Source organism: Parasulfitobacter algicola (assembly GCF_013315265.1).
Classification (GTDB): domain Bacteria; phylum Pseudomonadota; class Alphaproteobacteria; order Rhodobacterales; family Rhodobacteraceae; genus Parasulfitobacter; species Parasulfitobacter algicola.
Window position 1 is genome coordinate 395,471 of the sequence record NZ_JABUFE010000002.1, and the last position, 52,803, is coordinate 448,273.

Below are 52,803 nucleotides of genomic sequence, written 5' to 3' on the forward strand. Positions count from 1 at the left end.
GATAAAAAGCAAAGCGCTTCGGCGCTTTGCCCGTCCCTGCGGGAGCATAATTTATGGACATTCGCCTGCAAAGTGTCAGCCATTCCTATGGCGAAACCGAAGTGATGCGCGATATCACCCTGGATATCCCATCGGGCAAAATCGTTTGCATCGTCGGGCCGTCAGGCTGTGGCAAATCCACTTTGCTGCGCTTTATTGGTGGGCTGGAAAAGCCTGATCAGGGCGACATTCTACAAATGGGTGAACCGCCTAGGAATTGCCTGAACCCGCTGACCTACATCTTTCAGGATTTCGCCCTTTTGCCATGGCGCACTGTGTGGGGGAATATCTCGTTGGTGTTGGAAGATCACGACATTCGCGGCACCCGGGCCAAAACCATTATTCAAGATGTTTTAACCCGCACCAAACTTAGCGATTTTGCCCATGCTCTGCCGAAACAACTGTCCGGCGGCATGAAGCAGCGCGTTGCCATCGCACGTGCCTTGGCGGTAAACCCCGCCGTGATGCTGATGGACGAACCGTTATCTGCGCTTGACAGCCAGACCCGCGAATTGCTGATGGATGATCTGATCGCCCTTTGGACCCGCACCCCATTCACAGCCGTTTATGTGACCCATAACCTGGCCGAGGCCGTGCGCCTGGGCCATTCGATCGTCGTTCTGTCACGTCGTCCCGGCCAAATCCGCGAGATCGTGACAATCGACAAACCATTAGCCGACCGCAGCTATGCCGATGCCGATCTTGAGGCCCAGCAAAAACATCTGTGGGATCTGATGCGCGATGAAGCCCGCGCTGCCGATGCGGAGTTGATCAATGTCTGATTTCACCAAAGCCAAATCCGTCAGGTTTCGCGGCGGCGGGTTTGCCCCAAAATCGCATAAAGGGATCGGACTGGTCGCGTTTATCGTACTGATTACCTTGGCTGAAATCGGTACACGGTACGGATACATCAGCGCGCTGACCCTGCCCCGTCCGTCCGACGTTCTGGCGACGTTTCAGCAACTTTACGAAACAGGGCTGTTATGGAAGCACCTGTTGCCATCCCTGTCGCGCTTGATTGTCGGCGCGGCTTTAGGCGTCACTGTCGGGATCGGCGTTGGCGTTCTGATTGGGCTTTTTTCCTATATCCGCGCGGGATTAGTGCCGTTGGTTGCAGCGATCTTTCCCATTCCGAAAATCGCGCTTTTGCCGCTGTTCATCATCTGGTTCGGCATCGATGAAGGTTCCAAATACGCGCTAATCGCCTTTGGCACGTTCACCCCAACAGTCGTGGCGACCTATGGGGCGGTCGATAACGTGGACCGCACTTTGATCCGCATGGGTCAAAGTTTTGGCCTGTCGTGGTTTTCGATTGTCCGTAAAATCGTTCTGCCCGGTGCCATGCCCGGTATCCTGTCCGGTCTGCGCATCAGCCTGGCCATCGCCATCATCCTGCTGGTCGCCGCCGAGATGTTGGGAGCAGAATACGGCATCGGCGCCTATATCCTTGAGGCCGGATCGCTTTACGACCTGGAACGCCTGTTTGCGGGTGTCGTGATCCTGTCCGTTCTTGGGGTCATCGTGAGCGCCGTTATTGGGTTGATTGAGCGGGTGTTGTTAAGGTGGCGGACCTAAATCTTGACCAAAGTTAGAACTGTATGATTTGTGTCTCTAACATTATGATTAGACAAAAATCGTATAGCTCTGACTTATTTTTTCGGTTTAACAATGCTACCTGAATTTGGTGGCGATTTGTCACCTTCTGAAACTGATGGTTTATATCCAGTCTGTGGAGAATTAGGCTTGTATCCTCTGTCTTCATTGGGCTGATAACCATCGTTGATTATCTTTCTGCCATTTTCATCTTTGGACATTTAACATTTTCCTATTTAGCCAACGATTTTCATTTAATAATTTCAACTGACAGAATTTCGTCTTCGTGTATCCATATTCCTCTCTGGTAATCATCTGTTCCTATGACATTCCATTTATCATCAAGCACTTTTTCAATATATATATCGCGCTTTTCCAAATCCGATGAAGCAAAAGATTCTGTACCAAAATATCCAAAAATTGGTTCGGAACTCTTTAGAGTTACAATAATCCAACAGCCTTTTCGCGTTGAGCCAAATAAATAATCCCACGCAGTAGGTGCAGGATGATGAATTGGGTGAATATGCGTAAAGTTGTAAACATATTTCATAAAGCCTTTCTGATAGATTACTCCAAACACAAGGCCCACAATAATGGGCCCTAAGAATACTAACAAAAATAATGTCAGAGGGTTATATTCTCCAACATAAATAAAGGTTGGTACAGTTAACGAGTAATAAAGTGATGTTATAATTACATATTCCATCGAAGCACTTGCTATATTAGGAATACGGCCAGTTATAAATTGACTACGTAACAACATAATCAGAAAACCTGGTGCGCATAGAGAGATAGGTAAAATCGCAGTTTGGAGATTATCCCAATTTAATATCTTGAAGTACTGTTCCACCTTTATTTACCTCACAATACCCTCAAACTCCCGCCATTCGCCCTTGCTCATGCCCGACGTTTCCTGCGTGACGTCTTCCCCCGCCAGCATGCGTTTCAGGCAGTCGATTGCTTTGCCTGACAAGTTAGCGCCGCCCATGCGGTAATCTTCGAATGCGGCATAGGCGAAAGGGACCCAGTCTTTGACAACTTCGCAAATCGCATCGGCATAGACGCGGATTTCGTATTGCGCGTGGGCATCGGCGCGCAGGCGCAGAAAGTGGAACAAGTTGTGCAGATCGACCTTCCAATACCACTGCGTATAGATATTCGCGGGCAGGTTCATGCGGGCCAGTTCGCGGGCCAGGCCCTGTTGATCATCCTGGCTGATCATCTGTTGATAATGATCATAGGCGCGGTTGCTGTCAGATTTCAGAAATTCCAGCACGCGGGCGGCCTCTTCGCCCTGCAGCGCCTCGCCCCGACCCTGATTGTTCACCACCGATTGCGCAGCAAGATGTTCTGGGGCAGGGATATAAAATTCGCGATCCAGGATCGAATAGCGGGCCGAATATTCGTTTACATTTGCCGTGCGATGGCGAATCCATTGGCGGGCCACGAAGACAGGAAGTTTGACATGCAGCTTGATCTCGCACATCTCGAACGGGGTCGAATGCCAGTGGCGCATCAGATATCGGATCAGCCCTTCGTCATTGCTGACCGATTTGGTGCCCTTGCCGTAACTGACGCGCGCAGCCTGGGTGATCGCATTGTCGTCGCCCATATAATCGATTACCCGGATAAAACCGTGATCCAGCACATCGTGCGCCTTATACAGATGCTGTTCCATACCGGGGCTGACCGCCCGCAAAGTGGGCTGCGGATTAGCCCGCAGGTCATCGATTTCGGCTTGTTGGTCTGGGCTAAGGGGCATTGGGCCCTCCGTCTGATCAGGAATGAGTCGCCCGCCACTATATATGGGCTTTTGCCGCATCGGAACTTCTATATGCAGTGGCGATGGAATTATTAGCCCATGGGGTCGCAGTTTGCGATTTCGATGCTAAATTAGAACAAACAAGCAGGGGGTTTTCCATGACATTGAAGTATTTGCACACCATGGTCCGCGTGAAGGATCTTGAAAAGTCGATGGCGTTTTATGAATTGCTGGGGCTGAAAGAAACGCGGCGGATGGATAATGACGGCGGGCGGTTCACGTTGGTGTTCATGGCCCCCCCCGGTCAGGAAGAATGCCCGGTTGAGCTGACTTATAATTGGGATGGCGACGACGCACTGCCGGATGACAGCCGCCATTTTGGGCATCTGGCGTATCGCGTCGGCAATATTTATGAGATGTGCCAAAAGCTTATGGATAATGGGGTCACGATCAACCGCCCACCGCGTGATGGACATATGGCGTTTGTAAGATCGCCCGACAATATCTCGATCGAGCTTTTACAAGAAGGTGATGCACTGGCATCGGCTGAGCCGTGGGCCAGCATGGAAAATACAGGGCACTGGTAAGATGCATCGACGTTCTGTTTTGTTCGGTCTGTCCGCACTGGTGGCAACACCGCTTTGGGCGACACCTGATGCGGCAGCGACACAATTAGTCGCCGCCGCGCAGGATCAGGTTGGTGTTACGTTGATTTACGATGGCTCTTATCGTGCGCTGGATTTTCCCGGCGGTGATATTTCACGATTGCGCGGTGTCTGCACCGATGTAATCATCCGTGCCATGCGTGATGCTTGGGATATTGATCTGCAATTGGCAATCAATCGGGACATGCATGCAAATTTCGCATCATATCCTGCGAATTGGGGACTGACACGTCCGGACCGAAATATCGATCACAGACGGGTACCAAACCTTGAAACACTACTGACACGGTTTGGTGCGGCTTTACCAATCACATCAAATCCCACCGCATATACGCCGGCCGACATCGTCAGCTGGCGCCTGTCAGGCAGCAATGTACCGCATATCGGAATTGTCAGCGACAGAATGACCCGCGATGGCGAACGGCCATTGATCACACATAATATTGGTTTTGGGACCCGTACCAATGACATGCTGTTTGATCATCGGATCAATGGTCATTTCAGAATAACAGACGCCACCCGTGAAAAGTTGCGCCGCCTGTCAGCCTGATCAATAGATATAGCGGATCTGATCAGTCCAATATCGTTCAATACGGCGCAAGGACGCGCTGATATCGTCGATACCTTCGACGTCAATGACGTTTTTGCCAATCAATCCATCCGCATGGCGTTCAAAAAGCTCGCTGACCACTTTATGAATCTCACGCCCTTTGTCTGTCAGGCGCACCCTTACGGACCGGCGATCAATCTCGGATCTTTGATGGTGCATATAGCCCATTTCAACCAGTTTTTTCAGGTTATAACTGACGTTTGAGCCCTGGTAATATCCACGGGTTTTCAATTCGCCCGCAGTAACTTCATTATCGCCAATGTTGAATAAAAGTAGTGCCTGTACTGCATTAATCTCCAGAATACCCAAACGTTCAAATTCATCTTTTATCACGTCCAGCAACAATCTGTGCAAACGTTCGACCAACGCCAATGCGTCCAGATAGCTGGTGATAAAACTTTGTTTTGGACCTGCTTCGATAATCGAATGCATGCTCATTATTGCTCTCCGCCTTTTTGTCGGAATCAGCAATAAAGGCCAAGTCGCTACTATCCGGTTAAAATGCAGAGATTTTTATCGACTTTGCATCACCCGGCCATTTTCCATATGCGCCGAGATATCCGTGATCAGGTCAGGATAAGGTTCGGGCGCTTGCTGCTGACCTGTGACCCATTGATAAAGATCGTGATCATTTTCCGATAAAAGGGCATCGTAAAGATCAAGTTGGTCAACTGTCAGATGCGGCAATCGCGTATCGGCATAACTGCTCAGGATGATATCCATCTCTTTTATACCACGCCGCATGCTGCGCATTTTAAGGCGTTTTAGACGATGTTCGGGATCTTCTGTCATTGATTGGCCCTAAAGGACATTCGTAATCGTTTTTCAATCAGACCCAGACGATCAGCAGAATTTGCGATTTGTGTTTTCAGTTGTCTGATCTCAATCAGTAATGCATTCAGATCATCAGGCAACGCTACTTCATCGACGGGCGCATCGACACCGTCACCTTCACCGTTCAAAAGCCACATCAGTGAAACATTCAACACGCCTGACAGCATTTGTAACTTATTGGCGCGGGGTTCTGACAGGTCTTCTTCCCATCCGCGCAAGGTCGTCAACTTGACGCCAAGCCGTTTTGACAGCTGCGCCTGCGTCATGCCTGCGCTTTCACGCGCACCGGCAACGCGGTCGCCAAAGGTTGATGTTTCAGGGCTAAACCAATCGTCTGCAGTATGGGACATGGAATCCTTTCCGGGTCATCTTGCTTGATCGCTTGCGGCTTGCACCCTAAGACAAGCACATCTGACTTACAAACCGGAGACGACCATGCCCTTCCTATCTGCGACATTGGACCGCGTTAAACCATCGCCGACCATCGCGGTAAGCACCAAAGCGCGCGAATTAAAGGCAGCAGGGCATGACATAATCGGGCTTGGCGCGGGCGAACCTGATTTTGACACACCGCAAAACATCAAAGACGCAGGTATTGCGGCCATTGCTGCAGGGAAAACGAAATATACCGCCCCTGATGGTATTCCGGAATTGAAAGACGCAATTTGCGCCAAATTCAAGCGTGACAATAATCTGGATTATGCCCCATCGCAGGTCAGTGTTGCGACAGGTGGTAAACAGATTTTATATAACGCGCTGATGGCGACCCTTAATCCAAGGGATGAGGTAATTATCCCAGCCCCCTATTGGGTCAGCTATCCCGATATGGTTTTGCTGGCTGGCGGTGAACCTGTAATTGTCGAAGCGTCACTGGACACCAGTTTCAAAATCACCGCCGATCAGCTTGAAGCGGCGATAACACCCAAGACCAAGTGGTTCATTTTCAACTCGCCTTCGAACCCGACGGGTGCAGGCTATACTTGGGGTGAATTGAAGGCGTTGACCGACGTGCTGATGCGGCACCCGCAGGTTTGGGTGATGACCGATGATATGTACGAACATCTGGTTTATGGCGGCTTTGAGTTTTGCACCCCGGCACAGATTGAACCGGGGCTTTATGATCGCACTCTGACCTGCAATGGCGTCAGCAAAGCCTATGCCATGACAGGTTGGCGGATCGGCTATGCCGCAGGTCCTGAACCCTTGATCGCAGCAATGCGCAAAGTGCAGTCGCAAAGTACATCGAACCCCTGTTCGGTCAGCCAATGGGCCGCGGTCGAAGCATTGAACGGCCCGCAGGATTATATCGCCACCAACAACGAGGTCTTTAAAAGACGCCGGGACATGGTTGTCGATATGCTGAACCAAGCCGATGGGGTCACATGCCCGATGCCAGACGGGGCGTTTTACGTCTATCCCTCAATCGCTGGCTGTATGGGCAAAACCAGTCCGGGCGGCAATGTCATAAAGGATGATGAAGCCTTTGCCACCGCTCTGCTGGAAGAAAAAGGTGTGGCCGTCGTCTTTGGATCAGCCTTTGGTTTGTCCCCCAATTTTCGCGTTAGCTATGCGACATCGGATGATGCGTTATCAGATGCCTGCACACGCATTCAGGATTTCTGCGCATCCCTGCAATAGAGGTCATTTAATGAGCGAGACTATTCCGCAACTTTACTTTCGCGTCCGCGAAAACGGTGCCGCTGTGTTCAAAGTGGATACGGAAAACAAACAACGCCGAATGGAGCTGGATCAGATCGCGGTGATCAACATCAGAAACGGCGAAATTAAGCCACATGGTAAAACGGACCTGACACAGGATCAGATCGCGATTATCCGTGACTGGATTGCACATCGAGATGCACTTTTAAAACATCGTGAGGTCGATGATATCCTGCGTACGGTTGATCACCTTAATCTGACCGCACAATGGGTTCAATCCAAGGCTACGGCTGACCAGCTTGAAGATGTCACAGATGCGCTTTTGATGGCCATGTATGATTTGCGCGGTGTTCTGGTACGCAAGAAAGCGGACCGTATGTTGAAGGATAAATCTCAAAACCCGTAAGCAGTCTGTTCATTCAAACTGCGACGGCCTTTGAAATATGTCTTGACCAGAAGCGAATGATCAACAATACCGCCGCAACGCCCAGTCCGATGACAAGGCCTAACCAGACACCTGCGCCGTCAAGCCCAATAACAAACGCCAATACATAACTGCAAGGCGCACCAACCAGCCAATAACTGATCGCAGCCATCACCATGGGTTGCCGTGTATCCTGTACCCCGCGCAACAAGCCAAGCGCCAGAACCTGCACCCCATCGGCCAGCTGGAAAACAGCAGCCACTGCCAACAAACCCACCCCTACCGCCAGTATCGCGATACGGTCCGGGTCGTCGGCATCCAGAAACAAACTGATCAGAAGTTCGGGCACACCAAGAAAAATAATAATGGTGAATACTGAAAATAAAATGGACATCATGATGATGACCTGTGCGCCGATCTTTAGCCCGGTTTGATCCTTTCGGCCCATTGCTCGCCCTGCACGAACAGTCGCCGCCTGGCTAAGCCCCAAATGCACCATGAACATCGCACCGGCAAACTGTAGTGCAATCCCATGCGCCGCCAGTTCAATCGTACCAATCCACCCCATCATCACAGAGGCGGCTGAAAACAGCCCGCTTTCCGCCAGATTGGTCAACCCGATTGGCCAGCCCAAACGAAAAACACCGCTGAACGCATCCATATCAAGCCGCCATATTCGCTGAAACAACGCGTGCTGCGGCATAACAAAGGCTGCATAAAGCCCAAGCACACCGAATGAGAAAATTTGTAATATAACAGATGCCGTCGCTGCCCCGTGTATCCCCATTTCAGGTGCACCGAAGTTTCCGAAAATCAGTGCGTAATTCAAACCCGCATTCAAAAAGGCCGCTCCGATCGTAGCGATCAGCATGAAACCGATGCGCTCTAGTGCAGACAGATAGCTTTTCAGAACCATCACTAGAAGGGCAGGCAAAATGCCCCAACCAGCGATGCGCAGATAATCCTGAGCCAGTTGTGCAATTTCAGGGTCCTGACCGATAAGCAGAAAAAGCTGCCCTGAAAACCACATTGGCATAATCATCACCGCGCCATAGATCAACGACAACCACATTGCCATGCGCGTGGTTCGCCGGATCTGCGCGTCATCTTCCATTTCCGATGCTTGCGCCACCATGGGCATCACCGCCCAGGCAAAGCCACTGCCCACGATAAACAGCACAAAGAACAGCGCGCCCGCTAGTGTGACCGCCGCCAAAGCCTCAACCGCGTACCAGCCCAGCATAATGCTGTCCGTCATATGAATCGCAAATTGCGCCAGATTGCTGCCGATCAGCGGCAGCCCTAAAATCAGGATTGCACGTGCGTGTTCAGGATATGTCTTTGCAATCGCCATATCTGCCATTTGACCGAATGCGCTGTGTGCGGCAACCCGGATTTATCCGACAGCGCGCAAAAACATAATCAAAGACAACACAGCCACAGTGCTGCCAACAATAAGCTCAATCACGGGAACAGCGCGTCTGACCATGGATGTCTGGCCAATCGAAAAAAGCGTGCCATTGCGCAGTGTGACCGAGGCGACAGCAACAGCAACAGTCACGCTTGCCGTTCCAAGCCCCATCGCAAATGTTCCTGCAATTCCTGCAAATTCTATCCCCATGCGCCATGTCAAAATCAAAAGAAACAATGCGCCAGTACAGGGGCGCAACGCAATTGCCCCGATTAAAAGAATGGCATCCCGAACCGAACGTACCTGCTCTGCCTGATCAACCGACGGTCCATGGGCATGCCCGCATGTGCCGCAAACCTCTGAGCTTGCGGGTTTTTGCAAAAGTCCGCGTAGGCCCCGCCAAAGCAGCCAAAGTCCGATGGCACCAATTGCAGCATAACTGACCGGGGCCATAATAGTTTCGGCGATGTTTTCCATCTGTGCCCTGCCCCACCCAAGTAGCAGAACGCCAGTATAAACCAACAACACTGCAGTGGCCGCTTGTGCAAGGCTGGACAGTACGGCCAAAACAGACAATCGGATCGCACTAACCTTGCGCGCAGCCCCATAACCGCCGATTGCAATTTTTCCGTGCCCGGGTCCAACTGCATGAAAAAAGCCATAAGCGAAACACAAAGCCATCAACCCAGCTAATGCGCCCGGTTCGCCTGCCCGCAGTTGTCGCAAGACACCTGCCATTGTGTTTTGAACATCACGCTGCTGACTTGCCGCCCAAACAGCAACTTGATCAAAAGCGCCACTGGACCAGAAAAGGAAAAGAGCCCCCGCAGCCAGGACAAAACCAACACTCAGGAAGAGGCGCATTTGATAATCACACGATCTGAAAAGGCGCGCCCCACTTCGGGAAAATACTCTTCTGCATCAGATGCGGGCATCGCAAACAACATTTCCTCTAAAAGATCAGTGGCGGCTGCAATATCGGCTTTTTCAAGTTGGACACTACAATCCTGCGTGCCTTCAATCACAATATCAGCGTTAATTTCGTAAGCAGTATAATACGTGGGGTCATAGGCGCTTATAACAGCGGGTTTCGTGTTATCAAAAGATCCAATAATTGGGCGAATATGCGATGTCACAATGCGATTGGCTTCTATTTTTATCCCATCTGGCACTGGTGACCCAAGTTTCGCGCCATCCAAATATAAATCTCCCTCAAAACCGTCGACCCAGTTCAGATCAAATCCATCCAAAACCGCCAGCTCTTCGCTCGTCAATTCGCCATTGTAATCCGGATCCAATTGCCTGTCTTCGAAAATCAAAAGCGAATAAAACTCGTCATAGGTCCAACTGACGCGAATAGCATTCAGACTACCGTCTTTTGCATAGATCAGCCCCAGTTTGGTTTCCACAAAGATATGAGGATGCGCGAAAGCAGGCGCAGCGAATAGAAAGCATGAAGTAAGAAAACCTAAGCGGAACATTTTGCAAAGATAGGCCCGCAAATCAGCTTTCACAAGAAACCAACTGAATAACCTGCCAGTTTTTGCCACACCCGTCAGTCGAAGACCCCAGCGACGTCATAAAGCACTGGCTCGAACCTTGAACACAAAGCCGAGATACGGCGATTTCGCGCCCGCATTTCATCCGATCTTAGCATCGCCTGGAAATCCTCACGCCGCTGCCATTGGGAATAATTTGCAATGCGGGTCTGCGCATCATTCACATGCAAACCCGCCCCGATAAACCCCGGCTGCTTTGAAATAAACATATCATAGGCCTCGGTCAGTTCGTCCAGCAAATCCTGACAAGTCCCAGGCGACATTTCAAAGGTTGTGATAACAGTCTGAACATCATTTTGCTTCGATATCTTGGGCATTTCATCACCTTAGAGGTCAGCTGAATATTTTACCGGACCACATGAACTGAACATTTCGCATGGCGCACCACCTTTGACGCAGTGCTGCCCAGCAAATAATCCTGCATTCCAGGAGTATGAGATGTTATAACTATGCAGTCATTCTTCTTCTCGTCGGCATATTCCAAAATTGTACGTCCAGAATGCCCATTCACCACATCGGCATGGCCATTTTCGACGTCAGAGACCATCTTTTCCATCTCAGTGACGATCGCAAGACGGGCATTGGTCAAATATTCATCCGACAGATATGACAATGCATAGGATGGAATTTCGTCCATAACATGCAACAAGGTTATACTTGCTCCATCCGCTGAAATAGCTTTGGCAATTTCAATCGCGTCAGATGCATCATGATCATCATCGAACACAATTGGAACCAGAACATTCTTATACATGATATTCCCCCAGTTAAGTTATTTAGAAGTATAGCGAAAAACGCTCGCCACTGAATTGACTTATGTCAGATGCTTAAACAACTTTAACCACAATTTAAGCAGTGGCGGGTGAATTAACACCTATGAGAAGAATCATTTTGATATCCTGTACCTGCTGTTTGTCCATTACAGCCCAATCGTCGGCAGACATGACGGGTTTTTATGATGCTGACATCAAGACAAATGCAAATTCTGACTTCGTTATCGGGGGTCTCGTCAGCTTATCGACTAAAAAGAATATGGCGACCGACCTATCATCCTCAGATATCATTGTAATCAAGGCTGGTGATCAAAACATGCTTTCGCTGAATATCGGTTTTGATACGTCAAATTCTTCTCTTGATGAAACGACCATTACTCCATCCATTGCATGGTCACCTGATGCAAAAATCACGTTGAAAATTGGCAGTGAACAAAAGCTTAATGCGCTTGGTGATATGTCTTTAACTATCGGTACAGCTTTTGCCTTTTAGGGTATGATTTGAAAAAAGGGGCGCTTGCCGCGCCCCCCTCTTATTTGATCACTGTGGATTATCAACGCGCGCGGTAATCATAACATTACCCCGACATGCCTGCGGCCAGGTCAGCCGAATTTGGTCATTGTTTGAACCTTGATTCAGATCCGCATATGGCGTTGCAAAGACTTGGTTATTACTTCCGCTGATGATCGGGCCGTCTGCAACAATACCTTCACACCATCTGGCACGTCCGCCAAAAGGCAAATATGGCGCAAACGGAATAGTCCATGATCGTTGATCCGAATTCTGCTGATGCTTAAGCGAAACAGGGTTTTGCGTTTGCTCATCAACCGAGTTAAATGTGTTCGCTTCGATCACAACATTACGCATGCGCAAATAGTTCAATTCAGCAAAGCTATCATCAACCTTTTCGACCCGCGTTATATTTCCATTAAGCGATTTAAAAACATTACAAGACAGGTTCAACCCATGAATGAAATGACCTGCGCCATAGGGCTTAACCACAAAGAAGTTAAAGTCTTTGGTGACATCGTTACATGTGAAGATATTGCCAGTTACAGTCATGCCACCAAAAGAAAACTGTGCAGCATATTCAGGGGTAGCATCGTGTTCATTCGTCCATTCGATAAAGTTATTATCGATATAATTACCAGTAATCGCAGTTTTCACGTTCGGCGTGGTAAAGATCATACCGCCAATACCTAAGCCATTGGGTTCATCATCTCCCTGAAACCAGTGATTGCCTACAATCAGGTTTCCAGTGCCGCCAAGCACGGCAAAATGTTTGAATTTCATAACACGGCTATTGCGAATTTTCACATCATTTGCATTAGCATTAAGTCCAATGGTCGTTCGGTCCTGAACGCGCACAGATGTTTCATTCGAAAGAAACTGACACCCGTCGATAATCATACCCTGACAGGCTGTTCCGGTTGATGTTATACCGCGATCCATTGGCTTGTTGATGGTGCAATTGATAATTTCAAATATGCTACCACCCTTGGCCAACATTACGCCGCTGCACCGACCGCTACATTGCAGTTCAAGACTATCTAAAACAAAACGAGACGATCTTTCGAAGCCAATAAAATCAATCAGGTATTTGAATCGTTTGAAACTATATGTTTGCGAACTCGACGCACCATATAGCGGCTTTGACAGCGTAAGTGTCCCTGCACTGATATTGCGATCAGAAACATATACCTCACGGCCAACGCCATTGCCCTCTATCAACGAACCAACTTCAATATTTGCAACGTTTGCGACATTTGACAGCGTTGTCGGGTTTTGGATCGCATAACTTGCACTCGAACTTACAACTATCGTATCCCAGTTAGAGCTAGCAGATGCTTCAATCTGACCGTTGCGTAGAACTCTGCGAATTTCATATGCGTCACGATTCTCAACAGCCGCCTGCACATCAACGGGCCGGTCGATCTGTACACGCCGACCGCCCATATCCAAGCTTTCGTGATCCACACTGTTCATCAAGGCCTGAAGCGCTTTTTCCAACGCAATCTGCTCATCCTTGAACGCTTCGATATAGGTTGGAAGATCGAAATTTTTACGCAACGACAGGCGACGATTGGTCGGCATGACAACGCGCCCCTCAAAGCGGATGCGCGAGTCAATTGTCACATTGCGATCAAGGAAATATGTCCCGGCAGGCACTAATACAACACGACCATTCGCCGCTGCATCAGCCGCTTCCAAGGCAAGTGCCGCATCTGTTAAACCATCACCAATCGCACCGTAATCGCGAATATCAACGACATCGAACATGTCACGCAAAAACGCAGATGAAATGTCTTCGATAATCAAATCATCAATACGAACAACACCGCCGGCTGGACCCGTCAAATCCAGACCAAAGTGACCATAGATTGCATCGGACCCCCAAGCCATATCAACGCCATTGCGTGTGCCGGTTCCAACAATGGCAGATACTTCAACAATGTTGCCGTAACTTTGCAATGTCACCGATGGCCCAACTTCCACTAAACCATCAATATGTGCCCCATTTGTACCTGCAGCCCATCCCGCAATACGGATACTGGGTAAATTCCCAGCGATTGCTTTAATACGGGCTGTAATGCGCAGATAGCAGCCAGGCAGCAAAGGTGTTTGTCCCATATAGCGCAGCTTTTGTACATCAAACTCAGTCTTGAGCATTTCAATACAACCGCCAAAATCCTGATCCGATGGCACAAAGGCTGCATTCGGCGCGTTGTCGTATGTATCTGATCCTGGTGTTCCATCACCGCTAGACCACTGATCCAGACCAAATTCAAAAGCAGCTGGCATAAAAACCAGCCCATCAGTAATTGCTTTATTCATCGAAACCCCTTTCAGGCCACGCAGATATTGCACACGCAGGCTTGCGACAGCCGCGCGATGCTCAATTTTCACCCGATTTCACGGAAACTTATCTTCCGAAGACGCCATGCCCCCGGTCCCGAAAAGAGATATCAACGAATGGTAAACAGGGTCTCATACCACCGTCACGGTGCCTATTCTTGGCGTGGAACAGTAAAAAAGAAATCTTTTGGCAATTCTTGTTTTATGATGTCGTCAGGAATAACAGCCGGCCCTGCTAAAAAAACATTCGATCCAAAGTGGTGATGCAACCTGGATAATGTTTGTGATCTTGGGGACGTCAGTTCCTTATAGAACTTTGCGTAATCATCCCGCAGCTTCAATTCAGAAATTTTAGCGTGATGATGTGTGATGCAAATGTTATTTAGCGCAGCAATATCAGGGTCAGCCAGAAAAGCATCGTATTCAACCTGAACTTTTGGCAAAAGGCGCAGAATGGTTCTATCAGTTTCTGCGTTATTATTCATTCGGAACCAATAGTTCATACCCTGATCACGATCTACATGGTTAACTCGCCCACGATCCCGCTTTACCAAAAAACTTTCGGCAGATCGAACGGCGTAATGGTTCAGGGTGACCAAGTCATATCCATAAGTCGAAATCGATGACCGCCATCCGTTTCGAAACATTTTATCCGGCATCGGTTTGCCAGATCCATTCACCCATTTGATCTGATCCCAAAGATCAGGTTTCAAACCCTTTGGCCGGTGCACACCCAGCTTCTTATACAAACCGTTGTTGCGAAAAAGCGTTTTAAACCCCCACGCTTGGTGCGGTTTGCGGATGACCTGCGGGGCACATTGCTGAAATTGCTTTATAACAAAACTAGGCTCAAACTTATCAACATCAGCATTACCAAACAAACGCCAGGTCATTGAAATCATATTGGCATCACCAACAGCCTGATAAAGATCGTTCAGCGTGCCATCACCCACGTGGATATTGATGAATTCATCGACATCCATGCACACGACCCAGCCTGCGTCCTGTACGACTTTTTCATTCTCCGCCGCCTGTAAAGCAGCATGCTGGGGACGCAGATCCATTGTTCGAAAAGGATTTTCACGATGCTGTACAAAACCCTTTGCATCAAGAAGTTTCAGCAGATCGTCCGTGCCATCGGTGCAATCGTTTGTATAGACCAGAAACTCTTTGACCCCTATCGCCCGATGAAACGCCAGCCATTCCAAAATGAATGGCCCTTCATTTTTCATCGTCGTTACAATCACCGTATAGCCTGCATCTGCGGCAGGACCTTCTGCGATTTGCACATCTGATTTGGGTTGACGTATAGGTTTGCGGTGAAACTTTGCGGCTGACGCCAATAGCGCGTCATCCTCAGCAAGACTGGACTTTGGAACGATATCAGATACTGCAGAACCCGGATGCCGTAACTGCATACACCTGTAAAAGGGTAAAGCACGTTTTGCTTTTACATTGGAAATTCTGACAAAACGCCAATTGTTTTCCAGCCCAACCTGTTTTGGCGCGACACACCACTTACGTGAAAAGCTCTGATCATCGAAACGTTTGCAGATATGATCAGCAAATTGTAAGTCGTCGTTCTGACGCACCCGCCACGGAAAAATGCGTGTGCCATGCAACATGACAAACCCATCCTGCATGGCAGCCTGAAACACATCGGCACCGCCCAATGGCAAATAATCATAAGGCTCAATAATCATGACGGCAGCAGCCTCTGCCAGAAATCGCAACTTTGCGATGTCATAGACCAAACCTTCCTTAAGCGGCGATCTGAAAGCGTCACCCTCAGGCACCTGCATACGATCTTTCCCAGGGGCATCGGGTGCGTTGAACGGATGCGTCTCTGCTGGCAGATCAGTGTGCCCCAAAGGCGCGGTTACCTCTAGCAGCAGAAATCTTTGCAGCCCTCCAATGTTCTGCAACTGTAATTTTAATTGATCGAAATAAGCAGCGATATCTTCATCTGGTACAACGCGATTGATCAGGCAAACAGCCTGCATATTGTGGTGTTCAACATGATACCGCACCCAATCCGCAATGATCTTGGCATCAAACCCATTATTAACAGTCAGGCCCACATTCAGACCTGCAAAAAGGTCATGCTCTAGCTCACTATAGCGCGGCAGCAAGGGTGCATCGCCCACCCTAAGCACGCCCGGCGGCCCAACAATAACCGGCCCATTCATGACACTGGCAACATCGCCACCCTGGAAAAGCTGCATTGGAACACCCGCTGCAAAATAGACGTGTGCTTGATCGCCAACTTGAACAGCATCAAGACACAGATGCCCCGCAATGCGCTGTGTCCCCAAAAGTCGATGATGAAAAATGTCAGATATATCCATGTTTTCTTTCGATATCCGCACAACCGCGGGCACTCAAGCATTCAGCAGCGCTTCGACCACGCTAATTTCTTGACCCAAAATCAATCCGCCGTCACTCTGACATCAGTTCATTAAGGAGATTTCAATGCGTTTTGCTTTTTTAGCCCTTTTTATCAGCCTGTTTACAAGCCAAGCCAGTGCATTCTGCGGATTCTATGTCGCCCGCGCAGACGGAGAGCTGTATAACGAAGCCTCAAAAGTTGTTTTTGTCCGCGATGGGCAGAACTCTGTTATCACCATGTCATCCGATTACCGTGGCCCGGTGCAGGATTTTGTGATGGTCGTGCCAACACCAAAAGTGCTACGCCGCAACCAGATCAATACCGTGCAGCCTACAACGGTCAATCAACTCGATGCGTATTCCGCGCCTCGTCTGGTAGAATATCGCGATGGCGACCCTTGTGCACCAGTGGATTATGGCATCATGTTATCACCCGTGGAAGATGCACCAACTGAAAATGTACGCCAACGCGGCGCGAATGCACTTGGCGTCACGATTGAGGCTGAATATCAGGTTGGCATTTATGACATAGTCATGTTGTAAGCCAAACAATCTGACGGTCTGACAACCTATTCTATCTGACCCAAGAAGGCTATAACATCCCCAATGGGACTGAAGCGGTACTGACGGATTATATCAAAGCGGGGATGAAATTTTTGTCGCACGTGTAAACCTGAATCGTCATACCTCTGCCGAAAAACAAGAACTTCAACCATTACAAATCTCGTTCAATTCGACTAATTTCATGCTGCCTTTGCAGCTTGGTAAGATCAATGCTGACAAGAAACAGGACGTGTTGATCATGACGCTGACACGTGACGGTCGGGTCGAGGCGACAAATTATGAAAACGCTCGTGTTGCCAGCAATATTACAATAACCACCTTCGTACGTGATGTCTTCCCTGATTTCTATCGCCAGACATTCGCCAACGCCGCCCAACCAAATACCGTTATGACAGAATATGCCTGGGATATGGCTTGGTGTGATCCATGTGCGGGCGATCCCTTATCCAACGAACAGCTTCGCGAGTTAGGTATAAGCTGGTTGAAAGAAATCCCGAACGCAGCACGGGATGTGTTCGTTACCAGAATGCATATCCAGTACGACAAAACGACCTTTCAGAAAGATCTAATGATGCGCATCACAGATGATAAGGGAAATTTCCAGGGGCGTTACATCATGAATGTCCCATTTAATGGCAAAATCACCTGCGATGCTGGTGTACAGTACGTCCGCGACACCAGACGTCGAATGCAGCAAGAGGCGAAGAACCTACAGGACCTGACAGGATGGGCGCGCCGCACGATCGATACACGCATCCGCCAATCAGTTCCCGCCGTCTATCAGTATTAAGGCAATTAGCGTTTATGCTGATGGACACATCACAGTATGAAATAGCGGCGCGTCAGCCAGTGTTAAATATAAGCTGACAGCCTATTCCCACTCAAGTGCGCCCTTTTTCCATTCGTAAGCAAAACCAATGGTTAACACGCCAAGAAAAACCATCATCGACCAAAAACCTACCAATCCAATGTCTTTGAAAGCAACGGCCCAGGGGAACAAAAATGCAATTTCAAGATCAAAGATAATGAACAAAATCGACACCAAATAAAACCGGACATCAAACTTCATTCTCGCGTCATCAAATGCGTTAAAACCGCACTCATAAGCGCTGACTTTTTCCGGATCAGGGTTGCGTACAGCAACAACAACCGCAGCAAGGATCAAAATCGCGCCTAACCCAATGGCCAGACCCAAAAATATCATGATCGGTAAATACTGAGTGGCGATCATATCCATGATTTGAATTCCTTGTGAACACACCAATCTGACGCGCAAATTACTTTAGTCTCAAGCGGTTTATCCCCGCCCATCGTCCGGGTCAACCAAACCTGTTCGATATTTCGTAAAGGACATCTGGTTTTTGCGCGCTGATGAAATAGAGCAATTGTCTTGATCAATCCCCGCTGTTATCGCAATTACATGAAACAAAGCATATCAATGATTTCGCTGGTCGTGCCGGATTATGATAGGGGCCTCGATTTTTATGTGGGCACATTAGGCTTTGATCTGATTGAAGACACTCAATTGACGCCTGAAAAGCGATGGGTTCTGGTCGCACCACCCGGCAGCTCTGAAACCCGCGTTTTGCTGGCCAAGGCGGCAAGTCCGGATCAGGAACAAGCAATCGGCAATCAGGCCGGAGGACGTGTGTTTCTGTTTCTGCAAACCGATGACTTCGACCGTGATTACGACCAAATGACCCACGCGGGCGTCACATTTCTGGAAACCCCGCGTGATGAAGCTTATGGTAAGGTCGTTGTCTTTCAGGACCCATTTGGCAACAAATTGGATTTATTGGAATTCAAGTCTATTTAATTTTGTTTTCAATACATTCAGTCATCGAGAAATCAAAAGATTGTATGCGTCAATCCAACAGCACTGTCACCGGTTCAGTCAGCCAATATTCATCAAGATTAGCGCCTGACCCGATACGATCAACGACTGCAAACAGTCCAGGCGCATGCAAAGGTGTCAAAACACCGTGCCATGTACCCTTGTGATAATTTACAGCCTGTCCTGGCACAGTCAAGAAAGCCTCAACCTGAACTGGTTTTCCACCATCATCCAATGCAACGACAACCAGAAATGGATGTTCCGTCATTGGAATAAACGCCTGCGATCCCATCGGATGTCGCTCAAGCATTTCGACAACCAGCGGTAAGTGACGTGGTGTTGCGTTGAATATGCTAATACCTGCTAGCCCATCACTGAAATCCAATGATGCACAATCATGAAATCGGCCGCATAGCCCCTGATTGATAATTTTGTCAGGCTCACCTGTCGCCTGCAAAACATCACCGTAGGGTGAAAATACATCACTTGTCAAAGGCTTAGGCGAAATTTCGATCACGCAGGCACCCCCATCAACCGCAAACGGCTAACCCCGCCATCAGGAAAAATGTTAAACCTGACATGCGTCACTGGTCCAATATCAACAAGCTGATCCCGATACGCATGCTCACTATCAGCAGACAGTTTTTGGCGCGGCAAAAGATCATTCCAGAACATCGAGTCCGTTACCAATGCATCTGTCAGCCCATCGCCAAAATTTAATAAATCAGCAGCCTGCAGTGATGCTTCGTGGGGGAAATTGCCTTTGAAATGCGCCGTATCAATTACGGCCTGTTCAATTTGCCCGCGCGCGCCCAAGGCAATGACCATCCAGTCATACCCCGGTTCGCGCCTGCGCCGGGTTTCCCAGCCATCCCCCATGTTAACGCCACGCCCAGGGGCCAAAAGCCGCGTATAATCCCCATAATGCGCATCGGAAAATGCCAGGATACGCCCCCCGTTCAACGACGCCGCAAGATCAATCTGACCTTTGCGATCCGCGTCAGCCAGCTCAGGCACACCATAAACACGCAAGCGCGCCACGCCGCCATCAGGATAGATATGCAAGCGCAAATGGGTCCAGCTTTCAAAGCTGTCGCACTTGAAAAAATGCTGTCCGTTTGCACCTAAAGCGCGATGGCGCAGGATTTCAACCCATTGAGTATCCCCATCAATCTGACCGTTTGCTGGCGCTGCAGCCTCGATCTTGCAAGCAGGTGCGTAATTTCCAGTGAAGTGTGACGTGTCAACGTTGAACCCGATGATCCGGCCCGCGCAGGCCAGCTTGATCACCGCATGATCGTGCCCGCCATCACGGCGGCGTTGGGTTTCCCAACCATCCATCCATTTGCCGTGATCATCAAATTTATCCGGAATAAAAATTGGCGCAGAATCCCATAACATTCGTTCCAATGGTGCAAAGAATTCATTCGTCGCCGAAACTGCGGTTGCCCCCAACCCAGCCGAGGCCAGATTGATACCGGTACGCGCATAAAGCGGAACGTCAGGATTTAAATTTTCGATACTTGGCATCTTTGCACTTTCTTAGGGAAGCATGTCATTCAGGCGTAAACGGGCAATCCGTTCGACCTGACGACAGGCTTCGTCAAATTCAGCATCACTGTTATTCTGGATCCGTTGCTGAAAGTCGGTCAATATGCTGGCCTTATCATGATCACGCACAGCAATAATAAACGGAAATCCGTGCTTTGTGGTGTATGTTTTGTTCAAATCCATAAAGTCCGTACGTTCTTGATCCGTCAAAGCATCCAAACCGACTGATGATTGTTCACCCATACTTTCCGCTGTAAGACGCTTGGCTTGCGCCAGCTTTCCGGCCAGATCAGGATGAGCGTTCAGAACGTCAATCTGTTCCTGTCGCGATGCGCTGCGAAAAATACGGGCTAGCGCATTATGAAGCCCCGCTGCAGTATCATGAGCCGGGCCCAGTTCAAGCTGAAAAGCACGTTCTGCAATCCACAAAGAGTGTTCAAAAACCCCGCCAAAACGATCAATAAACGTCTTACGATCCATCTCACTTGGACGATCGACATCTGATGCAGGATGCGTCATTGACCAATGCTGTGCAATCTGAAGCCGGGTCGCGAACCACACGTCACTGTGGCTTTGCGCATATTCAATAAATCGTCGTAATGCCTGAACCCGCCCAGGACGACCAACCAAACGACAATGCAAACCAAGGGACATCATCTTGGGCAAACCCGCCTGCCCTTCGGCATAAAGCGCGTCAAAACTATCTTTCAAATAGGAATAAAACTGTTCCCCTGCATTAAAACCTTGCGGCGTGGCAAAGCGCATATCATTGGCGTCCAAAGTGTACGGCACAACCAGTTGATCGCGATCACCCACGCGGATCCAATACGGCAGATCGTCGGCATAGCTGTCGGCGATATAATCAAAACCACCCTCTTCTGCAGCAAGACGAACCGTATTGATCGAACAGCGACCTGTGTACCAACCGCGTGGGCGCTGGCCTGTAACTTCTGTATGCAAACGTATGGCTTGCTGCATATGCGCTTGCTCATCGGCTTCACTGAAGTCTTTATAGTCGACCCACTTCAAACCGTGACTTGCAATTTCCCAGTCTGCATCCTGCATTGCCGCAACCTGTTCAGGTGATCGCGCAAGAGCGGTGGCCACACCATAGACCGTTACAGGCAAATCCTTCAGCAAGCGATACAATCGCCAGAACCCAGCCCGCGCGCCATATTCATAGATCGATTCCATATTCCAGTGACGCTGGTCATCCCAAGCCGCAGCACCGACAATTTCAGACAAAAACGCCTCAGACGCCGCATCGCCATGCAGAACGCAATTCTCGCCGCCCTCCTCGTAATTCAGTACAATTTGAACAGCAATCTTAGCACCACCGGGCCATTTCGGATCAGGTGGGTTGGCGCCATAGCCAATCATGTCGCGTGGATAGCGGGTGGGTGTCGTCATCAAAGCCTTTCCAGAAACCATTCGCAATAAACGCCCAAACACCGGCACTTGCAAGATCAAGCGTTGCTTTCGGCTTGCACTTCCACCGAAAGCGCCCAAGTCTTAATCAAAATTGGAAAGGGAAGCATGATGGCAAACGGATATCTGACGACGCATGTTTTGGATACGGCAAAAGGCCAGCCCGCCGCAGGATTGAAAATCAGTCTGTTCCGCGTCACCATCGGCGCGACCGAGGCCATAGCGACGATGACCACAAATTCAGATGGCCGAACCGACAGCCCGATTTTACCGTCTGATCAGTTCTTGTCCGGCACGTATGAGCTGTTGTTTCACGCGGGTGATTATCTGCGTGCGCAAGGCAGCATCACACAGGATCCACCGTTTCTGGACATTATCCCGATCCGCTTTGGCTTAAGCGAAGACGTACATTACCATGTGCCACTGCTGCTGTCGCCCTATGGCTATTCGACCTATCGTGGCAGTTGATGAAACTGGTTCTTTTGCCGGGCCTGGATGGAACCGGACAGTTTCTGACCGAATTCAGCGCAATTTTTCCCGGAACTTGCCAAATTATCCGTTATCCAACGCACATGACACGCTATGCCGATCTGCAAGATTGGCTTACGCCCCTGTTGCCCCAAGAGCCATTCGTACTTATCGCCGAATCTTTCGCAGGCCCGCTGGCCATTCGTATTGCCGCCAACACGCCCGAACACCTTAAGGCGCTGATCCTTGTGGCAAGTTTCGCCAAGCCCCCGCGTCCCTTGCCCGCAATAACCGCGCAACTTTTAAAGATTGTACCGCTTGGCTTTAAACCAGCAACGCGGCTGATGTTAAGGGTGGTCATGGGTCGTCACGCGTCATCACAGTTTCAGACTGAATTTCATAACAGTATCAAAGACATACCACGCAGCACTTTAGCGAACAGATTGGCCCAGGTATTAACGTCGGATCACACTGATCTATTGTCAAAAATCACCATACCGCGACTATATTTGCAGGCCAGCCAAGATTGGTTGGTGCCAAAATCCGCAGCCAATCCGTTTATACATCACTGGGGGGCCGCATGCATTCGTCAAGTCAAAGCACCACATTTCGCATTGCAATCGCATCCGGGTGAATGTGCAAAATATATTAATGATTTTATAGATCGTCTGGACGAAGTGGGACAGCTGCATGACTAATACAAAAGCTAAAATATGGAATACGACTTTTATAATGAAAACTGAAAATAGTCGCCACATAAACTATCATAGCGATAGGGAAATACTGGCATATGCCGATGAATATCAAGATTTTATAAAGGTAGAACGGAATCAGGCTCCGGAATACTTATATTTTGATCTCTATGATCTTAAAGAGAAATACAAAAACTCGCTGCCTGATATCTTCAAGGTGCAAGATGCAGTTATAGTTATCTCGCAAAAACTGCACGATCTTCTGCAAAATTTCGATCTGGGTGAAACCCTTCTTTTTGAAATCCCACTTTACGAATACAATCAGAAAGACCGTCGTCCCGGCACTTACTACATTCTGCACATCGTAGAAAAGAAAACCGCTTTTGTACCAGAAGCCTCGAAGGGAGTTGTCGAATATCCTGTTGGTGGCATTTGGAAACCAAATATCAAGGATGACATACTTGCTGTTCAAAATCAGCTACCGAGGGTGTCGATTTGTGGGTTGATGAGAATTTGACACGACGAATATTTTTTTCTGATCCCCTGAAAACCGCTATCGAACAAAATGGGATCACCGCATCTGACCTGAAGTTCAGGCCCTGTATCATTATCGACTAACTCCAGACGCAGCGGTTTTGCATTGGTTGAACATCAGCTTAAACGCTGCCGTTCCCTTAGAAAAACCGATGTTTCGCTGTCTGTTACGCCATCAAGACCCCGGATGGATTGTATCATGTCATCCAGATCTTCAAGCTGTTTTGCACCAAACTCAACAACGATATCCCATTGGCCATGCGTTGTGTAAATCGCCTTGATCTCGGGGATGCCCCGCAGACGTGCAACAACTTTTTCAAGTGCCCGCCCCTCTAGCTTAATCGTTAGCATGCCACGCACCAGCTGCACATCGGGTGCATTCGTAGTCGTGATTGTAAAACCCGCAATCGTCCCATTAGTGACCAGACGATCCATTCTTGCACGCACCGTTGATCGGGTCACTTTCAATATCTCAGAAAGCTCAGAAATACTCGCCCGGCCATTTTGTCTAAGTGCCGCAATCAATTGTTCATCTATCGTATCCAAATTGCACACCCATTTGATGTTAATTAAATCATTTTGACCCCACTATAAGTCATTTTACATAATATATTCTAAAAATTATCCAAATTGATCACTTGAGCTTACCATTTTATTTCGGTTCATCTTGAACAGAAATTTATGAAAGGCCAGGCCATGCGATCAATCACTCTTTTAGGTGCGCCCGTTGATTCTGGAAAAGCACGACAAGGGTGTTTGATGGGCCCTGATGCACTTCGGGTGGCCGGCCTTGAACGCGCCTTGCGCGATTTGGGTCACAAGGTTCACGACCACGGCAATCTTGCACCTTCGCCAAAAACATCAGAACACGCGATACACCCCAATTCACTTCTGAAAAATCTGGAAGATTGCGCCAATTGGGTGGCTGCCCTGCAAGACGCAGCTTTTGAAATCTGCGACGATACACGAACGCCTATTTTTATGGGTGGTGATCACCTTATGTCTGCGGGCACTGTAAGTGGCGTTGCAAATTATGCGCAGGCTCTAGGGCAGGAACAATTCGTTCTTTGGCTGGATGCGCACACTGACTTTCACACTCTGTCCAGTACCGACAGCGGCAATCTGCATGGAACGCCCGTTGCGTTCTTTACCGGGCAAGATGGATTTAAAGGCTATTTTCCAACACCCAAAGGCCTAGTGAAACCAGAAAACATCTGCATGTTAGGCATTCGGTCTGTTGACGCATCAGAAAACGCAAACATCACCGAAACCGCGATTGATGTTCACGACATGCGCGCCATTGACGAAGGCGGCATCGCCACGCCCTTGCGCAATTTTCTAAGCCGCGTTCGCGCTGCAAACGGACGACTGCATCTAAGCTTTGATGTCGATTTTCTGGATCCCAGCATTGCGCCCGCTGTTGGCACGACTGTTCCAGGCGGTGCCACGTTCCGCGAAGCACATCTGGTCATGGAAATTCTGCATGACAGCGACCTTGTCACATCGATGGATATCGCAGAGCTGAACCCTTTCTTGGATGAACGCGGACGGACCGCAAAACTGATCGTCGATCTGATCGCCAGCCTGTTTGGTAAGCGCGTCATGGATCGCCCAACTCGGAGTTTTTGAATGAACACGCCCACACCCCCCGCAGGCATAAACATCGTCCCGTTCGTCAGCGTTGATCACATGATGAAACTAGTCAATCACATTGGGGTCGAAACTTTCTTGCGCGAACTCGCCGTCTATATCGAAGACGATTTCCGACGTTGGGAATTATTCGACAAAACCCCCCGCGTGGCGTCCCACTCCAAAGATGGCGTGATTGAACTGATGCCGACAAGCGACGGTGAAACTTATGGCTTCAAATACGTCAACGGGCATCCGAAAAACACAAAAGAAGGGCTGCAAACCGTCACGGCCTTTGGCGTATTGTCCGATGTCTATACCGGATACCCTGCGCTTTTGACTGAAATGACAATTCTGACCGCGCTGCGCACTGCCGCAACATCAGCCGTGGCAGCCAAATACTTGGCACCCGAAGAGGCCGATACAATGGCGATTATCGGCAATGGCGCACAATCAGAATTTCAGGCAATGGCATTCAAGGCAATTCTTGGAATAAAAAAGCTGCGACTGTATGACATCGATCAATCCGCCACCGAAAAATGTGCCTTTAATCTGTCGGGCAAGAGTTTTGACATCACAAAATGCACCACGTCCCAAGACGCAATGGAAGGCGCACAGATTGTCACAACGGTGACAGCTGACAAACAATATGCGACCATTTTGACCGACAATATGGTCGGCGCAGGCATTCATATCAATGCAATTGGCGGGGACTGCCCCGGCAAAACTGAACTGCACAAAGATATTCTGTTGCGGTCTGATATCTTTGTGGAATACCCGCCGCAAACCCGCATCGAAGGTGAAATTCAGCAATTGAATGATGATCACCCGGTCAAGGAATTATGGCAGGTGATCACAGGCCAGATCGACGGACGCACTGCCGCCACGCAAACCACTCTTTTTGACAGCGTTGGCTTTGCAACCGAAGATTTTTCTGCCCTGCGGTACGTCAAAGACAAGCTTGTCGAGACTGAATTCTATGAAGAACTTGACATGTTGGCCGATCCTGATGAACCGCGCGATCTGTTCGGAATGCTGTTGCGCGCAGAAAGTGCCTAGAACGAAAAATCCTTAACCGATTGCATCGAAACAAAGGTAGACGTACTGGCCACATTCGGCAAAGTCGAGATACTCTCGCCAAGTATACGACGATAGGCCGTTATATCCGCAGTTCGGATTTTCAGCAGGTAATCGAACGATCCGGCGATCATATGGCACTGCTCGATCTCTGGTATGGCTTGAACAGCTGCGTTGAATGCCTCAAGAGCGTTTTCGCGAGTATCGTCCAACCTGACTTCGGCAAAAGCAACATGTTCACGCCCAAGCAAGCGCGGGTTCAGCACAGCGCGAAACCCTTGGATGAATCCTTCGTCCTGCAAACGTTTCAACCGGACCTGACAAGGACTTTTCGACATCCCGATCCGCCTTGCCAAATCCGTTACCGGCAATCGTCCTTCTTGCGATAGAATAGAAATAATTTTCTCATCGTATTGATCAAGTTGTCGTCTTTCCACGTCTTTTAACATCAATTAGACCTAATAAATTTCCCAATAAAGGCGATATGCCTAAGTTTACGGAAATTTACGGAAACCTTCCCGCTTAATCAATGATAATATCCACACAATCAAAAGGTGGGGGCGACGACATGACCAATTTCCAAAATATGCGCAACGCAATGCGACGCAATCACCTGACTGATCAAACCGCGCTAATCGATGATATGATTGCCAAGTCAGATTTGCCCGCCCAGACACGCAAAGACATCACCCAATCTGCAGTTAAACTGATCGAAGATATCAGATCCGATAGCAATCCAGGATTGATGGAAGTATTCTTGGCAGAATACGGGTTGTCGACGGATGAAGGGGTTGCCTTGATGTGTTTGGCCGAAGCATTACTGCGGGTTCCAGACGCCGACACGATTGATGATCTGATCGAAGATAAAATCGCGCCCTCAAGCTGGGGTGAGCATCTTGGGCAATCCTCGTCATCACTTGTCAACGCATCGACTTGGGCCTTGATGCTGACGGGCAAGGTTTTAGACGAACGGAAATCTTCAGGCGTCGCGGGCGTTTTGCATGGGGCGATCAAGCGTCTTGGTGAACCCGTCATCCGCACCGCCGTCAAACGCGCGATTAAGGAAATCGGAAATCAGTTCGTTCTGGGGGAAACCATCCAAAGTGCAATGGACCGCGCCGCTGGAATGGAGAAAAAGGGTTTCAGCTATTCCTATGATATGCTTGGTGAAGCTGCATTAACCCAAACCGATGCAGATGCCTTTTTTAAAGCCTATGAAAATTCTATCCAAACATTGTCCAAACAAGCATTGTCCGATGACATTCGGCAAAACCCAGGTATCTCAATCAAATTATCAGCGCTTCATCCCCGGTATGAGGTCAGCCAGAAAACTCGTGTCATGACCGAGCTGGTCGACCGGACAATTGCTTTGGCTGTCATGGCAAAAAACGCGAATATGGGTCTGAATATTGATGCCGAAGAAGCTGATCGTCTTGATCTGTCACTAGATGTGATCGAGACCGTTTTAAGTGACCCACGGCTTGCCGACTGGAATGGTTTTGGGGTCGTTGTCCAAGCCTATGGCAAGCGAGCGGCCAATGTGATCGACTGGCTTTATGCATTGGCCCAAAAGCTGGGTCGCAAAATCATGGTGCGGTTGGTCAAAGGCGCCTATTGGGACACCGAAATAAAACGCGCACAAGTCACCGGGATGACCGATTTTCCAGTCTTTACCAGCAAGTCGGCCACTGATGTGTCATATATATGTTGCGCGCAGCAACTTCTTGGCATGACTGACCGCATATATCCGCAGTTCGCCACACATAATGCGCATTCTGTTGCTGCGATTTTGCATCTAAGTGATGACAAGGCATCTTTTGAATTTCAGCGGCTGCATGGAATGGGCGAAGTCATGCACCGGCAAGTCATGAAGCAGCATGGAACCCGCTGTCGGATTTATGCCCCAGTGGGCGCGCACCGCGATTTGCTGGCCTATCTGGTGCGGCGGCTTTTGGAAAATGGGGCCAACTCATCTTTCGTCAATCAGATTGTCGATGAAACAGTCCCTGCTGCCGATATCGCGACAGATCCATTTGATCAGGTGAAAGTTGATCTGCAGCGCAACGCAGATCGTATTAAACTACCACGTGATCTTTATGCACCAGAACGCCAGAACTCGCGAGGCTGGGATTTGCATGACTATGATGATCTGGCTGATGTTCAAGGCGCAATCGAGCCTTTTAAGGCAGTCAGTTGGACGGCTAATCCGTTGATTGCAGGTAATTATAAGGGCGACGCTTCAAAACTCATAATCAACCCCGCTGATCCGACTGACATGGTCGGCAAGGTTACAGAATGCGACCGACAGGATGTCGAAGTTGCGTTGTCTGTCGCCCAAAGCTGGACCAATTGCGCAGAGAAAGATCGCGCCGTAATCTTGAACAAAGCTGCAGATCTGTACGAAGAAAATTATGCAGAATTGTTTGCCGTTCTAATCCGCGAGGCTGGTAAAACACCTATGGATGCAATTGCAGAATTGCGCGAAGCGATGGATTTCCTGCGATATTATGCCACCCAAATCGGATTCATAGACAAACGCGAGGCAAGGGGCGTGATCGCGTGTATATCACCTTGGAATTTCCCCCTGGCGATTTTTACGGGCCAGATTGCAGCGGCACTGGCAGCTGGCAATGGCGTGGTTGCCAAACCTGCGGATCCAACACCCATTATCGCAACTTTGGCCGTCAAACTGTTGCATGATGCAGGTGTACCCAATCAATGCTTGCAGCTGCTTCCGGGGCGCGGATCAGTGGTTGGCGCAGTCCTTGTCAGCGATCCACGCATTGATGGCGTATGTTTCACAGGCTCAACAGCCACGGCACAAACGGTTAATCTTGCAATGGCCGATGACGTTAGCCCCGATGCCCCGTTGATCGCCGAAACCGGGGGGCTGAATGCGATGATTGTCGATTCAACTGCATTGCCCGAACAGGCAGTTAAAGACATTGTCGCATCCTCTTTCCAATCCGCAGGTCAGCGCTGTTCTGCTTTGCGCCTGCTGTATCTGCAAGAGGACATCGCACCTGAATTTATGGACATGCTTTTTGGTGCAATGGACGAATTGGTGGTTGGCAACCCATGGGATTTCGCCACAGATGTCGGCCCTGTGATCAACCAGAGCGCAGCACAGGGCATTCAAGACCATATTGCCGAGGCCAAAACAGACGGCCGTTTGTTAAAGCAGATTGCTGCACCTGTAGATGGCATATTTATCGGACCCGCCGTGATAAAGGTGACCGGGATCGCCGACATGCAAAAAGAAATCTTTGGGCCGGTTTTGCATGTCGCAACTTTCAAATCCAGTCAGGTTGATCAGATCGTAACCGACATCAACGCCAGCGGTTATGGTCTGACGTTTGGCCTGCATACACGCATTGATGACAGGGTCGAACACCTGACGCGTCAGCTGAATGTTGGGAATATGTATATCAATCGCAATCAGATCGGTGCGGTTGTGGGCACACAACCTTTTGGCGGCGAAGGTCTGTCGGGCACGGGTCCCAAGGCGGGTGGCCCACATTATTTACACAGATTTACCAAGCAGACAATGCCAACCGATACTGTGGATATGGCTGGCCCCTATCTTGATTTTGATATCGTGCAAAATGCGCTGATGGCCTTGGATGCCCCAAATCGTATGACACTTGTGACATACGACATGCCAGGGCCAACGGGTGAATCCAACCGTCTGTCGTTGCATCCCCGCGGCAAAGTGCTGTGCCTTGGACCCAGAATTGAGCAGGCCCAGAACCAAGCAAAGATTGCGCAAGACTGCGGCTGTACAACGCTGATCGTCTGCTCCGGCGCGACGGGTCAGAATGCGATATCAGGTCAACTGAACCATGCACATCTTGAGCAACTGACAGGTTTTGACGTCGTTGCGATCTGGACTGATATCGACATCTTGCGCACTGTCAGACAAGCGCTTGCAAAACGCAACGGCCCCATTATCCCGATTGCAACCCAGGATGATATGGAACACCGCTGCGTGCTAGAACGCCATATTTGTATTGACACAACAGCGTCTGGCGGAAATGCATCTTTGCTGGCAATGGCGGATTGATCTGTAGCATCTGCAGATTTCAAGATTTAGGCACGATTAAGCCTTTGACTGCTTTTCCGCCACACGTTCCTTACGCAGGATCGTGTGGTAAAGAACCGGTGCTGCCAGCAATGTTAAAATTGTTGCGAAGGCCAGGCCGCCCATAATCGTGACCGCCATGGAATTAAAGAACGCATCGGTCAACAAGGGCACCATACCCAAAATGGTCGTTCCAGCGGCCAAAACCACTGGACGCACCCGCGAGATTGAAGCTTTTACAATCGCTTCTGATTGCGCAAGACCTTCGGCTTTTTGGGTGTCGATTTCTTCAACCAAAACAATTCCGTTTTTAATCAGCATGCCCGACAGGCTTAACAGACCAAGCAATGCCGTGAACGAAAACGGCAGACCTGAGAATAGCAAACCAAGTGCCACCCCATTCACCGCCATAGGCACCAAAAGCCAGATAACAGCTGTTTGACGTAATTTGCCAAACAGCAGTATGGTGATGATCAGCATTGTCATGAAACTTAGCGGCATCTGACGACCAAGCGATGCCTGTGCCTCGGATGCGCTTTCAAATTCACCACCCCACTCCATTTCATATCCCGGCGGTAAATCCATGTCTTCAATCAATGACCGCACCTGCGCAAAGGCCGTAGGGGGTGTTACACCTGTTATCGCATTTGCCTGAACAGTCAGTGTCTTTTGGCGGTCCCGGCGATGGATCAGCGTATCGCGCGGCTGCAGCTCAAACCCTTCGATCGCCTGAACGACAGGCAAAAAATCTTGCAAGGCAGAACTGTAAATGACTTGATTCAACAAACTGCCGTCCTGTGCACGTTGCGCATCTGGCGCGCGTACATAGATCGGGATCAACCTATCATCTTCGCGATACTGACCAGCCAAAATACCATCTGTTGCGATCAGCATGGTTTGCGCCACATCTTCGCGTGTAATACCCGCTGCCTGCGCGCGCTCTGTTGCGTAAATCGGGCGCACCGTCAGTTCGCGTTCACGCCAGTCTGTGTGAACACCTTCCAGCAATGCATTTGCTTCAAAAATTGCGACAGCCTGTTCGCCCAAGATACGCAGAACATCTGCATCTTTACCAATAAATCGCGCCTCAACATCAGCACCTGTTGCAGGCCCATAGATGATCTGCTGTGTTTTGACCTCGGCCCACGGCAAGGTATCAGCCGCATATTCGTCAAGCGCCTTTTTAACAGCCGGAATGTCATCAAAGGTTTTTGCCCGAATAATCAGTTGCCCATAAGATGTGTCTGCACTTTCCGGGCTGTACGTCAAAATAAAGCGCGTTGCGCCCTGACCAATTGTTGCAGTGACAGATGCAACGTCATCACGTTCAAGCAGCCAATTTTCAAGTATCTTCAAATCACTTGATGTGTCCTTGATCGACGTGCCCTGAGCCAACTTATAATTTAAATAGAAAAGTGGGGTATTTGAGGGTGGGAAAAACTGCTGTTTGACGCTGCCAAATGCCATAAAACAAGCCGCTGTAACGCCGATTAAGCCAGCAATCACTAACCATCTGACACGTAATGCACCTTTCAAAACCGCGCCATACCCACGGAAAATCAAACCACCATAGGGATCTTGACCATCTTTAAGACCACCAACCTTGAACAGATAGTGCGCCAATAAAGGCGTTACTGTAATCGCAAGAAGCCAGCTTAAAAGCAGCGATATGCCAATGACCGCGAACAGTGAAAACAGGAATTCCCCCGTCGCATCGGGACTAAGACCGATACCGGCAAATGCCATGATGCCGATAATTGTCGCACCAAGCAGCGGTATTTGCGTTTGTGCGGCAACCTTTTGCGCGGCTTGTTTAGCCGTCTGGCCACGCCGCATTGCGATCTGCATTCCTTCGGCGACCACAATCGCATTGTCCACCAACATCCCCATCGCGATGATCAAGGCGCCAAGCGAAATACGCTCCATCTTGATGTCAAAAATGAACATGAAAAAGAACGTCGACACAACCGTCAACAACAGCGTGGTGCCCACAACAATCGCCGCACGTACACCCATAAAAAGCGCCAGAACAGCGATGACGGTTCCGACAGACAGGGCCAGGTTAACCAAAAAACCTGTGTTCGCTTCTGCGACGACTTTATGCTGTTCATAGATCGGAAATATTTGCACGCCATAAGGCAATTCGCCTTGCAACTGATCCAGCTTTTGTTCAACGCGATCACCAACTGTAACGATGTTTTCGGATGTCAATCCTGCCACACCAAGCGTAAAGACAGATGCCCCATTATGGCGTAAAATTTCCGTTGGTTTGTCAATGCGTTCACGACTCACATCAGCTATGTCTGCAAGGTTTAATACCTCTCCGGCTATACCAACAGAAAGGCCTGCAATTTCTGAAACGCTATCGTCACCCTCTGGTCGGTTGATTGTCAGATTTTGCGTACCGTTGGGAACCGTTCCAGTTGGACTAACTGCATCGCTATTTGCAACAGCCGTCACCAACACGCCCGGATCGATACCAAGATTCACAAGATTTTCAGTGGGCGGGCTTACAAAAATAGCCTCTTGCGGAAGACCGCGCAGTTCAACGTCAGCAACACCACTGACTGTCAATATCTCTCGCCTTAGGTAATTTGCAATTTCATGCTTTTCACCATCCGAAAAACCATCAGTTTGAATAGCGTAAAATATGCCAAACACATCACCAAAACCATCATTGACCAATGATTGTCTGGCACCGGTTGGCAGTTCACTTTGCGCATCACCCACCTTATTGCGCAAATCGTCCCATATTTGTGGCATCTGATCGCCGTCATATGTGTCTTTTATTTCAACAGTGATAACCGAAATGCCGGGTTGATTGCGTGACGTGACGATCTTGATTTCGCCCATTTTCTGAATTGCAGATTCAAGCGGCTCGCTCACCTCAGTTGCTACTTCCTGTGCAGTCGCGCCGGGGTAAGGCGTGATTACGACCGCTTCTTTAATGGTAAAGACAGGGTCTTCTAACTTGCCAACGCTGACAAAGCCCAATGCCCCACCAATCAGACAAAAAAGGACTAAAAGCCAAGTATAAAGCGGTTTTTCAATTGATCTACGGGCGATATCCATAGGGTTATTCCTGAACCGTAAAGCCGGAAAAACGTCGCACTTTCTGGCCATCTTTCAACAAATGCGCACCCGCAATCACGACTTCGCTTCCGTTTTGCAAACCTGTGACGCGAATATCTGTGCCTGTGTATGATCCAGCCTCAATACGGGTTTTCCGAATAATACCGATTGTGTCATCCTGCGGATCGAACACCATCACGGCCAAAGATTTATCAGGCTGCGGAATAACTGCGGATGCAGGTAAAATATGCGCTTCGCTGACGCCGTTCTTGACCTGAGCGATCACCGTCGCCGTTGCACCTGGTATTAGATTTGGATATTTACCGGCGGGCAAAGCAAGTGAAACCAGATAGGTTTGACCAATCGTTCCCGTTTCAGCTGTAAATTCACGCACTGTCAGGGGTACAGCGCTTTCCAACGCAGGAAGTTCTGCCGTAAAGCTTATGTCATCAAAAGATCCGAATTGTTGGAACAATCGTTCAGGAACATCCACTTCAACCCTGATTTCCGACATGTCGTGTAAGCGAACGATGGGCTGACCGGGCTGAATGTTCGTATATGTTGCAACCAATCTATTTGCCACGATCCCATCAAAGGGCGCTGTCAATTGTGCATCAGCCAAAGCTTCTTTCGCGGCGCGAAGCTGGATGTCGGCAAGGTTCCGTGTGGTCTGAGCATCCTGCGCCCGCACCCGTGAAGCAGAATTGGTGCTGACCAGGGCTTGCGCACGTTGTAATTCCCGTGCGGCTTGATCCAGTGACAATTCCGCCTGTTCAACGGCACGTTCATATTGCGCCAAATCTAGTCGCGCGATCAGTCCATCTTTTGCAACGGCTTGGCCTTCGAGAACAGGAAAGACCTCCATCCGACCACCGACATCGAATGACAGATCAACAGTTTCTCTTGCTGCTATTTTTCCAAAAAACTCACGCGCCAGAAATGAACTGGGCGCTTCAATCATCATTGTTTTGACGGGGCGTAACGTATTATCGTCTTTCGTTTGTTGGGCAAAAGCCACGGTCAGCTGTACCAATAAGGCAACCACCAACAACGATAATTTCGATACTTTTAAATAAAATGATTGCCGCTTGTACATCATCATTTCCTGTTTCACCTTGATATTCTGAGTTGTGCGAGCACATAGCTACTTACCGGTCGGTAAGCAAGGTAGGATTAATATACAGATGTCAATTACGTCTGAAGAAAATAATAATGATGAACAAAATACAGCTAGCCAGCGACGCATCCAGATTATTCGCGAAGCGACATCCTTGTTTCGCGCCAAAGGATTTGCGGCAACCAGTATGAATGACGTTGCAAGAGTTGTCGGTGTCTCGAAGCCTGCGATTTATCATTATTTCAAAAACAAAAAAGAACTTTTCGTCGCGGTTTCGACTGATGGTCCGGAAAAAAGCGTCGCCAAAATGAAAGCATTGGTTGCAGATACGTCGATGACAAGTATGGAAAAACTGTCGCAAATGCTGGATGCAGCCTATGAGGGCATCGTGAATTCCCCATGCGGTGAAATGATGCCACTGGTGGCCGAAACATCAACGCGTTTCCCTGATATCGCGCGCTATTTCCGGGATGGCTTTATCGCTGAGATGCACGATGCCGCACAAGCGATCGTCAAAGAAGGGCTTGTGCGTGGCGAATTCAAAAATCCGCAGACTGATTTTTTCTCAGATCTTGTTTTCAGCCCACCTGTCATGATGGCTTTATCCAGATCTATGTTCGGAAACCTTGAAGACAGCCCACCTTATCTGGTTGAAATCGCAAAAGATGATCATTTGAAATCCCTTATTGCGGTCCTGACCTAGGACACAGAAGTCTTGGAACTTCCTTTCCTGTCTAAAGTTGAATTCAGACAGACAAATGAAAGAAAGCTTATGCATTCATCTGCATCTGAATATTTTAATGACATTGATACCAAGATGGCCGATTTGCAGAGCACGCCGATCACTCAACTTTGTGAAGGATCGGCGAATAAATCACCCATTATCTTTTTATCAGGACTTCTTGAAACACCGTCAATTTGGGAAGGGGCGGCCATTTTTTGCGCATCTCAGAATGTTACGGCATACGGTATTTCGTTACCCGGGCATTTTCCGTGGACAGATCAAAGTCATGATAGACTTTTCGAAGATCAGAATTTGGTTCATGTTTATGCGAACTTCCTAAAAAAGATTTCACCGCAAAATACCAAGTGCCGGTTGGTTGGTCATTCAAGCGGTGGCATGATCGCTTTGTAATTGGCCCGTTTGTATCCCGATCTGGTCGAAGATATTTTAATCATAGGCGCACTGTCATGTGGCAAAATACCAGGGCGAAAAAGTATTCTAGAAATGCTGACACTAACACCAATTATCGGTAACAGCATCTTTCGCAGTATAATGCAGTGGTGGCACCTTGACGAAGCGCGTTTTACTTTAGGAATGCGTACAGCTGTTTTCAATGCAAAAATCGATGGCATGATACCCGCAAAAATGCTGAGTGAATTGAGGCAATCAAACTATTCGATGATGTGGCAAACAGCGAATTGGGTATCACGACAAGATAATTCCCAACATCTGCATGAGGTTCAACAAAGCGTATCTTCGTTTATTGGTTTGAATGACCCAGTTGTGCCAGCCGATCATCAGCTAAAAATGTTGCAATCCTTACCATCATCCCATGCTGTGCTGCTGAAAACAGGACATATCCTAATGATTGAAGCCCCTGAACATTTTCAAAAGGCTTTTTGGGCATGGATGACCATGTCAAAACATAAACGGAACACTCGATAAAGTATTCCGTTTAAACGAACTAACGCTGTGATTTAGCGTTCTGTCCTGCAGCAAGACCCGTCATGAATGATTGTATAAGTGCATTTTGCAATTGTGCAGAATCTGCTTCCTGCTTTGCTTCGATTTTCTCTGGTGCACCTTCACCAATTACAGCGGCAACTCCGAATAAAATCAAACCCAATCCGCAGAACCCGCCAGCCATAATCAAAGCAGCAATTTCAGTTGGAAAAATTGCATTTAGCGCAACCCAGATTGAGACGGTCAAAAACGCAAGGCCGATTAGGAACAAAACCGTTGCTCCGACACTTATGGCGGCCCGCTTTGCAGCGCGCCGCGCTTTTGCCTTTGTCGCCTCAAACATCTTATCCGCGCCGACTTGTCATTAGTCCGACGGCAAAGCCGAGTGCTGCAGCAATACCAACCGCAGCCGCAGGCTGTTGTCGGATCAAATCACCTGTTGTTTGCGCAAGTTTTTCAGTTTCTTGCGATACGATCGCGGCTGAATCGCGCCCTTTTTGGGCAAGCGTGTCGATCTGTTCAGATGCGCGTTGTTTTGCATCGTTGCCCTTGGCTGATGCATAATTACCCAGTGCTTCGGTCAAGCCAGCAATATCAGATTTCAGTGCAGCGATTTGCGCCGATACATCTTCGCTTGCTGTCGCAGAACCATTTGTTTGTGCTTTTGCAGTTGCCATAATTTTTCTCCTTTATTCATGTTGTGAACTCTTTGTCATGCATATAGTTCCAAAGATTTCTGAAAATAATTTGGGAACAAACAAAATTAATATTCGTTATGCTTTCATCAAACAAATGGAGGTTACTATGCTAGGTTGGGCTGTTACATTCTTCGTTATAGCAATCATTGCTGCAGTTCTGGGATTTGGTGGAATAGCGGGCGCATCTGCAGGCATTGCACAAATTCTGTTCTTTATATTCTTGGTCTTGTTCGTGGCGACATTGGTCATGCGGGCAGTACGGAGTGCTACATAATTCTGTTTAATAAGGCGATCTTGACAGGTCGCCTTTTTATTTAGACTTACAACCAGATTTTATTATTTCCTTTTAAATGCAGGAACATTCCAACCCCGGTCGCGTTAAATTATTACAAACGCAATAACGGGAGATTTTCGATGAACATGGACCGAATTCAAGGAAACTGGAAACAATTTAAAGGCAAAGCTCAAGAGAAGTGGGGTGAGCTGACAAACGATGAATTGGACCAGGCCGAGGGCAATCGCGAACAATTAGTCGGTTTGATCCAGTCGAAATATGGCAAAGCCCGTGAAGAGGCTGAAAAAGAAGTCGATGAGTGGGCCGAAAAACAATAATATTATAGGTAACATTTTTGATAAAACCCTCTGTCATTACTGACAGGGGGTTTTTCTTTTCGAACAAAAAATATCTAATTATCATAATTGCCGATGCTGATTTTCATCCGCAACACGGCGCATCTCATTGTACACGGTCAGGCACCAGACCAGCAGTGGAATCGCTATAATTCCACCAACAGGGCCCCACATCCATAGCCAGAACACCAATGAAATAAAGACCAATAAAGGGTTGATCGACATTCTATGACCCACCAGACTTGGGGTTACAAACTGACCTTCTGTCATGTTCAGAATTAGGAATGCAGCAGCGGGTGCAAATGAAATTGGACCATCGAAGACGATAATGCCACAGATTAACAATGCAATCGCGACCATTGCGGGACCAAGGTACAAGACAAAATTGGCAAAGAACGCCACTACGCCCCATAACACTGGCGATGGCACACCGATTAGATGCAACACAACCGTTACCAACCCCGCAAAGCATGCGTTTATAATTGTGATTGTCAAAAAGTAACAAGAGACTGATTTTTCTGCATTACGCAGCGTGTCTTCGTCAATCGACGTAACCACACGGCCCAGCCAAGCATAGACATCTGCGCGCGCGAAAAGAAAGAAATACAGCGTACCGATAAAGATCACCAACTGCGCAACATAGGACGGTGCAGAAAGTAACGCATCCGCGGCCGTTGGAATATTAACACCGGTATTTTCAGTTGCGTTTTCAGAGGGATCAATTGCGACCGCTATGCCTTCATCTATACCCCTAATGACTGATTGAAGGCGTTTGATTAGCTCTTCAAGTTCACTCCAAAACGCGGGCGCACGCGCCATGGCGTCACTGACAAATGGTTCCAACGCAAGGATGGCGATAATTAAAATGGCAACAGTACAAAGAACTGTCACCATCGCGGTAAGAGAGCGCGGTAATGCGTATCGGTCTGATATATCTGCCAGAGGTGATAACACAGTACCAATCACAATGGCAAAAAGGATCGGTACCGCAATATCTTCGGCCAATTTCAAAGCGATCAACAGCGATAACAACGCAATAACGTGTATTGCCACTTGACTGGTCGTCTTTGACATCAATGCACCCTTTTCATTTTAACGCGACAAAGGGTGCATTGGTTCCTTTTCAGCGGAACTGAAAAACTAAGTCAGCTGTCGGGAAAATCAGGGGCAACACAATTCGTCCAAACCGGAAAGCGAAACTGCAAATCCTGATCCGACAATGTTTTGCATTTCGACAAAAGCCACGTCTTGGATGCAATACCATCTGCGGTGTCCGCAAGTTCACCGCTTGTTTTCCCCAAAGCCAAGAACCCAGCGATTAGGGCTGAAGCGGCTGATGTTCCACCGAACCGGCAATAATACGATCCAAACTCGCGCATTATACCGTTGTCCATTTCATTTCCGAAGGCACTTCCTGAATAACCAAACTTCCCGGGAACGTCTGTCGAAATGATATCAAAGCTGGAGAATTTATCGTTAGCATTCTGCGTTGGAATGCCCTCGGGGTTATATCCATCGCGGCGTTCATCAAGTCTGATTTCCGAACGGTCAAACACTTCGGAGTCATCACTTGGCGCATGAACAGTGATATTGTTTGCGCTTGAATATCCCGAAATGAAACCTTTGGCATTCACCGCCCCAACCGAGATAATACCATTATCATCTGATGCCAGGTTTGCTGGATAAATGCCAAATTCTTCGTTCGAATTTCCAGCAGCACAGACAATCGGGCGCGCCTGAGAGATATTGACCATCAGTTGTGTCAACTCTTTCCAAAGCGCGATATCATCGTCGACGTAAGTCACGGGGGCTAGAACTTCGGCCAGTGGTTTGCCGTTATGTTCATGACCGTTTAATTCAGCCATCTCACGAATGGGATCAGGAATGATGCGTGGCATGACGATAACATCTGCACGGATTAATTCCGCGTAAAGAAGTGCGATGATCAAACCACGCGGTTCGGGGTCAAAATTGGTGGAAATCGGTACAATTTCGCATTCGGGATCCACACCCACATAGGGCAACGGCAAGTCGTCGTGCTGTTTTGCCATAACATCATCATTGTGTTTTTTACTGACCGCGGGCCGTGCGCCAATAAGCCCTGCGATTGCGGTGCCATGACCGGAAAACGCCTCCGACGTCATGGGCTGAACACCATCCACACTGGCAAGCGAACCATGCGTCAGCCGGTCGTTCAGCTCAACCAAAAGCGCCTTGCATCCAGGCAGATTCTCGGCGACGCTGGTGTTTGAATTCAGATCAAGATGTCCAAGTTTATCTTCGTCAAGATAAGGGAACACCCCCAGGCGTGACGAATAAAGATCAATCGCAAGATCGCTTTTAATCACCCCTTGTAAGTTGGGATGACTGGGCGCAACAGATGTATCAATCATCGCCACACGTGTGCGTCCCGTCCGCTGTGCAGACCAGCCGTTAGGCTGATGATTGGCATCGCGGACACCCATCACTTGCAGATGCCAAAGGGCATTAAAACTTGGATAATTCTCAGTGTGAACTGATTTTTGAATATAATCGCGCATGTTTAAATCCATTCCGATAAAGCTTCGTACATTTTTGTCTCGCAGACCTTTTCAAGCACTGGCGCGGTCATACGGGCCAGTTCATATCCCGCCTGCGTGTCGGCCGCATAGTGAACGCCAGCCCATTCACGGTTTTCTGCAATCCGGCGCGCGCTTTGGAACAGCTCTGAACTTGCAGGGTGTTCCGGCAACATGCGCGAGAATAAGAATGCGATGGAAAACGACTGATAGGAATGATTGCTTGGAAAAGACGCGTGCCCAGGGAAAGGCAATACCGGGCGCAACCTGGGTTCGATCTGATTGGGGCGCAGCACATTAAAGCGATCTTTGTATCGCAGCCCAATTTCATCCGTCAAAGCCAGGATGACATGAAAAAGCGCTTCGGTCGCGCCATACCCACCAGTGTTTTCGATGCCCAAAGGACGCAAATACCCAGACAATTCAAGCTGGCTTTCACGATCAATCTCAGCGCGGCGCATTTCCTGATCCGGCTGCTGAAGCAAATACTGCTTTTCTAAAAGGTCGACACATTGACGGCGCAAGGTTTGCAGTGTCGGGGGCGGTGTTAGCGGCAATGCGACCCATTCAGACCTGCGTTGATGTAACGCATCGCGTTCTTCCCAAGGCTCCAGAATACCTCCTGTGCTGACCGCATCCATAAATGAACGATTGCGGTTTCTGTTCCGATTTCGATTGCGGTTGCGATTTCTGTTTCGATTACGATTTCTGTTCAGCGCCAATAATGACAAACTTCCACCGCCACCTGCACCCGGATTTAGACCGTCAAATTGGGCGGTATCCCCAACACCAGTTGGTTGAATTGATTTATCTTTTAGTTCCAAACCTTTTGTCGTCACAATAAAATTATGCGTTTTTAATAATTCGTCGTGTTCCATTTTGTCCTCAATTGTCTAGGCCTACGCGTATCGACTGCAAAATGTTTGTTTCTGCAGCCTTATCATTTAACCGGAACCGCGCTTTTTGCTGTTCCGGGTCAATAAATTTCGGGTCAAGGTCCAACAGATGTTGGGCAATATCTTTTGCCTTATCCACCTGACCGGTCATTCCATAATTCGCCAAAAGATACCGCATTGCGGCCTTGAATTTAGGTTGTTTGCTTAGCACACGCCGCCCGGCATTAATCGCTGTGCCGTGGTCGCCAACCATCGTTGCCGCCATGCAAAGTGTCGTATCATAGGAATGGCTGATCGGGCTGAAGCTTCCCAAGTAATTCGCTTTCTTGGCTGCGGCATAGGCCTGATCGTAATTACCGGCATAGATATTATGCAGCGCATAATGATCCCAGACAAACGCCTGGTTGCTGTTCAAATTCAGCGCGCGTTCCAGCAAATTACGTGCCATGGCATGTTCGCTGAACACATAGCCCATGACGTGCCCCAAACACGCGATTGAGATCGAGTTGAAAGGATTATCACCGACAACAGAATCTGCCAGTCTGCGCGTTTCGTTGATACTTTCAATATTCATATCGGTCAGATGTTCGCCGATAATAAATGACGAAATATAGGATTTCAAAGCCGGATAAATCGAATTTGACGTCGTTTGTTCGGCATGATCCAGCAGCGCAGCTGATCTTTGCAAAGATGTCTGATCCAATTGAAACAGCATGTTCAAAGCGGAATATCCGATTGCCGTCGATTCAGCAGCACCCGGTATTTCAGATTGCCCTTGCGACGAGAAAAGCGTCTTGGCCAAGCGATCCACATTCTGGGCAATAAACCCCTGAAGCAACGGGACATCACCGCTTAGAATTTCTGAAATCGGCGCATTGATGGACTGGCTCCACTCTAGGGCCATACTGGATGCGCGATAAGTCAGGAATGTCAGCGTCAGCGCGTTTTGCACCTGAAGCGTCCGGACGCGAATAAAAAAATCCGCATGAAGATTTTGGCGTGCGTGATCTTCCTGAATATTTGTGTCGCGGAAATCAAAAATATCAATCGGTTGTAATTCCTGAAGATTTTGCGCAACGCCATCCAGCAAGCAATCTGCAAGATGTTCAGTTTCCGCACCACATCCGTGCCGAATATTTTGCAGAAACCCAAGACTGAACAGCTTGCGTCGGTTTTCAACAACAGAGGGCATTGTCATGCCTGGGGCATAATCAATCTGTGAAATTATTGCGGTCTGATTGGCAGGAGTATCGTGGATTTGATCAATTTTATCATGCCAGATTTGTCGCTCCATCCGCAGCCATTCTTCGAACTCTTCATCTGGAATATCCATACCTTCCAGAAGTTCGGTATCCATATTGACCCCGCTTGCACGGTATTCTGCGGGATTGGCCACATAGGCGTGCACATCAATCCAGATCCGGTCCAGACGAAGCCCAAGTGTTGATCGATCAATTTCAAGCAATTCCCCCGCCAATTCGCCCAAATCACGTTTTAGTTCAAAAACGGTTTGGCGCAGGCTTGTTGCAGAGTTTTCCGCCGTACTTCCACTCCATAATCTATCACAAAGCCAGACCCGGGTACGAGTGCCGCGAGGCGCCAAGGCTAGCAAAGCCAAAACGCCACGCGCTTTTTTGCTGCGTGGCGTGTAATTTTGACCATCAGTGCCTAATACGCCAAATGATCCGATTAGAAAAAGTCTTGGCTGTGGAAAGCTTTCCTTGTTCTTGATCAGAACAGAGCCCGGTGCGTTTGGGTGTGGCTCGGTAAAAATGATATGCACTCCCTTGTTCGTGCGGCGGATCTGCTTTTGGAATAAAAAGCAAAAACCAGTATTTTGAAAAATGTTTGGAATATATTTACGTTCTATAATAACTGCACCTACACCAACTCCCAAACGCAGAATCACTATAGAAAACAGAGCGTTAGAAAATCGTTAGAACGTACTTAACTTTTATTCTTAACACTTAGCCATGATTTTTGGCACATTTAGGGCCACAGATTAGGATCTGCGGCCCCAAAAATTCACGATCAATTGCGATAACTGATAAGTGGTGTGCAGCCAGGAATTCCCACGCTTGCATCACGCGTTACAAAGCGCAGCAGGAACTGCAGGACACCGCCAAAACCACCCATCAGATCGGTGCTTACGACGTGTGCGTCATCGGTGACCCAATAGACATCCTGATGATCTTTGCGCATCCGTTGCAAAACCGTAGCAACATATGCTGCAGCTGTGTCATTCAGCTGTGCTTCATGCGTTGTGCAATGCGCATCCATCAACATCACACCATTTCCAGCCAGACCGTTACAGACACCCAATTCAGTTGGGTTCAGATCAGGTGTGGCATCCGCAAAACATTTCAGTGTCATGTTCAGGTATTTATATTTGCCGGTTGCCTGATAAAGCTCGGAAAATAAGTAAGATGTTCCCATCACGCCGTTACACCATGTCGATACGCCCTGATCAGACAATGCCGATTGGTGCAAATCCGACATCAGATAGTCAGCTACCGCTTCGGCACATCTGGTATAATCTGCATTGCAGAAAAATGCCCCTAATTTTGCCAAAGCATAGCCAATGCCCGCGTTGCCATGTGCAAAGCCATCCATTCGATCCAGAATGGCAAAGCTGCCATCAGGATTTTGCAGTTTGCACAGCTGATCCAGATAAACCTGCGCCTGTCGCAGCGCTTTTGGTGTGCCAATTCCAGCAAATGCCAACGCTATTCCTGCGATCCCGTGGGTGACATCCAAACGTACGGTTTTCTGCTCAACGATATGATCAAACATATAGTTCATAACATTATCATCTATGGTAATGATACCGGCTTGGTGTGCTTTATTTAGCGCCAGCAACACACCAGTTTCACCGAAATGCAAACCAGTACGTGTCTGCACTGCATATCCTTGGATCAGCCAATTTGCATTCGTTTGGCATTGCTGTTTCAGCGTTGCCTCGATTGGACAGCTTTTTGCGTAATCCGCCAGAAAATACAGAACACCCGCGACGCCGCTGTGTAAACTGCGCTGCACATCGGAATGATCACCGGGCTTCAATCGCTTGGATATCCAAAGCCCATCACTCGTTTTAAAACTTTGCGATACCAGTGATGCCACACCTTGATGCAGTACGTTTTGTGCATCTTCCATACTGGCACGAGGGGCCGCTGTCACATGATGTGGGAAACTGATTTCTGCATCTAGCGCATCCATGAATTCCTCAAGACTGGGCCGATCAGAGGATGATTGCGACAGCCCCAGTTCGATCATGTGCCAAAATCCGTCAGATACAGTTTTTGCTAAATCACGAATATGAGACAAATCGTTGATCATACCTGCTGTCAGACGGCGCGGGTCCAAGCCGGTTATCGTGAATAGACACAGCGCAGCATAGGCATAAACATCATCCAAAACAGATGGCTGCGCCCCGACGATTTGGCTAAGGGGCATGAAACCGGGCGTTCCATTTTCAAACAAGGGCGTCTGGCAGCCTACCGCACAAGCGATTTCCAAATCCGACAGAAACACCTTACCCGCAGAATTCAATAAAATGTTCGATGGTGTAAGGTCGCGGTGGATGATGCCAAGATCATGCAGTTGCGACACGGCACTCGCAATTTTCTGAAGCATGCGCAAAAGCGAACGACGGCTTTCCAGCGGCACGACATCCCATCTGCGTTGGTTCAGTTTGTGATGAACGAATTTTTCAAAATCATCGCCCAACATACACTCCATGGGCAGAAACCCTGATGTGCCGACTTCAAAATATGGATCACATTTCGGCGCAACGCCATGTTCTGCCACACGTTTGTGCATCGCGAACTGATGCTTTAAACGGGACTGGATATCGCGCCCGTGGATGTCGCGCATAATCCCAGATTTTCCCTCTTTCAAAATAACAGGGCGATAGGCTGTTTTTTCCGTCATATCGATCGTCTGATAGATGGATCCTTTTGTACTTTCACGAATAGTCCCAAGAACCATATAGCGATCATTTAAAATAGTTCCGGCACCGATCTTTTTGCTCGGTTTCAGCAAATGTTTCATACGCGCCCCAAATGTGCGCTGAAAACGCGTCAGGGCATGATCATAGCTGTAGCTATCCGCAACAAGCGCGCCATATTCATTTTCAATAAAGCTCTGCGCACGACCAAAGTCATCATTCTGCGTCACTGGATTGAACGCCCCATAGCGCACATAAACCGCCCCACCCAGATGAACATCATCACGAATACTTGGCCCACCGAACCCACCCATTTTCACAAGTGAAAGGCACAGTTGCTCAAACTCATGTTCATCAACAGGATAGATGGTTACGCATTTTCCAATTTGCGACAGACCAAATGATCCATCGTTAAGAAGCATAACCACATCTTCATCTTGCGCGTGCTTGAACGGGGTTGCGGTGGGCCGCAGCAGTCTTTTCAACTTCGCAACCAGAAAGCCAAGCTGATCTGGCCCACATGAAAGATGTATTTTCCACCCCTGCTGACGTTCGGTTTGACCAATCTGAATCCACGGAAATGGGGTTTGTGCAGAATTGGGCTTCAATCTATTTTTTTCACTTAAAACGAATGCTTGCGTTTCGATCGACATCTATGTGCTCCGAAAATGGTGTTTTGTTTCGATATTGCGGCGAGGGATGCCGCTTGTGACCATGGAACCGGGTAAATACGAATACGGGATTGACGCACTGGCGACTGTCAGCGCCCTTGCGTTTTACATGTTATTTAAAATCGGCTGACTTCACCCATGTCTCCCGTATGATATGGCACGGTATGTTTTCCGTGTTGTCAGACAATGGCATGTTTGACGTTAGGGCAGTGTTAGATGGCAGTATGTGCCTTTGCCAAAACGGTTTTTAAGCATTTTTTAGCGAAAACAGATAGAATCATCCGTTATTTTTGACGTCGCAATAACGATCAAAATTACCTACAGTAGCTACTTACCGAGTACCTGCTTCAAGGTTTGCGATAATTTCTCGACGATCTCATCGATATGCTCAGGTTCCAAAATGAACGGTGGGGCTAACAGGATGTGATCGCCTATTTTTCCATCTAGCGTGCCGCCCATCGGATAACATGCCAACCCATTCTCGAAAGCTTGCCGTTTTATAAGCTTGTGGATTGCCAGATCAGGCGCAAAGGGTTGCTTGGTTTCACGATCTGCGACCAGCTCAAGACCGATAAACAGACCGCGCCCGCGGATATCGCCGATATTAGAATGCTGTCCGAACGTTTGCACAAGGGCATCCTGCAGCGACGTGCCCATAGTACTGCACCGCTGAACCAGATCACACTTGATCAATTTATCCATAACCACATTGGCTGCGGCACAGGCCATCGGATGTCCTACATACGTATGTCCATGTTGGAAAAAACCTGATCCATCTGCAATCGCATCGTAAATACGCGATGTGCACATCATCGCGCCGATCGGTTGATATCCGGCGCCCAGCCCCTTGGCGATGGTGACGATATCGGCCGTGATACCATCGAATGCATGGGCGAATAAAGTACCCGTACGCCCCATGCCGCACATCACTTCGTCTAAAATCAGCAGAACGCCATAGCGATCACAAATCTCACGGATACGCTTGAAATACCCGTTGACCGCAGGCACAGCCCCAAGCGTTGCACCCACAACAGGTTCGACCACAAAACCGATGACCGTTTCCGGACCCAAACGCAGCAGTTCTTCCTCAAGCTCATTCGCGACGCGTTGACCATAGTCATACTGCGTCTCGCCAGATACCAACCCACGATATTCATAGCATGGCGCAATATGGGATGTTTGAACCATCAATGGCGCAAAAGGTTCGCGGCGCCACGCGTTGCCACCAGTTGCCAGTGCACCAAGGGTATTCCCATGATAGCTTTGGCGTCGCGCAACGAACCGGTGCCGTTCTGGTTGATCAATTTCAATGAAATACTGCCGCGCCAACTTCAAGGCAGCCTCGACTGCCTCTGACCCGCCAGAGACCAGATAAACACGGTCCAGATCACCTGGTGCAGCCGCAACAAGCTTATCAGCCAATTCTTCAGCCGGGTGTGACGTGAAAAAACTGGTGTGTGCATAGGCCAATGCATCCGCCTGCGCTTTGATCGCTGCAATGACATCGGCATCGCCATGTCCCAAACAAGACACCGCAGCCCCGCCAGAGGCATCCAGATATTGCTTGCCCTTATGATCATATAAATAAGCACCCTGCCCTTTTACCGCAAAAGGCAGATCTGATTTTGTGTGGCGCGGAAACACATGCGACATGACAGCCCCCGATTGATTACCCAATCTGAAACAGATGAATCAGTCGTTGACAATAGATGAAACAAATGGAACGCTTCCGTAGCGACACCTTTGGGGAGGTTTCTTGCCAGAACAATTCGACATTCGATTGGCACAGTCCTATGCAACGCTTAGCGAAAAGCTGCAGCAGGCCGCAGATTATGTTGTGTCGAACCCAGTCGATGTCGCCACTCGATCTCTGCGGTACGTTGCGCAAAAAAGCGATGTGGCACCGGCGACCTATTCCCGACTTGCTCGCGCGTTGGAGTATGAGAATTTTGAAGCCCTGCGCGACGTGATCCGCGATACCATGAACCGCCGCGTGAACAGCTTTTCACAACGCGCCAAGCGCTTGCAATCAGAACATAAAAGCGGGCAGATTGGATTTGCAGCAGCCCATATGGAAGCCTGCATTACCAATATCAGATCACTGGCCCAAGACATCAATCCCGATCAGCTTGAAGAAACTGTCGCGCGGTTAAGCGATGCCCGCAAAGTTCTTTTGGTGGGCGCACTTGGCTCACGCGGTGTGACCGAACACATGGCGCATATGGCGGGTTTCCTGACAGATGACTGGAAAATGGCGGATTCGCTTGGCAGCGGACTTGTTGCTTTGGATCCAAGGGATGCATTGATTGTGATCAGTAAGCCGCCTTTTGCACAGCGCGCCCTGAATGCCGCAGAATTGGCGCGCGAAAATGGTGTTTTTGTTGTTGTTATGACCGACACACATGCCTGCCCCGCTTTGCGCCATGCCTCGACCGGCTTCATTATTCCAACCGAAAGCCCGCATTTTCAGTCGTCCTATACCGCCACCGTGTTTTTGATCGAAACCATTCTTGGCATGCTAGCCGATAAAGACGCAAACAGCCGCGACCGCATCACAAAAATCGAAACGATCAACCGTCGTCTGCATGAAGTCGCAGATGACACCCGCATATGAACAGACATCGAAACAAAAGGAGATTTAGATGTTCAATAAATTGAAACTAACAGTCGCAAGCGCAGCCATGGTTGCGTTCATGGCGCCTGCAGCCTTTGCCGAGGAATTTATTACAATCGGCACCGGCGGCGTTACCGGCGTTTATTACCCAACGGGCGGCGCGATCTGTCGTTTGGTCAACAAAGGTCGCCGCGATCACGGCATCCGCTGTTCCGTGGAATCTACAGGCGGGTCGGTCTATAACATCAACACAATCCGCGAAGGCGAGTTGGAGTTTGGTGTGGCCCAGTCAGATTGGCAGTATCACGCCTTCAACGGCACGTCACGGTTTGAAGAACAGGGTGCATTCGAAGATCTGCGCGCTGTTTTTTCGATCCACCCTGAACCCTTTACTGTAGTGGCACGGGCAGATTCTGGCATTGCCACACTTGATGATCTAAAGGGCAAGCGCGTTAACATTGGCAACCCAGGGTCCGGCGCACGCGGCACAACAGAAGTAGTCATGGAAGCGATGGGCTGGACGACCAGTGATTTCGCATTGGCGTCGGAATTGAAAGCAGCAGAACAATCTGCAGCCCTTTGCGATAATCAAATCGACGCCATGGTTTACACAGTGGGTCACCCATCCGGATCGATCCAAGAAGCCACAACAGCGTGCGATTCCGTTCTGGTCGAAGTCACAGGTGATGTGATCGAAAAACTGATCAACGATAATTCATACTACCGGACAGCGACTATTCCCGGTGGTATGTATCGCGGCAATGACGGCGACGTGCAGACCTTTGGTGTTGGCGCAACATTCGTCACGTCGGCCAATGTATCGGAAGAGGCCGTTTACACGGTTGTGTCCGCGGTTTTCGACAATTTTGAAGATTTCAAAAAACTGCATCCGGCTTTTGCGAACCTGAAGCCTGAAGAAATGGCGACAGCCGGTCTTTCGGCTACGCTGCATCCCGGTGCTGCAAAGTATTATCGCGAAAAAGGTTGGATCGAATAATCCAATAGCAATTCAGGGGGCGAAACATTGCCCCCTGATACCAATCAAAAAGCAAAAAAGCTTTTGAACTACAAAAGAATTCAGGGGACGGATTATGACCAATACTAATGAAACAGGTCGCGCGCTTAGCGAAGAAGAACTGCAGGATCTCGTCTCCTCGGCTGACGCGGGTGCGCGTAATCCGGTCGGACCGATTGGCACCTTTCTTGCAGTTGTTGCGATCATTTGGTCCGTGTTTCAGGTTGTCCTGGCATCGCCCCTGTCCAATTATCTTTTGCCTGGTGATGTCATCAATAACTCTCGTCAGATCCATCTGGCCTTTGCGATCTTTCTGGCCTTCATGGCCTATCCCGCGCTAAAATCCAGCCCACGCCATCGCATCCCAATACAGGATTGGGTGATGGGCGTTGTCGGTGCATTCATCGCGATGTACGGATATTTTTTCTATGACAAAATCGTTAATTCCGGCGGTCTGGCGGATGATACGGATAAATGGGTCGCGCTGGCAGGACTTATTTTATTGTTCGAAGGCGCACGTCGCGCGCTTGGGCCTGCAATGGCAATCATCGCCTGTATCTTTCTGGCCTATGTGTTTTTCGGCTCATCAAGCTGGGTCCCCGAAGTCATTCAATGGAAAGGCGCATCCCTGAAAAAAGCGATGAGCCATATGTGGATCACCACTGAAGGTGTCTTTGGCATCGCCCTTGGAGTATCGACCAAGTTCGTATTTCTGTTCGTATTGTTCGGGGCCTTGCTGGATAAGGCAGGGGCCGGGAATTACTTTATCAAAATGGCGTTTGGGGCTTTGGGCCACCTGAAGGGCGGACCTGCGAAAGCGGCTGTGGTAGGGTCTGCAGCCACTGGCCTGATCTCAGGATCTTCAATCGCCAATGTTGTCACCACTGGTACCTTTACCATTCCCCTGATGAAACGTGTGGGCTTTAGTTCTGAACAAGCTGGCGCGGTCGAAGTTGCCAGTTCCGTGAACGGTCAGATCATGCCACCTGTTATGGGGGCCGCTGCGTTTTTGATGGTGGAATATGTCGGCATTTCCTATGTCGAGGTGATTACCCATGCCTTCTTGCCCGCGACGATTTCCTATATCGCGCTAGTCTATATCGTTCACCTTGAAGCCGTAAAACGCAATATGCCTGTGCTGGGAAACCGTGTGGTATCAATGGGTAAAACCGTCGGGGGCATGGCTGCGTTCTTTATCGGTTTTGCCGCGCTGTGTTACGGCGTGCAATACCCTGTGCGGGCGATCACATCGATCCTGCCGGCATCGGGTCTGGTGTTATCTTTGCTGGTCTTTCTGGCCTATGTCGGGCTGCTGTATCTTGCAGCGCAAGGTCCTGATCTGGAGCCAGATGACCCCAATGCACCCGATATTGAATTGCCCGTCGTAGGCGAGATTTACAAGACTGGTCTGTATTATCTTCTGCCAATCATCGTGCTGGTCTATTTTCTGATGATCGAACAGAAATCGCCCGGTTTGTCAGCCTTTTGGGCAACAACTCTTTTGTTCGCAATACTGCTGACACAAAAACCGCTAAAGGCAATGTTTCGCGGTGAGAATGACCGAGTTGAGCGGTTTAAGGATGGCGTCGTTGATCTGCTGCAAGGGTTGGTCGATGGTGCGCGCAATATGATCGGCATTGGCCTGGCTACAGCCACAGCAGGCGTTATCGTCGGTACAGTTACACTGACCGGTGTGGGCCAAGTGATGGCGGATCTGGTCGAATTCTTGTCGGGCGGCTACTTGGTACTAATGCTGATGCTGGTGGCCCTTTTATCCCTGATCCTAGGTATGGGGCTGCCAACTACAGCGAACTATATTGTGGTCTCTTCACTCATGGCTGGTGTCATTGTCGAACTGGGGGCGCAATCTGGCCTGATTGTCCCACTGATCGCTGTGCATCTGTTTGTGTTCTATTTCGGGATAATGGCGGATGTAACGCCGCCTGTTGGCCTTGCTAGTTTTGCCGCAGCCGCTGTATCCGGCGGCGATGCGATCCGCACAGGCTTTATCGCGTTTTTCTACAGCCTGCGCACCGTCGCCCTGCCGTTTGTCTTTATCTTCAACACAGACCTGTTGCTGATTGATGTGACCTGGACCCAAGGGATATTGGTCTTTGTTTTCGCAAGTATCGCGATCTTAGTTTTCACGGCTGGCACGATGGGGTGGTTCCTGACCAAAAGCCGCTTTTATGAAAGCATCGCATTGATCGCCGTTGCGTTCGTTCTTTTCCGGCCCGACTATTTCATGGATCGTCTTTATCCCCCGTTTGAAAGCGTTGAATTGGCGAACTTTGAACAGGCTGTTCAAACAGCCGAGACGAACGATGAAATTCGGATTATCGTCACAGGCCCTGATTTTGATACGTTTGAAACAAAGGACACAACACTTGTCATCGCGGTGGACGATGGTGATCCTGCGGGTCTGATGGATACCTTTGGCTTGGTGACCATATTCGAAGATGGCCAATTGCTGTTGGAAGAACCGCCATTCGGTACACCGTTTGCCAGAACACTTGGTGGTTATGATTTCTATGGCGATGAACTGGTCAGGATCACCGAAATCAAAGCATCTGCATCTCAGCCAGCCAAGGAACTGATCTTTATTCCTGCTATGCTTCTGCTGCTGATCATCGCCGGCCTGCAAAAGGCACGGGCCGGAAAACAAGGAGTTCCCGCATGATCAATTCTATCTTATGCGCTATTGATGTCAGCACCCCCGGCACTGATCTGGATGTCTTGCAAATGGCCCAGAAGCTGTCCGATTTGGAAGGCGCGCAGTTGGATGTCATAACTGTGGTTCCTGATTATGGCAAAAGTGTTGTCGGCGGATTTTTCAGTGATGACCATCATGAAAAGGTCATCACGGCGGCAAAAACTCAGCTGAACGCGACGGTCGAACAAGCATTGGGGGCCGAGGCAAACAAAGCAGTTCGCCACGTCGTCGCAACAGGTCAGGCTTACAATGAAATTCTAAGGCTTGCTGATAAGATCGACTGCAAACTGATTGTTATTGGTGCGCATAAGGAAGACTTTAAAGATTATCTTTTGGGCCCCAATGCTGCACGTGTCGTGCGACACTCAAAATGCAGCGTTTTTGTTGTTAGATAAACAAAGCCGTCGTCCTGGTTCTGGCACAAGGAAGTGCGCCAGGACCGGTTGCGTAACTTTGGCTTCCAAATTAGCTTAATTTGTTGAATTCACATCCATAAGCCGGTGTCTGTATAGGTCGAATTGACAGAGAGCTATGTCATAACAATACATCGCTTGAATCAAAATCAACCAAACACAAACTATTATGGGACCGGTATCGATGTGAAGTGCAACAAATATCCCACCCAGCACTAAATTCGCGTATTTAAGGGCGATCAGATCAATTGATCTAATCGCCCTTTTTTATCAGACGATCACGATATCGTCGATAAGCGAGTTGGGGTCGGTCAGATCCGAAATGGCCAGGATATTGCCAT

The 52,803-nt window shown here is 48.9% G+C and carries 55 protein-coding genes (1 of these 55 running past the window's edge); 26 read left to right on the forward strand and 29 right to left on the reverse strand.

The annotated features are described in order from the left end of the window. The 3 genes in view from HRQ87_RS05755 to HRQ87_RS05765 are tightly spaced (at most 51 nt apart) and all read left to right on the forward strand, a layout consistent with a single transcriptional unit that may run on beyond the window. A protein-coding gene (locus HRQ87_RS05755; protein ID WP_174136162.1) for an ABC transporter substrate-binding protein crosses the window boundary here: on the forward strand, positions 1 to 2 show a 2-nt sliver of it. The gene continues 1,018 nt to the left of window position 1, outside the view; only 2 of the gene's 1,020 nt are visible here; its start codon lies off the left edge, out of view; the stop codon is cut by the window's left edge — 2 of its three bases fall inside, at positions 1 to 2. A 51-nt stretch (positions 3 to 53) separates the two neighbouring features. Continuing rightward, a complete protein-coding gene (locus HRQ87_RS05760; protein WP_174136164.1) occupies positions 54 to 821 on the forward strand; it encodes an ABC transporter ATP-binding protein in 768 nt (255 codons plus the stop codon). Then, positions 814 to 1,614: an ABC transporter permease gene (locus tag HRQ87_RS05765; protein ID WP_174136166.1), complete on the forward strand. Its 801-nt coding sequence runs from the start codon at positions 814 to 816 to the stop codon at positions 1,612 to 1,614. The genes HRQ87_RS05760 and HRQ87_RS05765 overlap by 8 nt, the downstream gene beginning before the upstream one ends. A gap of 74 nt (positions 1,615 to 1,688) precedes the next feature. On the opposite strand, the gene HRQ87_RS05770 is transcribed toward HRQ87_RS05765, so the two are convergent. The 3 genes from HRQ87_RS05770 to thyX are packed head-to-tail and all read right to left on the reverse strand — an operon-like array spanning position 1,689 to position 3,394. Beyond that, complete coding sequence (locus tag HRQ87_RS05770; RefSeq protein ID WP_174136168.1) at positions 1,689 to 1,853, reverse strand: hypothetical protein; 165 nt, start codon at positions 1,851 to 1,853, stop codon at positions 1,689 to 1,691. Positions 1,854 to 1,882: 29 nt separating this feature from the next. Beyond that, positions 1,883 to 2,482, reverse strand: a complete 600-nt coding sequence (locus tag HRQ87_RS05775) for a DUF6338 family protein (protein ID WP_174136170.1) — start codon at positions 2,480 to 2,482, stop codon at positions 1,883 to 1,885. A gap of 6 nt (positions 2,483 to 2,488) precedes the next feature. Then, on the reverse strand, positions 2,489 to 3,394 hold the full coding sequence (gene thyX, locus HRQ87_RS05780) for an FAD-dependent thymidylate synthase (protein WP_174136172.1): 906 nt from the start codon (positions 3,392 to 3,394) through the stop codon (positions 2,489 to 2,491). Between the two features lie 158 nt (positions 3,395 to 3,552). Between thyX and HRQ87_RS05785 the strand changes: the two genes are divergently transcribed. Then, positions 3,553 to 3,981 carry a VOC family protein gene (locus HRQ87_RS05785; protein WP_174136174.1) on the forward strand — a complete coding sequence of 143 codons (429 nt, stop codon included), beginning with the start codon at positions 3,553 to 3,555 and terminating at the stop codon, positions 3,979 to 3,981. Position 3,982: 1 nt separating this feature from the next. Further along, entirely contained in the window at positions 3,983 to 4,609 is a 627-nt protein-coding gene (locus HRQ87_RS05790) for a DUF1287 domain-containing protein (protein ID WP_174136176.1), read from the forward strand. Here HRQ87_RS05790 and HRQ87_RS05795 read toward each other — a convergent pair whose 3' ends face one another. The 3 genes from HRQ87_RS05795 to HRQ87_RS05805 form a co-directional block, all read right to left on the reverse strand. Further along, positions 4,610 to 5,107 (reverse strand): MarR family winged helix-turn-helix transcriptional regulator, encoded by a 498-nt coding sequence (locus HRQ87_RS05795; protein ID WP_174136178.1) that lies wholly within the window; start codon positions 5,105 to 5,107, stop codon positions 4,610 to 4,612. It lies immediately after the preceding gene. Between the two features lie 75 nt (positions 5,108 to 5,182). After that, on the reverse strand, positions 5,183 to 5,461 hold the full coding sequence (locus HRQ87_RS05800; protein WP_174136180.1) for a succinate dehydrogenase assembly factor 2: 279 nt from the start codon (positions 5,459 to 5,461) through the stop codon (positions 5,183 to 5,185). Further along, positions 5,458 to 5,853 carry a helix-turn-helix domain-containing protein gene (locus HRQ87_RS05805; protein WP_174136182.1) on the reverse strand — a complete coding sequence of 132 codons (396 nt, stop codon included), beginning with the start codon at positions 5,851 to 5,853 and terminating at the stop codon, positions 5,458 to 5,460. The genes HRQ87_RS05800 and HRQ87_RS05805 overlap by 4 nt, the downstream gene beginning before the upstream one ends. A gap of 85 nt (positions 5,854 to 5,938) precedes the next feature. Here HRQ87_RS05805 and HRQ87_RS05810 point away from each other — a divergent pair, with 85 nt between their 5' ends. Further along, entirely contained in the window at positions 5,939 to 7,141 is a 1,203-nt protein-coding gene (locus HRQ87_RS05810) for a pyridoxal phosphate-dependent aminotransferase (RefSeq protein ID WP_174136184.1), read from the forward strand. Between the two features lie 10 nt (positions 7,142 to 7,151). Further along, a complete protein-coding gene (locus HRQ87_RS05815; RefSeq protein ID WP_174136186.1) occupies positions 7,152 to 7,568 on the forward strand; it encodes a hypothetical protein in 417 nt (138 codons plus the stop codon). Positions 7,569 to 7,581: 13 nt separating this feature from the next. Here the strand turns inward: HRQ87_RS05815 and HRQ87_RS05820 are convergent, their stop codons facing one another. The 5 genes from HRQ87_RS05820 to HRQ87_RS05840 all read right to left on the reverse strand — a co-directional run bounded on the left by HRQ87_RS05820 (position 7,582) and on the right by HRQ87_RS05840 (position 11,310). Next, positions 7,582 to 8,940, reverse strand: coding sequence for an MATE family efflux transporter (locus HRQ87_RS05820; RefSeq protein ID WP_174136324.1), 1,359 nt, complete (start codon positions 8,938 to 8,940; stop codon positions 7,582 to 7,584). A 42-nt stretch (positions 8,941 to 8,982) separates the two neighbouring features. Continuing rightward, positions 8,983 to 9,861, reverse strand: a complete 879-nt coding sequence (locus tag HRQ87_RS05825; RefSeq protein ID WP_174136188.1) for a nickel/cobalt transporter — start codon at positions 9,859 to 9,861, stop codon at positions 8,983 to 8,985. Further along, complete coding sequence (locus HRQ87_RS05830) at positions 9,846 to 10,406, reverse strand: DUF1007 family protein (RefSeq protein WP_343035149.1); 561 nt, start codon at positions 10,404 to 10,406, stop codon at positions 9,846 to 9,848. The genes HRQ87_RS05825 and HRQ87_RS05830 overlap by 16 nt, the downstream gene beginning before the upstream one ends. 146 nt (positions 10,407 to 10,552) lie before the next feature. Next, a complete protein-coding gene (locus HRQ87_RS05835; protein WP_174136192.1) occupies positions 10,553 to 10,873 on the reverse strand; it encodes an antibiotic biosynthesis monooxygenase family protein in 321 nt (106 codons plus the stop codon). Between the two features lie 29 nt (positions 10,874 to 10,902). Continuing rightward, entirely contained in the window at positions 10,903 to 11,310 is a 408-nt protein-coding gene (locus tag HRQ87_RS05840) for a universal stress protein (RefSeq protein WP_174136194.1), read from the reverse strand. A 188-nt stretch (positions 11,311 to 11,498) separates the two neighbouring features. Between HRQ87_RS05840 and HRQ87_RS05845 the strand changes: the two genes are divergently transcribed. Further along, a complete protein-coding gene (locus HRQ87_RS05845; RefSeq protein WP_174136196.1) occupies positions 11,499 to 11,822 on the forward strand; it encodes a hypothetical protein in 324 nt (107 codons plus the stop codon). A 48-nt stretch (positions 11,823 to 11,870) separates the two neighbouring features. On the opposite strand, the gene HRQ87_RS05850 is transcribed toward HRQ87_RS05845, so the two are convergent. Together HRQ87_RS05850 and HRQ87_RS05855 are read right to left on the reverse strand one after the other, a co-directional pair. Beyond that, complete coding sequence (locus HRQ87_RS05850; protein WP_174136198.1) at positions 11,871 to 14,165, reverse strand: glycosyl hydrolase family 28-related protein; 2,295 nt, start codon at positions 14,163 to 14,165, stop codon at positions 11,871 to 11,873. 173 nt (positions 14,166 to 14,338) lie between these two features. Beyond that, positions 14,339 to 16,534, reverse strand: a complete 2,196-nt coding sequence (locus HRQ87_RS05855) for a glycosyltransferase family 2 protein (RefSeq protein ID WP_174136200.1) — start codon at positions 16,532 to 16,534, stop codon at positions 14,339 to 14,341. A gap of 124 nt (positions 16,535 to 16,658) precedes the next feature. On the opposite strand from HRQ87_RS05855, the gene HRQ87_RS20450 reads away from it, so the two are divergent. Together HRQ87_RS20450 and HRQ87_RS20455 are read left to right on the forward strand one after the other, a co-directional pair. Further along, positions 16,659 to 17,117 carry a DUF2330 domain-containing protein gene (locus HRQ87_RS20450; protein ID WP_174136202.1) on the forward strand — a complete coding sequence of 153 codons (459 nt, stop codon included), beginning with the start codon at positions 16,659 to 16,661 and terminating at the stop codon, positions 17,115 to 17,117. 109 nt (positions 17,118 to 17,226) lie between these two features. Further along, positions 17,227 to 17,928, forward strand: a complete 702-nt coding sequence (locus HRQ87_RS20455) for a DUF2330 domain-containing protein (protein ID WP_174136327.1) — start codon at positions 17,227 to 17,229, stop codon at positions 17,926 to 17,928. Between the two features lie 81 nt (positions 17,929 to 18,009). Here the strand turns inward: HRQ87_RS20455 and HRQ87_RS05875 are convergent, their stop codons facing one another. After that, on the reverse strand, positions 18,010 to 18,375 hold the full coding sequence (locus HRQ87_RS05875) for an NADH-quinone oxidoreductase subunit A (protein ID WP_174136204.1): 366 nt from the start codon (positions 18,373 to 18,375) through the stop codon (positions 18,010 to 18,012). Positions 18,376 to 18,558: 183 nt separating this feature from the next. Between HRQ87_RS05875 and HRQ87_RS05880 the strand changes: the two genes are divergently transcribed. Beyond that, positions 18,559 to 18,954, forward strand: a complete 396-nt coding sequence (locus HRQ87_RS05880) for a VOC family protein (protein ID WP_174136206.1) — start codon at positions 18,559 to 18,561, stop codon at positions 18,952 to 18,954. Between the two features lie 49 nt (positions 18,955 to 19,003). Here HRQ87_RS05880 and HRQ87_RS05885 read toward each other — a convergent pair whose 3' ends face one another. The 3 genes from HRQ87_RS05885 to puuE are packed head-to-tail and all read right to left on the reverse strand — an operon-like array spanning position 19,004 to position 21,933. Beyond that, positions 19,004 to 19,489: an ureidoglycolate lyase gene (locus HRQ87_RS05885; protein WP_174136208.1), complete on the reverse strand. Its 486-nt coding sequence runs from the start codon at positions 19,487 to 19,489 to the stop codon at positions 19,004 to 19,006. Beyond that, positions 19,486 to 20,502 (reverse strand): allantoicase, encoded by a 1,017-nt coding sequence (alc, locus tag HRQ87_RS05890; protein ID WP_174136210.1) that lies wholly within the window; start codon positions 20,500 to 20,502, stop codon positions 19,486 to 19,488. The genes HRQ87_RS05885 and alc overlap by 4 nt, the downstream gene beginning before the upstream one ends. Before the next feature lie 12 nt (positions 20,503 to 20,514). Continuing rightward, positions 20,515 to 21,933 carry an allantoinase PuuE gene (puuE, locus tag HRQ87_RS05895; protein ID WP_174136212.1) on the reverse strand — a complete coding sequence of 473 codons (1,419 nt, stop codon included), beginning with the start codon at positions 21,931 to 21,933 and terminating at the stop codon, positions 20,515 to 20,517. Positions 21,934 to 22,062: 129 nt separating this feature from the next. Here puuE and uraH point away from each other — a divergent pair, with 129 nt between their 5' ends. From uraH to HRQ87_RS05910, 3 genes are read left to right on the forward strand one after another with little or no spacing between them, the layout of a single operon-like run. Continuing rightward, positions 22,063 to 22,419, forward strand: a complete 357-nt coding sequence (uraH, locus tag HRQ87_RS05900; protein WP_174136215.1) for a hydroxyisourate hydrolase — start codon at positions 22,063 to 22,065, stop codon at positions 22,417 to 22,419. Further along, positions 22,419 to 23,117, forward strand: coding sequence for an alpha/beta fold hydrolase (locus HRQ87_RS05905; RefSeq protein WP_174136223.1), 699 nt, complete (start codon positions 22,419 to 22,421; stop codon positions 23,115 to 23,117). The genes uraH and HRQ87_RS05905 overlap by 1 nt, the downstream gene beginning before the upstream one ends. Continuing rightward, a complete protein-coding gene (locus HRQ87_RS05910; RefSeq protein ID WP_174136225.1) occupies positions 23,110 to 23,628 on the forward strand; it encodes a hypothetical protein in 519 nt (172 codons plus the stop codon). The genes HRQ87_RS05905 and HRQ87_RS05910 overlap by 8 nt, the downstream gene beginning before the upstream one ends. 134 nt (positions 23,629 to 23,762) lie before the next feature. On the opposite strand, the gene HRQ87_RS05915 is transcribed toward HRQ87_RS05910, so the two are convergent. Next, positions 23,763 to 24,191, reverse strand: a complete 429-nt coding sequence (locus HRQ87_RS05915) for an Lrp/AsnC family transcriptional regulator (RefSeq protein WP_174136227.1) — start codon at positions 24,189 to 24,191, stop codon at positions 23,763 to 23,765. A gap of 213 nt (positions 24,192 to 24,404) precedes the next feature. Here HRQ87_RS05915 and rocF point away from each other — a divergent pair, with 213 nt between their 5' ends. Then, complete coding sequence (rocF, locus tag HRQ87_RS05920; protein ID WP_246251780.1) at positions 24,405 to 25,274, forward strand: arginase; 870 nt, start codon at positions 24,405 to 24,407, stop codon at positions 25,272 to 25,274. Continuing rightward, positions 25,275 to 26,333, forward strand: a complete 1,059-nt coding sequence (locus tag HRQ87_RS05925) for an ornithine cyclodeaminase (protein WP_174136231.1) — start codon at positions 25,275 to 25,277, stop codon at positions 26,331 to 26,333. Here HRQ87_RS05925 and HRQ87_RS05930 read toward each other — a convergent pair. Next, positions 26,330 to 26,800, reverse strand: a complete 471-nt coding sequence (locus HRQ87_RS05930) for an Lrp/AsnC family transcriptional regulator (RefSeq protein WP_174136233.1) — start codon at positions 26,798 to 26,800, stop codon at positions 26,330 to 26,332. The genes HRQ87_RS05925 and HRQ87_RS05930 overlap by 4 nt on opposite strands. 119 nt (positions 26,801 to 26,919) lie before the next feature. Here HRQ87_RS05930 and putA point away from each other — a divergent pair, with 119 nt between their 5' ends. Beyond that, a complete protein-coding gene (putA, locus tag HRQ87_RS05935) occupies positions 26,920 to 30,414 on the forward strand; it encodes a bifunctional proline dehydrogenase/L-glutamate gamma-semialdehyde dehydrogenase PutA (protein WP_174136235.1) in 3,495 nt (1,164 codons plus the stop codon). Positions 30,415 to 30,450: 36 nt separating this feature from the next. Here putA and HRQ87_RS05940 read toward each other — a convergent pair whose 3' ends face one another. Both HRQ87_RS05940 and HRQ87_RS05945 read right to left on the reverse strand, forming a co-directional pair. Continuing rightward, a complete protein-coding gene (locus HRQ87_RS05940) occupies positions 30,451 to 33,504 on the reverse strand; it encodes an efflux RND transporter permease subunit (RefSeq protein ID WP_174136237.1) in 3,054 nt (1,017 codons plus the stop codon). Positions 33,505 to 33,508: 4 nt separating this feature from the next. Beyond that, entirely contained in the window at positions 33,509 to 34,600 is a 1,092-nt protein-coding gene (locus HRQ87_RS05945; protein WP_174136239.1) for an efflux RND transporter periplasmic adaptor subunit, read from the reverse strand. An 88-nt stretch (positions 34,601 to 34,688) separates the two neighbouring features. Here HRQ87_RS05945 and HRQ87_RS05950 point away from each other — a divergent pair, with 88 nt between their 5' ends. From HRQ87_RS05950 to HRQ87_RS05960, 3 genes are read left to right on the forward strand one after another with little or no spacing between them, the layout of a single operon-like run. Beyond that, positions 34,689 to 35,324 carry a TetR/AcrR family transcriptional regulator gene (locus HRQ87_RS05950; protein ID WP_174136241.1) on the forward strand — a complete coding sequence of 212 codons (636 nt, stop codon included), beginning with the start codon at positions 34,689 to 34,691 and terminating at the stop codon, positions 35,322 to 35,324. Positions 35,325 to 35,336: 12 nt separating this feature from the next. Further along, complete coding sequence (locus HRQ87_RS05955; protein ID WP_174136243.1) at positions 35,337 to 35,756, forward strand: alpha/beta fold hydrolase; 420 nt, start codon at positions 35,337 to 35,339, stop codon at positions 35,754 to 35,756. Then, positions 35,757 to 36,290: an alpha/beta fold hydrolase gene (locus HRQ87_RS05960; protein ID WP_174136245.1), complete on the forward strand. Its 534-nt coding sequence runs from the start codon at positions 35,757 to 35,759 to the stop codon at positions 36,288 to 36,290. It begins immediately after the preceding gene. A 19-nt stretch (positions 36,291 to 36,309) separates the two neighbouring features. On the opposite strand, the gene HRQ87_RS05965 is transcribed toward HRQ87_RS05960, so the two are convergent. Both HRQ87_RS05965 and HRQ87_RS05970 read right to left on the reverse strand, forming a co-directional pair. Continuing rightward, entirely contained in the window at positions 36,310 to 36,651 is a 342-nt protein-coding gene (locus HRQ87_RS05965) for a hypothetical protein (protein ID WP_174136247.1), read from the reverse strand. A 1-nt stretch (position 36,652) separates the two neighbouring features. Beyond that, positions 36,653 to 36,985 carry an ElaB/YgaM/YqjD family protein gene (locus HRQ87_RS05970; RefSeq protein ID WP_174136249.1) on the reverse strand — a complete coding sequence of 111 codons (333 nt, stop codon included), beginning with the start codon at positions 36,983 to 36,985 and terminating at the stop codon, positions 36,653 to 36,655. Positions 36,986 to 37,112: 127 nt separating this feature from the next. Between HRQ87_RS05970 and HRQ87_RS05975 the strand changes: the two genes are divergently transcribed. Together HRQ87_RS05975 and HRQ87_RS05980 are read left to right on the forward strand one after the other, a co-directional pair. Further along, complete coding sequence (locus HRQ87_RS05975) at positions 37,113 to 37,280, forward strand: DUF1328 domain-containing protein (RefSeq protein WP_174136329.1); 168 nt, start codon at positions 37,113 to 37,115, stop codon at positions 37,278 to 37,280. Positions 37,281 to 37,420: 140 nt separating this feature from the next. Beyond that, positions 37,421 to 37,618: a CsbD family protein gene (locus tag HRQ87_RS05980; protein ID WP_174136251.1), complete on the forward strand. Its 198-nt coding sequence runs from the start codon at positions 37,421 to 37,423 to the stop codon at positions 37,616 to 37,618. 81 nt (positions 37,619 to 37,699) lie between these two features. On the opposite strand, the gene HRQ87_RS05985 is transcribed toward HRQ87_RS05980, so the two are convergent. The 6 genes from HRQ87_RS05985 to HRQ87_RS06010 form a co-directional block, all read right to left on the reverse strand. Further along, positions 37,700 to 38,710, reverse strand: coding sequence for an AI-2E family transporter (locus HRQ87_RS05985; RefSeq protein WP_174136261.1), 1,011 nt, complete (start codon positions 38,708 to 38,710; stop codon positions 37,700 to 37,702). 71 nt (positions 38,711 to 38,781) lie between these two features. Next, the gene (locus HRQ87_RS05990) at positions 38,782 to 40,176 is read right to left on the reverse strand and encodes a S8/S53 family peptidase (RefSeq protein ID WP_174136263.1); all 1,395 of its coding nucleotides are present in this window, start codon (positions 40,174 to 40,176) and stop codon (positions 38,782 to 38,784) included. 2 nt (positions 40,177 to 40,178) lie between these two features. Then, positions 40,179 to 41,072: a phosphatase PAP2 family protein gene (locus HRQ87_RS05995; RefSeq protein ID WP_174136265.1), complete on the reverse strand. Its 894-nt coding sequence runs from the start codon at positions 41,070 to 41,072 to the stop codon at positions 40,179 to 40,181. A 7-nt stretch (positions 41,073 to 41,079) separates the two neighbouring features. Continuing rightward, positions 41,080 to 42,873: an AfsR/SARP family transcriptional regulator gene (locus HRQ87_RS06000; protein WP_174136267.1), complete on the reverse strand. Its 1,794-nt coding sequence runs from the start codon at positions 42,871 to 42,873 to the stop codon at positions 41,080 to 41,082. Positions 42,874 to 43,121: 248 nt separating this feature from the next. Next, positions 43,122 to 45,689, reverse strand: a complete 2,568-nt coding sequence (locus HRQ87_RS06005; RefSeq protein ID WP_174136269.1) for a class III lanthionine synthetase LanKC N-terminal domain-containing protein — start codon at positions 45,687 to 45,689, stop codon at positions 43,122 to 43,124. Between the two features lie 345 nt (positions 45,690 to 46,034). Further along, complete coding sequence (locus HRQ87_RS06010; RefSeq protein ID WP_174136271.1) at positions 46,035 to 47,360, reverse strand: aspartate aminotransferase family protein; 1,326 nt, start codon at positions 47,358 to 47,360, stop codon at positions 46,035 to 46,037. 103 nt (positions 47,361 to 47,463) lie between these two features. Between HRQ87_RS06010 and HRQ87_RS06015 the strand changes: the two genes are divergently transcribed. The 4 genes from HRQ87_RS06015 (at position 47,464) to HRQ87_RS06030 (ending at position 52,444) form a co-directional block, all read left to right on the forward strand. Continuing rightward, entirely contained in the window at positions 47,464 to 48,321 is an 858-nt protein-coding gene (locus HRQ87_RS06015) for a MurR/RpiR family transcriptional regulator (RefSeq protein WP_174136273.1), read from the forward strand. A gap of 28 nt (positions 48,322 to 48,349) precedes the next feature. Then, positions 48,350 to 49,318: a TAXI family TRAP transporter solute-binding subunit gene (locus tag HRQ87_RS06020; RefSeq protein ID WP_174136275.1), complete on the forward strand. Its 969-nt coding sequence runs from the start codon at positions 48,350 to 48,352 to the stop codon at positions 49,316 to 49,318. 94 nt (positions 49,319 to 49,412) lie between these two features. Beyond that, positions 49,413 to 52,016 (forward strand): TRAP transporter permease, encoded by a 2,604-nt coding sequence (locus HRQ87_RS06025; protein WP_174136277.1) that lies wholly within the window; start codon positions 49,413 to 49,415, stop codon positions 52,014 to 52,016. Further along, positions 52,013 to 52,444, forward strand: coding sequence for a universal stress protein (locus HRQ87_RS06030; protein WP_174136279.1), 432 nt, complete (start codon positions 52,013 to 52,015; stop codon positions 52,442 to 52,444). The genes HRQ87_RS06025 and HRQ87_RS06030 overlap by 4 nt, the downstream gene beginning before the upstream one ends. Positions 52,445 to 52,803: the final 359 nt, after the last annotated feature.

Coding starts and splice junctions, on each gene's coding strand:
- HRQ87_RS05995 (WP_174136265.1), bottom strand. CDS start 41,072: ATGGAACACGACGAATTATTAAAAACGCATAATTTTATTGTGACGACA.
- HRQ87_RS05970 (WP_174136249.1), bottom strand. CDS start 36,985: ATGGCAACTGCAAAAGCACAAACAAATGGTTCTGCGACAGCAAGCGAA.
- HRQ87_RS05965 (WP_174136247.1), bottom strand. CDS start 36,651: ATGTTTGAGGCGACAAAGGCAAAAGCGCGGCGCGCTGCAAAGCGGGCC.
- HRQ87_RS05925 (WP_174136231.1), top strand. CDS start 25,275: ATGAACACGCCCACACCCCCCGCAGGCATAAACATCGTCCCGTTCGTC.
- HRQ87_RS05980 (WP_174136251.1), top strand. CDS start 37,421: ATGAACATGGACCGAATTCAAGGAAACTGGAAACAATTTAAAGGCAAA.
- HRQ87_RS05785 (WP_174136174.1), top strand. CDS start 3,553: ATGACATTGAAGTATTTGCACACCATGGTCCGCGTGAAGGATCTTGAA.
- HRQ87_RS06030 (WP_174136279.1), top strand. CDS start 52,013: ATGATCAATTCTATCTTATGCGCTATTGATGTCAGCACCCCCGGCACT.
- HRQ87_RS05815 (WP_174136186.1), top strand. CDS start 7,152: ATGAGCGAGACTATTCCGCAACTTTACTTTCGCGTCCGCGAAAACGGT.
- HRQ87_RS05760 (WP_174136164.1), top strand. CDS start 54: ATGGACATTCGCCTGCAAAGTGTCAGCCATTCCTATGGCGAAACCGAA.
- HRQ87_RS05845 (WP_174136196.1), top strand. CDS start 11,499: ATGACGGGTTTTTATGATGCTGACATCAAGACAAATGCAAATTCTGAC.
- HRQ87_RS05910 (WP_174136225.1), top strand. CDS start 23,110: ATGACTAATACAAAAGCTAAAATATGGAATACGACTTTTATAATGAAA.
- HRQ87_RS05800 (WP_174136180.1), bottom strand. CDS start 5,461: ATGACAGAAGATCCCGAACATCGTCTAAAACGCCTTAAAATGCGCAGC.
- puuE (WP_174136212.1), bottom strand. CDS start 21,933: ATGACGACACCCACCCGCTATCCACGCGACATGATTGGCTATGGCGCC.
- HRQ87_RS05905 (WP_174136223.1), top strand. CDS start 22,419: ATGAAACTGGTTCTTTTGCCGGGCCTGGATGGAACCGGACAGTTTCTG.
- HRQ87_RS05820 (WP_174136324.1), bottom strand. CDS start 8,940: ATGGCGATTGCAAAGACATATCCTGAACACGCACGTGCAATCCTGATT.
- HRQ87_RS05855 (WP_174136200.1), bottom strand. CDS start 16,534: ATGGATATATCTGACATTTTTCATCATCGACTTTTGGGGACACAGCGC.
- HRQ87_RS06010 (WP_174136271.1), bottom strand. CDS start 47,360: ATGTCGCATGTGTTTCCGCGCCACACAAAATCAGATCTGCCTTTTGCG.
- HRQ87_RS05950 (WP_174136241.1), top strand. CDS start 34,689: ATGTCAATTACGTCTGAAGAAAATAATAATGATGAACAAAATACAGCT.
- HRQ87_RS05835 (WP_174136192.1), bottom strand. CDS start 10,873: ATGCCCAAGATATCGAAGCAAAATGATGTTCAGACTGTTATCACAACC.
- HRQ87_RS05940 (WP_174136237.1), bottom strand. CDS start 33,504: ATGGATATCGCCCGTAGATCAATTGAAAAACCGCTTTATACTTGGCTT.
- HRQ87_RS20450 (WP_174136202.1), top strand. CDS start 16,659: ATGCGTTTTGCTTTTTTAGCCCTTTTTATCAGCCTGTTTACAAGCCAA.
- putA (WP_174136235.1), top strand. CDS start 26,920: ATGACCAATTTCCAAAATATGCGCAACGCAATGCGACGCAATCACCTG.
- HRQ87_RS05975 (WP_174136329.1), top strand. CDS start 37,113: ATGCTAGGTTGGGCTGTTACATTCTTCGTTATAGCAATCATTGCTGCA.
- HRQ87_RS05825 (WP_174136188.1), bottom strand. CDS start 9,861: ATGCGCCTCTTCCTGAGTGTTGGTTTTGTCCTGGCTGCGGGGGCTCTT.
- HRQ87_RS05795 (WP_174136178.1), bottom strand. CDS start 5,107: ATGAGCATGCATTCGATTATCGAAGCAGGTCCAAAACAAAGTTTTATC.
- HRQ87_RS05840 (WP_174136194.1), bottom strand. CDS start 11,310: ATGTATAAGAATGTTCTGGTTCCAATTGTGTTCGATGATGATCATGAT.
- HRQ87_RS05850 (WP_174136198.1), bottom strand. CDS start 14,165: ATGAATAAAGCAATTACTGATGGGCTGGTTTTTATGCCAGCTGCTTTT.
- thyX (WP_174136172.1), bottom strand. CDS start 3,394: ATGCCCCTTAGCCCAGACCAACAAGCCGAAATCGATGACCTGCGGGCT.
- HRQ87_RS05805 (WP_174136182.1), bottom strand. CDS start 5,853: ATGTCCCATACTGCAGACGATTGGTTTAGCCCTGAAACATCAACCTTT.
- HRQ87_RS06020 (WP_174136275.1), top strand. CDS start 48,350: ATGTTCAATAAATTGAAACTAACAGTCGCAAGCGCAGCCATGGTTGCG.
- HRQ87_RS05880 (WP_174136206.1), top strand. CDS start 18,559: ATGAAACAAAGCATATCAATGATTTCGCTGGTCGTGCCGGATTATGAT.
- HRQ87_RS05985 (WP_174136261.1), bottom strand. CDS start 38,710: ATGTCAAAGACGACCAGTCAAGTGGCAATACACGTTATTGCGTTGTTA.
- HRQ87_RS05930 (WP_174136233.1), bottom strand. CDS start 26,800: ATGTTAAAAGACGTGGAAAGACGACAACTTGATCAATACGATGAGAAA.
- HRQ87_RS05810 (WP_174136184.1), top strand. CDS start 5,939: ATGCCCTTCCTATCTGCGACATTGGACCGCGTTAAACCATCGCCGACC.
- uraH (WP_174136215.1), top strand. CDS start 22,063: ATGGCAAACGGATATCTGACGACGCATGTTTTGGATACGGCAAAAGGC.
- HRQ87_RS05770 (WP_174136168.1), bottom strand. CDS start 1,853: ATGTCCAAAGATGAAAATGGCAGAAAGATAATCAACGATGGTTATCAG.
- HRQ87_RS05765 (WP_174136166.1), top strand. CDS start 814: ATGTCTGATTTCACCAAAGCCAAATCCGTCAGGTTTCGCGGCGGCGGG.
- HRQ87_RS05990 (WP_174136263.1), bottom strand. CDS start 40,176: ATGCGCGATTATATTCAAAAATCAGTTCACACTGAGAATTATCCAAGT.
- HRQ87_RS05945 (WP_174136239.1), bottom strand. CDS start 34,600: ATGTACAAGCGGCAATCATTTTATTTAAAAGTATCGAAATTATCGTTG.
- HRQ87_RS06005 (WP_174136269.1), bottom strand. CDS start 45,689: ATGTCGATCGAAACGCAAGCATTCGTTTTAAGTGAAAAAAATAGATTG.
- HRQ87_RS06025 (WP_174136277.1), top strand. CDS start 49,413: ATGACCAATACTAATGAAACAGGTCGCGCGCTTAGCGAAGAAGAACTG.
- HRQ87_RS05875 (WP_174136204.1), bottom strand. CDS start 18,375: ATGGATATGATCGCCACTCAGTATTTACCGATCATGATATTTTTGGGT.
- alc (WP_174136210.1), bottom strand. CDS start 20,502: ATGCCAAGTATCGAAAATTTAAATCCTGACGTTCCGCTTTATGCGCGT.
- rocF (WP_246251780.1), top strand. CDS start 24,405: ATGGGCCCTGATGCACTTCGGGTGGCCGGCCTTGAACGCGCCTTGCGC.
- HRQ87_RS05790 (WP_174136176.1), top strand. CDS start 3,983: ATGCATCGACGTTCTGTTTTGTTCGGTCTGTCCGCACTGGTGGCAACA.